Below are 57,671 nucleotides of genomic sequence, written 5' to 3' on the forward strand. Positions count from 1 at the left end.
CCCTGATCGTCATGCTCAGCACGTCCTGGCTCGTGACGGTTCTCGCCGTGATCATGCTCCCCATCTTCCTGGTACCCGCGCGCCGCATGGGCAGCCGCCTCGCCGCGCTGCGCCGCGAGGCCGCCGATCACAATTCCGCCATGAGCACGCAGATGACCGAGCGCTTCTCCGCGCCCGGCGCCACCCTCGTCAAGCTGTTCGGCCGGCCCGACGAGGAGGCCGAAGAGTTCCGCGTCCGCGCGGCCCGCGTCCGCGATATCGGGGTCCGGACCGCGATGCTGCAATTCGTCTTCTTCACCGCCCTGATGCTCGTCTCCGCTCTCGCCCTCGCGCTCGTGTATGGGCTCGGCGGCTTCCTCGCACTCGCCGGCCAGCTGAATACCGGTGACGTGGTCACCCTGGCGCTCCTCCTCACCCGCCTCTACGCGCCGCTGACCAGCCTCGCAAACGCACGGGTAGAGATCATGAGCGCGGTGGTCAGCTTCGAGCGCGTCTTCGAGGTGCTGGACCTCGACCCGCTCATCAAGGAGAAGCCCGACGCCGTCGCCGTCCCCGAAGGCCCAGTGGCCGTCGAGTTCGACAACGTCCGCTTCGCCTACCCGTCCGCGGACAAAGTGTCCCTCGCCTCTCTCGAGGAGGTTGCCACGCTGGACACCCGCGGCGGCGAGGAGGTGCTGCACGGCGTGTCCTTCAGGATCGAGCCGGGGCAGACCGTTGCCCTCGTTGGTACGTCCGGTGCCGGCAAGTCCACAATTGCGCAGCTCCTCTCGCGCCTATATGACGTCGACAGCGGCGCCGTGCGCCTCGCGGGAACGGATGTCCGCGATGTCACTTTCGTCTCCATGCGAAACACCCTGGGCATGGTGACGCAGGACGGCCACCTGTTCCACGAGACCATCCTCTCCAATCTGCGCCTCGCGAGGCCGGAGGCGTCCGACGACGAGGTGTGGGACGCCGTCCGCCGTGCGCGGCTCGAGCCGCTCATCCGGTCCCTGCCGGACCAGCTGGACACCATGGTGGGAGAGCGTGGCTACCGGCTGTCCGGGGGTGAGCGCCAGCGTATGACCATCGCGAGGCTCCTGCTCGCCCAGCCGCGCGTCGTCATCCTCGACGAGGCGACGGCGGCGCTGGACTCGACGTCTGAGGCCGCCGTGCAGGCGGCGCTCAGCGAGGCGCTCGAGGGACGGACGGCGATGGTGATCGCACACCGCCTCTCCACTATCCGCAGCGCGGACCTGATCCTCGTGGTTGAGGACGGCTCGATCGTGGAGCGGGGTACGCATGAGGAACTGCTGGCTGTGGGTGGGCGGTACGAGGAATTGCACCGGACCCAATTCGCCGTGCAGAAGAATGTTGCGGCCGATGAGGAAGCGCTGAGCCTGACCTAGTCTCTGAGCTCGGCGCCCCTGCCCCGAGCGTCTCGGAAAGTCATCTCATCACGTTTCGTTTAGCGGGGACTGATGACGACTGGCCTGACAGTACGCTTGGGTCACCAGGCCCCAGAGGCGCTGAGGCGCTGAGGAGGCACCATGTTCAAGCCATCTCGATCAATCACCACGGCCATGCCGTCGGATCTCGCTATCTCGCGCGCTGCGGCCCGTCGCCCGCTTGAAGAGGTCGCAGCCGACATGGGCATCGGTCCACACCTGCTGGAACCGTACGGAAGTGCGGCGTCGAAGATCTCCCTCGATGCGATCGACGAGCTCCGTGACCGTCCACGGGCCAAGTATGTCGTCGTCACCGCAATCACGCCGACTCCATTCGGGTCGGGCAAGACGACCACCGCGGTCGGGCTCGGTCAGGGCTTCCGGCACATCGACAAGCTCGGGATCGTCGCGATACGGCAGCCGTCGATGGGGCCGACGTTCGGCATCAAGGGCGGAGCCGCTGGTGGCGGCTACGCTCAGGTGGTCCCGATGGAGGCACTGAACCTGCACCTGACCGGCGACACGCACGCCGTTACCGCGGCCCACAATCTATTGTCGGCGATGATCGGCAACCACATCCACAAGGGAAACCGTCTCGGGTTCGACCCCCATGAGATCACCTGGCGACGTGTCCTCGACGTCAACGATCGCGAGCTGCGCACCATCATCACCGGGCTCGGCGGTCCTGACGACGGCAATCCGTTCCAATCCGGTTTCGACATCTCCGCAGCCAGCGAGGTGATGGCGTTGTTGTCGCTGTGCACGTCGTTGCAGGATCTCCGTGAACGGATGGGAAGAATCGTCGTCGGCTACAACCGCGGCGGCGAACCGGTGACCGCCGAGATGCTCAAGGCGGCCGGCGCCATGACCGCGATACTCAAGGACGCCATCAAGCCGAACCTGATGCAGACCGTGGAGCAGACGCCAGTGCTCGTCCACAGCGGTCCGTTCGGGAACATCGCCACCGGTAACTCCTCGGTCGTCGCCGATCTGATCGGCATCCATGCCGGCGACTACCTCATCACCGAGGCGGGGTTCGGTGCAGACATCGGCGCGGAAAAGTTCTTCAATATCAAGTGCCGTGCCTCCGGGCTGGCGCCGGATGCCGCCGTCATCGTCGCGACCGTGCGTGACCTGAAAACTCACTCAAACAAGTACCGGGTCGTCGCCGGCCGACCGCTGCCACCGGAGATGCTCGCCGAGAATCCCGACGATGTCATCGCCGGGGCAGCGAACCTGCGCCGGCAGATCGCCAACATCCGACGGCACGGAGTGACGCCGGTCATTGCGGTGAACGCATTTCCCACCGACTTCGACAGTGAGCATCAAGCGATCATGGACGTCGCGGCAGAGGAAGGTGTGCGCGCGGCGATCAGCTACCACTTCACCGAAGGCGGCAGGGGTGCGGTCGAGCTGGCCGAGGCGGTTGCGGAGGCCTGCGCTGAACCGTCGGGCTTCCACCGGCTCTATCCCGACGAACTTCCCTTGGTCGACAAGATCGATGTGATCGCGCGCGAGATGTACGGCGCCGACGGCTTGGACCTCTCGCCTCTGGCAGCTCGGCAACTCGACAAGTACGAGCGGGCAGGCTTCGGCAGCCTGCCGGTGTGCATCGCCAAGACACACCTGTCCCTGTCGGCCGACCCCAAAATCAAGGGAGCACCCACCGGGTGGCGACTGCCGGTGCGTGAGGTGCGTGCGTCGATCGGGGCCGGGTTCATCTATCCCCTCTGCGGCGACATGCGCACCATGCCTGGTCTCTCGTCCGCACCGGCAGCCGAACGCATCGACATCGACGACAACGGCGAGATCGTCGGGTTGTCCTGATCGGCGGACCCGGCCGGGCACGTCGGGCTTCTCGATGAAGCCTTCCCCGCCCACGAACCGGCAGTGAACGATGGTCTAAAAAGCCCGGAAGTCGAGCATCGATTCCTCGACGGCGAGAACCGACCAGGTGCCGCCTTCGGCATCCGTGAACGCGTAGGCGGGGACCACCAGGACGCTCCCGTCCGGCTGCCACTGGCTGGTGAGACCGAGCTGTGCGCTAACGATCTCGACCTTGTTCACCGGCCATGAGACCGAGGTGCCGGCGACTGGTGTTGCGGGCGGTTCCGTCGGTGCCACCCGCTCCTCGGTCGTCGACGCCTGATCGCGGAGGGCGATCGGCAGAGTCATCGGTGCTCCGCTGAACCGCGGGTCTGAGAGTCGTTCGAAGCCCTCTTGCTCGCTTACCACCGGGTACATCCCCAGAGCGACGACGTCGGCGAGGGCCCCGGTGGAGTTGACGACACCATCTTCTGCCATCTCCAATGCCCACCCCTGGTCGAGTTGCTGCCCGTCGATGACCGGTTTTGCCTCGGCGGCTCGCGTGGGAGAGCCTTCCCACACCTGAGAGGTAAATTCGAACGCGGCAGGGTCCCGGCCGGCGGCGACGAGGAGCGAGCGAAGTGCTCCGATCGCAGCGTCTTCGCTGGGCGGCTCGCCGGTCGGCTCGCAGACCTGATCACCCTCGCACTGCCACGGGTTCACCTCCGGGTTCTGGAAGTAGAAGGACAGCATTCCGTCGAGACTCACTGACAGGCTCGGGGCGCTGCCGTCCCGCGGGCCGGCGACCCAGCTGCCATCGCGCAGTTCGACTGGTAACCCGATGCCGAGCGCCGCGGCGAGCGCGGTGACCTTGTCTGAGCTGGATGCCGAACGGGGGTCGTAGGCGTAGGCCTGAGCTGTGCCCGCCTGTGTGCCAAGATTGGACGCGCTGAAGGCGTTCCGGCCGGATCCGTAGGGGTAGGTCAAGGGAGACATCTTCTGGTCGATAGCGGCGCCAGAGCCCACGGACGGTTCTATTGCGCCTTGCGTGACGCTTTCGGGGCCCCCGTTGGACTGCAGAGTGATGGGCGGAGCAGCGCCGTCGGCGAGGCTCATCGGCCCGCCTGTGGTCGCTCCGATCCCGTATCCCGCGGCGCCCACGATGGCGATCGACGCCGCGACTGCGACGAACGGGAGCCAGCGGGGCCTGCGGCTTGCTCGAGCCGTGGCCAGGTCGGCCACGGGTGCCGAGTCGCCCATCGGTTCAGCCTCAAGGCCGGTGATCCGCGCGACGACCTCGTCGTCGAACCCGGCACGCGCTTCGATCTCCCCCGCTGGGTCGGCGGCACGCAGCCGGGCAACCGGGTCTGGTTGTTTGTCGTCGTCGTTCATGTCGATCAGCCTCCGGAATTTCGGTTCACCTGTTATATGTGCGGGGCGTGCCGAATCTTGCAGAGGCCCTAGAACGACATCCGCTCGCCCCAGGCTTCTCGCAATCGCTTGCGCGCGCGCGACAGCGCGGCATCCGCCCCGGATCGGGAGATGCCGAGCACGCCGGCGAGCTCGGCCCCGTCGAGCCCCTCCCACGCGTGCAGGAGAAGGATCTGCCGGTCTCGCTCCCCCACGCTTGCAAGCGCACCGCGGAGTTCCGCATCGAATAGGAGGTTCAATTCCGGATCGCCGTCGACTCGCACCACGCCCGACTCGGGCACCGCGTCGACGGGAAGATCGATGTGCTTCCTGCGCGAATTCGCGAGCGTGAATCCCGCCGTGCGATACAGCCACGGCAGCACCGCCTCCCGTGGCAGGTCCTTGCGGCGTCGCCAAGCTGTCGCGAAGACCTCAGCGGCCAGGTCCTCGGCATCCTGACGCGGTCCGCGGCGGGCGAAGTAGCGCACGAGCGCAGTCGAGTGCGCCCGGACGATCACGGTGAACCAGTCGACGTCGGCCGCCGTCTTGGGCGGGTCCGCGCTCTCAGGCATCGCCGCTCCCTCGCTCATGTCGGCGGTGGCTGGGGTGTTGGCGATACTCACTTAATGAATATGTCGCTTCCGCCGTAAGTCTTGCACGCAGCGCCCCGAATTTTCGGAGGTCGCGTCACCATCCTGCTGACGAACTTCAACCCCCGCAAAATCGCTGCCTTCATCAGCGACAAAATCAAGGACGACGCCAAGAAGCTCATCCACGGGGAACCCGTTGTCCGTACGATTCGCCGACGCGACCGCGAATGGCACAACCCCTACACCGACACCCACAGTCGGCGTCGTGCGGCCAGACAAGGCCAAAGACCCTGTATCGGAGGAGACCGGCGGATCACCACTCCGGACGTATACGGCCCGCTGCGGACCACATACTGCCCAGAGGGCGTAACACCCAACATTCAAGACAATCCGGCGCGCTTGAAAACGCCGAAAAACACACTAACAACCGAGATCACGCTCACGATTCAAAAATCGCGACCGGAAACGGACGCGAGAACCACTTAAGCCAGAAATCGCTCCAGAAAAGCCTCAGGAGCGATTTCCTTTTTTTGTTTCAACCGGACCGTTTCGTGAAGAGTTTCGCGAACATCCTCAGGTACACGGCGGTCAGAATGCGCAGGAAATGGCCGTGCGCGATCAGAGCGACAGCTACCAACCTGCCCGCGCCGCGGGCAAGTTGCTCTCCCCGGGCAGTGAGCGGAATATCCGTGAGCCCAGCGTGTTTGCCATCCTTCGACCACTCCGTCTCCCCGTGACGCAAGAGAATCAGCTTCCCTGACGGGTTATCCGGAGCGGGATGGTGGGGCAGTGGATCGTTTGCAGACATGCGGCAACAGTAGTATCGCGCCCCGGATTTGATGGAGGTTCTTGATTGCTGGAAAGGCCAGCGTTCACCCCTGCGGGCGTTCGAAGAAGGTGTGAGTTACGGCACTGCCCGCCGCGGCCGACCTAGAGGTCCACGAGACCTTCGACACGACCGCCCGGATAACCTCAGGAGCCTAGACGTGTCGTAGGGTCTTTACGGTTTTCGCCGGGTGCCTCGATTCGAACGCTCGCGTAGCGCGGGGATATCGTCGGCGACCCGACGCTCCAGGCCCTCCAGCAGCAGCTCCAACCCATAGTCGAACTCGTCCGCGAACGCGTAACCGCCAGCGCCAGCGCCGAACAGCTCGGCGCGCGAGCGCGCAATGTGCGGATACAGCTCCGCCGGCGCCGCGACTTTGACGGCAAACGCCTCCTCGGAGCCGTCCCCCGGTTCGAACGGCAGGCTCGTCTCGGTCAGCGCGAACCCGTACACGTAGGCGTCGATGGCGGAGAACGCGTGTGTCGCGAGGACGACGCTGAAGCCGTCAGTCATCAGCACGCCCAGTAGCCGGTCGTGGTGCTGCAACAGCGCCGGGCCAGGGGTTGGGCGCGATTCCATCATCCCCAGCGCCCACGGATGAGCCGTGAGCACCGACCGTGCCGATCGTGCCCGGTCGGTCAGCGCCTCCCGCCAGGTAGCGCCGACCTCGGGCAGCTCGATCCTCTCGAACACCCAGTCGGCGAGGTCGTCGAGCAGCGCCTCCTTGCCTGGCACGTGATGGTAGAGCGACATCGCCTCAACGCCGAGCACCTTCGCGACACTGCGCATACTCACGGCGGCAACACCCGCGCGGTCGGCTACCGCGGCGGCCGCGCCAATGACCCTCGCCCTGCTCAGCGGTGTGCGTGACGTCATGCTCCCATCCTTGCGCACTTACGCACGTAAGGCTACGCTGGGGACCGGTTCTTACACCCGTAAGTCCCGGTCTCACAAATCAAGCCAAGGAGCATTGTGATGAGTACGCCTCAATCCCACACCGCACTAGAGAATCCGCGGTCCCAGAGCACGCTGGAAAATCTGCGCATGCCCGTGCAGGCCAAGCTTGCGTCAGCCTGGACCAGCCTCATGTTCCTCGTCATCTACATCGACTACTTCCACCTCTACCAGCCCGGCGAAATCGACAAAATCCGGGGTGGCGTCATCTTTGAGTTCGACATCAGCGGGACGTTGATGTCCATTTTCTTCGTGATCATCGCGATCCCGGCCCTGATGGCACTGCTCTCCATGACGCTGCCCGCTCGGATGAACCGCGTGACGAACCTCGCCGTGGCATCGCTGTACATCCCCATCATGGTGTTCAACGCGGCAGGGGCGACCTGGGACTATGCCTTCTACTACGCCCTCACCATCGGAGTCGAGGTGCTGATCCTGACCTTCATCCTGCGCTCCGCCTGGACCTGGCCACGCCGCACCGCATCACCGGCGACCCTGGCAGCCAGCCTCGACAGCGAGCCACTCCGCACGCCGCAGCAGCCGTGACTGCCCGCCCAATGCTGAGCCAGGTGACCGTGCCTGCGGGTGGCGCGAGCGAAGGATGGTCGGGCGCGCTGCGCTCCATGGCCGACGCCATCCCAGGCGACCCCAGGCCGCTCATCCTCGACGAGCCGGTCAACGGACTTAACCCCGAGGGGCGCTGAGAACGGTGAAGGCGATAACCCAACACCGCTACGGCGGACTTGACACTCTCGAATACGAGACTGTTCCCCGGCCCGTAGCGGCGAAGGACGAAGTCCTCATCCGGGTCCTGGGAGCATCCATCAACGCGGCCGATTGGCTGCTCCTGCAGGGTGAACCCTTCGTTGCGAGGTTGGCGTTCGGCCTGCGGCGGCCCAAGGTCTCGACGCGGGGCAGGGATGTAGCCGGCGTGATCGAGGCTGTGGGCGACAATGTGCGCGGTTTCAGCGTGGGCGAGGAGGTGTATGCGGAGGTGGATGCCGGCAGCTTCGCCGAGTACACCGTCGCCCACGCGAAGCGCCTCGCTCACAAACCCTCACGAATCAGCTTCGACCAAGCGGCTGCCGTGCCGATCGCCGCAACGACGGCGCTGCAGGGCGTGCGGGATGTCGCGAAGATCAAGCCAGGCGACAAGGTGCTCATCAACGGGGCGTCCGGCGGAGTCGGCTCCTTCGCCGTGCAGCTGGCTAGGGCGTTCGGGGCCGAAGTGACTGGCGTCTGCAGCACCGCAAATCTCGAGTTCGTGCGGACGTTGGGCGCAGACCACGTCATCGACTACACGGCTGAGAACTTCGCGACGGGCGGGGCTCGCTACGACGTCATCTTCGACCTCGTCGGCAACCGATCGATAGCCGAGTGCAGGCGGGCCCTCACTCGTCGCGGAACTCTTGTGCTGGCGTCGGGCAACGGGGGACGCGTGCTCGGTCCGATCCGACGGATGCTTGCAGCGATGCTGCTGGGCATGTTCGTGACCCAGAGCCTTCGACCCCTCTCCGCAGCCGCGAGCGGGGCCGACCTCGAAGTTCTTCGGGTACTCATCGACGCCGGCACCATCACGCCGCCAGTCGACCGCAGCTACCCGCTCGCTGAGACGCCTGAGGCGATCCGCTACTTCGTTGAGGAGCACGCCAGGGGAAAGGTCACCGTCACCGTCACCGTCACCAGCCTGAACAACACCAAGGAGTAGGCCGCCAGCTCTTCATCCGCGACGGGCGCGCCGTGCGCTCCCTCGAAACCCAAGGAGTCACAGCATGAACCCGCTCGACAAGAGCTTCTCGATCGACCAAAAGTTGACGGCCACCCGCCCAATTGCTCAGCAGAAGGGCGAGCGGCAGCGACCGAGGAGCGGATGGCTTGCCACAACCGGCCTCTTGATCCTCAGTGCCCTTCCCGTGCTCGGCGGTGTGCTTCGCTTGAGGGACGGGATCGCTGGGCCCGAGAGCGAAATGCTGTTGGCCACATCGGTGGCGGTCGTTGCGCACATCGTGGCCATGAGCGTGTTCTGCATTCTCGGCGCATTCCAGTTCTCTCCAGCACTGCGAATCCTGCGCGGTTGGCACCGTACCGCCGGCCGGGCACTGATCCCCGCGGGATTCATCGCGACACTGTCCAGCATCTGGCTCGCAGTCTTCTTCGGTGGACCCCCTGATGATTTCGCACTCGCGATGATTCGACTCGTGTTCGCCGTACCAATGACGGTGTTTCTTGTGCTCGCCGTGATCACGATCACGCGTCGCGACTTCGCCGCGCACGGAGCATGGATGACGCGCGCCTACGCGATCGCTGTCTCCGGCGGAACCCAAGCACTCGTCGTCACACTGTGGACGCTCAATGTCGGTGAGGTCAACGCATTCGGCGAGGCATGGCTGGTCGCCGCGGGCTTCGTGATCAACAGTGCCGTGGCGGAGTTACTCATCCGGCGACGGACCAGCCGGCGGAGGCGCGGTCGTGCGAGGCGTGGCGCGCTCACATCATGAACCCCCTCGACAACCCGCCGGTCCTTCGACCGCAACTAAGGAGGAAGAAATGAAATCACCGAAGAACATCGCCATCACGCCAGCCCGCAGTGGGTTCGCTCGAGGCCGGTTCGTCGGTGCCGCGGCGATCGCTTTCGCGGTGTTGGTGGTGATAGAGAACGTGTTGTTTGCGGTAACGGGCGCTCCGGGCTATGGCGATCCGATCGAGGAAGTGCTGGCCTACTACGCGACCAACCGCGACGCGGTCGCGATCATTTCTGGTCTGGTGGCCTTGTACCTACCGCTGCTGCTGGTGTTCGTGACGGGCCTGCACGGCCTCGTGGAGCGGCGCGGCGGAGCGGGCGCCGGCTGGTCGCGCCTCACCTTGGCCGCTGGCGCGACGCTGGCGACCATCTTCGTGCTGTTCAACGTCACGCAGATCGGGCTCGCGCTCTCCGCCGGCGGGCTCGCCGAGCCGACGCCCGCTTTCGAGCTCGTCTGGCAGATTCACGCGGCGGCGTTCGCGCTGGCGCTGCCGATGATCGGCACCACCTGCTTCGGCGTAGCTCTCGCCGCGCACGCGAGCGGGCTGACTCCGGCTTGGCAGCGTCTGCTGGGCCTGGTGGGCGGGAGCCTGCTGCTCGCCGCGGGGCTCGGCAGCCTCGCGATCGCCGACGGCTCGGCACTGATCTTCGCCGGGCTCCTAGGGTTCGCCGCCTGGCTCATCTGGCTGCTCGCGACCGGCGTGCGCCTGGTCCGGTCGTGACCGAAATAAGGGCAGCGCCGAGGTCGCGCACGCGGGCGAAGACTCCGTGGAGGGCCGCCTGCTGGTACCGGGGTCGCGTCCTGTCGGCGCGGCGACGATGCGGGCCGCCGTCCAGCACCAACTGCGTGGAAATCCGCGTTAGCGCGCCACGCGGTAGCGAAAGTAGACGACTCCCGATTTGAAGGTGCGACTGTCGACGAATTCGAGATCTACCCGGCGCTCACTTCGGGGGAAGAACGGTAGACCGCCGCCCACCAGCACCGGGTAGACCATCATCTGGAACTCGTCGATCAACCCCAGAGCGGATGCCTCGGCGGCGAGAGTCGCGCCGCCAATGGCGATGTCGCCCTCCCCCGGCTCGGCTCGGAGCCGCTCGATCTCCTCCGCGACGCCCCTGGAGGCCAGGCGGGCATTTCCCTGTACCTCGGACAACGTGGTGGAGAACACCACCTTGGGAAGCGGATTCCAGAGCGCAGCCCACTCGAGCTCGGCGTCGTCGAAAGATCGATTCTGATCAGCGGTCTCCCAATACAGCATCGTCTCGTACAGCCGCCGTCCCAACAGGTGCACACCCACCTCTCGAATGTCGTCGATCCAGAAGCGAAAGACCTCGTCGTCGGGCGCCGACCAGTCAAAGTTGCCGTCAGGCCCGACAATGTAGCCGTCCAGCGAAACGTTCATCGAATAGGTCACCTTGCGCATCAGACATCCTCCTCGGTAACGCGCGTTCGAGAATACGCCGGAGCCCGTGGAACGCAACGCAGGCGCTGTCCCCGGAGGGCTGGCGTCCGTGCTGGGAACCACCATGAGGAAGACGAATGCGCCGACGTTCGGGCGCAGGGGTGCACCTTGTATTTAGATCGAGGAGGCCTTGTAATGGCCGAGAGTTTGAGCGAAGAGCGAGAAGCCAGGATGACCCTCGCGGCCCTGTCCGAGCCAGGCGACATCATCACGGGAACATTGGTCGCGAGGCTCGGAGCCGCGGAGGCCGTGCGACTCATCACGTCTGGCGTTCGGCTTCCAAACGGCGTCGACCCCGCTGAGGGTGAGCTGTGGCGACGACGTTTGGCCCCGCGAATCAACCCCGGTCAGATCGAACGGATCCAGGCCGATATGGAACGCCACAACCTAAGGCTGCTGACGCCAGAGGACATCGACTGGCCCGGCGAACTGCAGCAGCTCAGTACGAGTGCCCCGATCGCGCTCTGGCTCAAGGGCGACCCAAGTCGCCTCTCGGTTCCTCTCCCCGGTCGAGTCACCATCGTCGGCGCCCGAGTCGCGACGGCCTATGGCAGCCAAGTGGCGACCGAACTCGCCTCCGACCTCGCTTCGCAGGGCCGTGTGATCCTGTCCGGAGGCGCCTACGGCATCGACGGATCAGCACATCGAGCGGCCACCGCAACCCATCCCGGTTCTACGGTCGCCGTGCTCGCCGGAGGGCTCGACCGGGTCTACCCGGTCGGCCACGAGCAACTCTTCGAGCGCATTGAACAAAGCGGCGGACTGCTCGTGAGCGAACTTCCACCCGGCTCCACTCCTACTCGATGGCGCTTCCTCCAACGGAACCGGATTCTGGCAACCCTCTCTGCCGCAACGGTCATCGTCGAAGCGGGGCATCGATCCGGCTCGCTGAACGTCGCCGGGCAGGCTCACTCCCTGGGTCGACCGGTCGGCGCCGTTCCTGGACCGGTGACGAGCCCGGCGAGCGCCGGCTGCCATCGGCTGGTCCAGGAGGGAATCGCGAGCCTCGTCATCGACGCGCAGGATGTCACGGACCTGCTGGACTCCACCGCCGGCTTCTCAGGTGACCGGACGTTCGCATATTTTCCCACACGGCGATTCAGCCGGACTGGTCCGGATCTTCGGTTCTAACCGATCTCCTCGGAACGGAAAGAATTGATGAGCACGCCACGATCGCAGGCCTCGCTTGGCGACGAGCTGGCCAACCTCGGTATCGGCCTCCTGATCGGTGTGTCCGCGTTTGCCCTCCTGCTCCGCGCTGCGGGTGCTGTCGCGGCCTGGGCGACGAGTCGGGAACAACCAGCCGGCGGGCCCGAAGCCGGACTCGCCGTGCTCCTCAACCCAGGCAACCCGTCGGCGGCCCTGCAGGCACCGGGCCTCAACCCAATCGCGTATTGGCTCACGACGATCGTGCTGCTCGGTCTCGCCGTGGCTGCGGCCATCTGGCTGTGGCGGATGTTCAGGGGCACGGGCCGCGCAGCCAAAGTCGACCCGCACCGGATCCCCGGCATCGCAACCCGCGCCGAAGTAACCCGAGCCGCATCGCACCAGGCACTCCTGAAGCGCGCGGCGCACCTTCGGCCCTCGCTCACGAGCGCCACCCCCAGCGAGGTCGGTTATCGAATCGGCCGATCCCACAACACCACGGTCTGGGCGAGCGTCGAGGACTCGATCCTGGTCATCGGCCCGCCGCGCTCGGGAAAGGGGGCGCACATCGTGATCAACGCCATCCTCGACGCCCCCGGCCCCGTCGTGACCACTTCCACACGCCCCGATAACCTCACCACCACGCTGCGCGCACGGCAACGACTGGGACCCGTGGCGGTATTCGATCCCCAGCAGCTTGCGCCGGGTATTCCGGTGGGACTGCGCTGGTCTCCGATCCGCGGCTGCGAGGACCCGCTCACGGCGATGATCCGCGCGGCGGGGCTGGCAGCCGGAACTGGACTGGCCGCTGGCGGCGTCGATGGCGGCGGGTTCTGGGAGGCCAAGACCCGCACGGCCCTTCAGTCCCTCCTCCATGCGGCGGCGCTCGACGGCTGCCCACCCGCCGAGCTCTTTCGTTGGACCCTTGACCCGGCGGCCGCCCACGACGCGGTCTCCATCCTGCTGAGCACCCCAGCCGCGGCCACCGGCTGGGGTGACTCTCTGCAAGCCATGCTCGAGGCGGACCCCCGTACCCGCGACTCCATCTGGCAGGGCGTCTCCCTCTCGCTGGGTGCACTGGCTGACCCTCGAGTACTAGATGCCGTCTCACCGAGCGAGGGCGATGAGTTCGACCCGGAAGGATTCCTACGCGACAACGGCACCTTGTACCTCCTGGCAACCGGCGCCGGCTCAAACAACTCCGCCGCACTCGTATCGGCGCTCGTCGAGGACCTCGTCGAGACCGCCCGCCGGATCGCCGCACGAAGCGCGGGTGCGCGGCTCGATCCGCCCCTGCTGCTCGCGCTCGACGAGATCGGCAACCTCGCGCCACTCCCCTCCCTCCCTACCCTGATGGCGGAGGGCGGCGGCACCGGCATCACGACAATGCCAGTGCTGCAGTCACTCGCGCAGGCACGCACGAAGTGGAGCGACAACGCAGCCGGCACAATATGGGACTCGTCGATCGTGAAGATCGTGCTCGGCGGGGCGTCCAATTCCCGAGACCTGCAGGACCTCTCGACGCTCATCGGCGAGCGCGACGAGTCCACCGACTCAACGACGATCGGCGATCGCGGATTACGGTCAGCGCAGCGCTCGATCCGCCGCGTCGCAATCATGCCTCCCGACACGATCCGCACCCTGCCCTTTGGCACGGGCCTGATCATGCTCCGCGCTGCACCGCCCGTCGTCGCGAGTCTGCGTATGTGGACTGCACGCCCCGACGCCAAGACGCTGCGGGAAGACCGGGCGGACATCGAAGCGTTGATGCGCGCACCGACGCATGCCAAGCCTGAGGAGCACCCGGTCAGCTCCACGGAATGAGGCCTGGGTCCCACACTGTCGCGGGCGCATGGGGTGCGCGGCGCACCTCCTAGTGAACGCGGATCACGACGGTCCGCCCAGATCACAGGAGGTATGAGTCCCATGACACTTCACACCCAGCAATCCCTGTCCGGCTTCATTGCGTCGGATCCGCAGCAATCGGTGACCGAGAACGGTGAAACCCGCTTCTACGTGCGCGTCGGCCAACCGCACTTCCGTCGCGAAGACAGCGGCAGCTTCACCGTTCTCGAGCCAAGTTTCCACGACCTCGTCGCCTACCGCGCCACCGCCGACCGGGCACTGACACGGTTTGCCAAAGGTGACAGCTTCGTCGCCGAGGGCTACGTGCGCAACTTTCAGTTTGAGCGCGACGGCGAGGTCGTCAATCGCGAAGAGTCCGTCGCAAAGAAGATCGGCCACGACCTCGCACGCACCAACTACGACGTCGACCGAACCCGCCGCTCGGCTGCAGGCACCGAACGGGATGCTCTAGCCGCCCAGACGGCAGTTCCGCTCGAGGCGGAGCACGCTCGCGCTGGCTCAGCCGTGCTCGGAATGTGAGGACAACGATGGCAGCGTCCCTGGTCGACTGGGCATCCGGCGACCAGGGTCCCTCATTCGGCGAAGACGAACTCGACGGGCCACTCTCAACAGAGCCTCCGCATCCCATCAACTGGAATCTCCTCAGCGCAGACGACGCCGAAACAGAGTGGATCGAACTCAACCGGTGGGTGAACTGGCTACGACGGACCTACGGGCTCCCGGCATCCGTCGTGCCACCCCTCTGNACCCCTCTGGCACCGCCACTCCGAACTCGTCTGGGAACTCTCCGCCCTGCATCTGCACTGGCTCTGCGCTTATGATCCCGACCAGCACGGCTCGGCCCCCTTCGGATGGCACCGCGACTTTGCCGATGCCCGCCAGCGCCTCCACGACTGGGTCGCGACATCGGGGACGCGCCTCGATCGCGACCGTCCGACGCGCCAAACTTCGTGGCCAGGAGAGCCGCCGGCGGACGCTGTCGATGACATCGTGATCAGCGATCGCGACGCAGACTTCGTGCAGTTCGTCGTGGATGACGTCGCCAGGCGGCGCGCGGCCGAGGCGGCTTTCTATGCGCGCGCCGAATCTCCTTGATTCGAGGACTCCTTTGAGATCGCCAAGGAGCCTCCGGATCACTCGTGTGAAGTGACCTGGCTAGCCTACGTTAACCGTTCTCTTCGTGGGCGGGTATCCCGGGCAGGCCCCACCCTTCATGTGGAACGCACTCTGTTCCCCAGGGCGGTGGGGCCTGCCCATGGCCGTCTCCCTACTGGGCAAGCGAAACGAAGGGGCGACGGAGGATTTGCGAGGGCTGCGCCGCGAGCACAAGGGCGTTAACGCCGATAACCAGCAGGTGTTCAGCCGAAGTTAAGCGAGGACCCAAGACCGGGGCCGGACCGATCGTAGGTGAGGCTTGAGCCTTAGAAAAGGGTGATTGCCCCAGTGACGATGCTTTCTGGTGTTACGCCGATCACCCCGTCGCGCCAGCTGAGCGCCACGAGAAACGGACCGAGGGTCGTCACGGCGAACACGATCATGCCAGCTGTCGGTCCAACGGTCCAGCACGGGTGGGTGGAACCGGCCGGAGAGGCGAAAGGCCTAGGACTCTCTATACGGCGCGTCGGACACGCCGCTGGCGAGCAGGAACCGAACGATGACGTCAAGAGGGCGCCGGAGGACCGCCCGAAGTGGTCGGCCGCCGTGGCGAACCGCTATAGGGCTAACCGCATAGTAGACAGCGGTGAACGCCCGTCCAAGACGCGAGGTCGAGAGCGTCTCGTCGCGGAAGCGGCGAAGAACCCAGAGCTCACGGCAGTCGTATGTCCCGTAAACCGCCGTGGCGACATAGCAGCCGGACCGCTTCTCTTTGAGATCCTTATCGATCATGGTCGTGAACTCACGCTGTTGCTTGGGTGTCCAGTCTTCCCAAATCGTGTCCACCGTACTCCAGCCTCGCTGACGCCCAATCTGCAGCATATGTTCGCGCACCAAGGACCACGCCCTACTACCGGTGGCTCGGTCCACGTCGACGAATCGATTGACCTTCGAAAGCACCTCCACGTAGTCATGGTGGTCGCTCGCTACAGTAAAGAACTCGTTAAGCATCGCATTGAAAAAGATCGCGCCCCGATCCTCGACAGAGAACTCGGGCCCCAAGGCTCGAAGTTCAGCCAGGTCTGCCCCGCGCTCGGCCAAGAAGCGTAAGCGATCGTGCCTCTCGACGGATGCAAGGACGTTAGATCGGAGCACTGCAAATTTGTCGTTCGATGACATCTCTCCCCCAGAGACTCGCTGAAGCCAAACTCTACAGGGACTCCACGACAAGGAAACAAATTCTGCCGTGGCCGCTCCTCATCGGGGAAAAAAAAGAGGGGTTCGGCGGGCGCGATGGCACTCTATTCCTCGTCTCTTGCGAATGCCCGGTCGAGGAGAGCTGCGGTCGCCGGGTTCACCAGCTCGCTTCGTTGGATGTAGTGCTGCACCGTGATCTTCGTGTCCGTGTGGCCGAGCAGCTCCGCAGCGAGTTCGATGTTGGCGTTAGCGTTGACCGCAGTCGCAACCGTGCGACGGAACATGTGCGGGGTCACACCCTCGATTCCCGCTCCCCCGAGCACGTGACGCAACTGACGACGCACGTTCGCGGTGGTCAGCGGTGTGCCGTCCCGGGATTGGAACAGCAGATCATCCAGGTCCATGCTCCCGGCATTGGCGAGACGCCGGCGAACCGCGTCGGCGGTGAACGTGGGCAGTGCCACAACGCGACGCGATTTGGCGGTTTTGGGGTGGTCCTGCCGGAAGGTCTGCTCGCCGTTGCGGCTGACAATGGTGCCGGCCAGGCGGATGGACGGTATGGCGCTGATGATGTCGACGTCCCGGCGGCGAATGGCCAGGACCTCACCGATCCGAGCTGAGGTGCCGAGCATCACCTCGATGATCGCACTGAGCTGGCCGTCGGGCTTGGGCCCGGAGATGTGGTCGGCGGCGCTTTCCCACCGGGCGATCGCCGCGCGGATCACGTTCACCTCCGGGGCCGTGAGCGCATCAGGGAGATGCGGCTCACGGTACAAGCGAGACACGTGATCCATCGGGTTGCTGGGGAGAATCTCATGCCGCACCGCCAACTCAAGCGCCAGCCGCAGAACGACACGACCTTGCTTGGCCCGGCTGTGGGAGAGCCTCGCCAACTGCTTGATGAAGTGATCGCAGCGAGCAACACCAATCTCTCGCAGCGTGAGACTGCGGAACACCGGGAGCACGAGCGTGCGCATGTTGCGCTCGTACAGGTTCCGGGTCGTTCTCGAGATTCGATTCTCCATGTCGATGTCCTCGAGCCAGTACGTCGCCAAGTCTCCGAACGAGCTGTCCGGCGTCAGCGACGTGTTCGTCGGCTGCTGCAGGTATCTCGTCGTGAGCTTGCTCTTAAGCGCTCGCTCAGCAGCCCGGGCGGTGTCTCCGGTGGCCTGAACCTGGCGCGTCTGTCCGTCCCAGTCCCGGTAGCGGGTCCGAGCCTCGAACCGGCCGGACGGCGCCACCCGGATGGTGATGTCGCCGAAGGTGCTGATCGTCAACCGTGGCCGCGACATCTCAGCTCACCGCCGATCGGTGCGCCGGGGTGGGCTGGAGGGTTCGCGCTGCTCGGCAATCCAGGCCCGCACGTCGGAGATGGCAAACTTCAGGTGTTTGCCGAACCGGTACGCCGTGGGGCCTTTGCCGCGTACACGCCAGTCGTAGACCGTGGAGATCGGTATGCCCAGGTAGGACGCCAACTCGTAGATGTCCATCAGAGGTTCCAGGCCCCACGCGTCGGTGGAGGCGGTAGAGGAGGAGGTTGGGTATTCGTCGTAGATGCTCATACCCAGAAGGTGCGCACGGCGATCCCGCACGACCGGGCTGGACCGAGAACGACGTCGGCGCCCCGGATAGGAAGGCCGTCTCAGCGGCTCCGAAGAGGAGTAAAAGATGGGTTTGTGTTGGGGTAGTCAAATCTTTAACCAAAAAAGTCCCGGAAACCCTTGAGTTTCCGGGACATTTGGTGGGCCGTTAGCGAAAGCCAGCAGGGAGAGGATCGTCGGTGAAGGTGGAGCTCCATTTCCTCCACAGCCCTCATTGTTTTCCTCCAGGAAGGCCAGCGCCTGACCACTGTCTCGGATCGGACCCAGCGCGAGGCGCGAATCTATTCGCCGCTCAGCGGCGTCGACGTCCAGTGCAGCTTGTTCGAAGTGGGATATGGCAATCGCTTGGTTCGAGGATCGAAGTCAGCATCCGACGCGCGAGCTACACAGTTTAAACTCAGCGGCGCAGCGGAGTCTGTCTTGGCGGCAGTGATTCGCTTGGATGAAATCCCGCAGTCGCAGCTCGACTACATCGATGAGTTTCATGTGATCGTCTCAGAGGCCTGGCGCGAGGCAGAAGAGCGCGGCGAAACAATCTCGAAGACATGACCTAGATTCTTCCCCGCAGCGTTCGGCGGGACGAATGAACGTCGATACAGCGGATGCGGCGTCCAGATTTCACTGATTGCATGATCGTCAGCAGAGAGACGCAGTAACTCGGGAAAGTACTCCTGTCCACTCGACCCTCTCAACCCGTGTCAGGCCGTATTCGTTCTCTACGGCACAGGGTTCGTTGTCGCACCATCGGCCATGTGTAAGCCGTTGATTCACTCAGCAGCCGGCGGCGCTTCCGCTCGATCCCAGATCTGCTTGAATTCCTCGGCAACAGTCGGCCAGATTTTGTCTATTCCTTCCTGAACGGAGTTGATTTGTGAAGCCAAGGCTCCGAAAAGAACAAACTCCTGCGGGATATCCCGGCCCGCTGAGTCTTGCAGTTTTCCTGGGGTGGCAAAGCGCAGTGCTACGACCTCCTGAGTCCGGCGCCAGACTTCGCGCTCCTGCTCGATACCCGAGAACGCCTTCGCATATTCCGCAAAAGGGTCGGGACTCCCGCCGCTTCGGAGAAATCGAAAACCCCACGTTCGACCACGTGTAGACCAGATGAATGTCACCTGTCGCTCCGGATGAAAATTTCATTTTCTTCGCCGCTGGCCAGGTCCATTCGAAACCCGGTCAGTGTTGCCCGGAGGTTTTCTTCTTTAGCTACAGCGTCACTATTCGCGTCCATCAGATTGTCTCCGACGAGTTTCGCTGCTTCCTCGATGGCCCCACCAAAGTGAGTGAGAACAAGACCCAAAGACTTGATCACCATATTGTTTCCTTTACTGAACTTGGCAGCAAGAGCGCCGATGCCGCCCAATGCGCCGGCCATGGCTCCAGCGCCATCAATCAAGTGCTTGTAGACCTTGCCTCCGCCGTTCATTGCCTTCGCCCAACGAACGTGTCGCTCGAAGGGGAGCATTGCGGCTATCGGCAGAATCAGGTCCACACCTACGCGCTGAGTCACCTCGATCTTGCCTGATGCAAATTTTGCCGATGAAAGGAGCACGAAGTCCTCACCTACGGAGAGTGCCTCAGGCGCCTGCACGAACCCGGCGAGAACTTCCTCGAGCTGATCAATTTCGCTGCTGGCCTTCTCTACAAGAAGGTCTCTGAATGCGATGACGTTCATGTCGGGCAACAGATCAGATTTCGAGAGTGCGAATATCCAGATACGCGGAAATTGAACGAATGGCTTATCGTCTTCGAGCAGATCATCCTTTATGAGAAGAAGCCCGTTAGCGAAGTTCGTGAGTAGCGCCTTCAGATAGCGTTCCTCCTCCCCTGCGTTGTCGATCAGTCTCTGGCCGTCGACGAGTATGAAAGCAACGTCGGATTTCAACAGACTCCGAAAGGTCTGGACACGCCTTTCTGCTTCGGTCCCGCTCGCATCCTGCTCGAACCACTCCCCCGGGTAGTCGTGCCACACGAGCCGAAGGGCATCGAAAGGTCGATCTTTCTCGCTCTTTTGGTGTGCTGCATCTTTCATATTGATCGAGAACGAGTAAGACTCCGAAGCGAAGCGAGTGGCAAGTGGAAGCTGCGCGGAGCCTCTCATACCGAGGTAGTTCTGGTGCAAGAATCGACCTTGAGAAGTCTTATCTGCGACGACGCTAAACAAGCTCTCTATGCCGTACTGTTGCTCCCGAGCCGCTCCGTAGAAAGAAGAAACGAGAACGGTCTTGCCGCTGCCGCTCTCACCAAACACCGCGATGTGCTGTTCTTTTTTCCTGGTCTTCGCCATATGAGCAATCTACGCGATGGCGCTCGGCGTGGTCGACGTGATCTGGCCGCCGACGTCGCCCTGACCGCAAGCCTCGATCAACTCCTCGTTAAGGAAACGCCTGTCCGCACTTGCCCGGGGGCACAAAATTCGCGCAGCGATATCAACGGAATAAGGGTGTGGGTCACACTATGCCCGAGGTTCGCGCCAATGTTCGTCCCACAGTTGATCGCCGACGACAGACGCAGAGTCGATAGAGTACATTCCCGGCGCGGGCCGCGAGCTCAGATGAGGGACAGGCTGGCGGGTGTCAGGGCGCATAGGCGGGCTGCAGCAGGAACCGTTTGGCGAGTCGGCCCGTCAGCGCCCGCGGCCTTGGCGAGGTCGCCGGTGGCCTGCACTTGGGGTGCCGATCATCGATCGGGGCCGGGGCACCTCAGCTCCCCGCCGATCGGTGCGCATGGGCGCCATGGAGGGCTGGCGCGGCTCGGCATTCCATGCTCCACGCCGATGTCGGCTTGCTGGTAGACAACGCTCAGGCGTCAGGGCGGGCATCACCCTCTCTGTGATTCGGTGTCCGTAGGCTCCGAGCCTTCTCGCTGTCGGCCTGGCGCGCCAGACTCGGTTGGTTCCTGCGTGCGTATATGGTTCGAGGGGACTTGACGCTGCAATCTACTGCAGCCATTCCAAACCGCGGAGTTCCTACGCGTCTCGACGTCGAACAAAACTGGAGACTGAATCGTCATGACCTTTTTCAAAGCGAGGATTCTACTCTGGCCTCTCCTTCTAGTGACCGCGCTGGTGGTCGCGGCAACGGGCGCAGCCTTCGCATCCGGTGGACTCAACGCTCTCGCTCTCAGTTCGCTGTTCACCAGCAGCTCGACCGAACGCGATTCACAGGTGGTTCAGTCCGTCACGCGTGTGAAAGAGGTCGCCTTGCTCAGCCTTCACATCGAGGGTGTCGCGAGGGACAAAAGCAATGGAGAGATTCTCGGCGTGGCCGTACCCGCGAGCGAGAAAACGACGCTGCTCCAGTACAAGTTCGACGCAAAATTAGGCATCGATGGGTCACAGGTGAAGATCGAACCCACCGGCCCTGAGTCGTTTCGGGTGACTATCCCTGAATTCATCGGCATCGGTTTCGACAAGCCCGACTTCGAAGACGCCCTCGAGAGCAACAACACGCTGAGCTGGCTGACGCCGCCAGCCGTTCAAACTCGGATGGTCAACAACATTCTCAGTGACAAGAACAAGCAGAAGTACATCGCCCAAAACGAAGCAGCGCTCAAGGAGCAGGCCCAAGCGTTCTACTCCGGAATCATCGCCGGGGTCGATCCCGAGCTAACCATCGACTTTTCGTTCGCGGGGTAGATGACCTTAGGGATGAGACGCCGCCGCGGCCAGGTCGACGATTGCCCTGTCAGCGGCATCGGTCGCGATCAGCCGCGGCTGCGATGTTGTCTCACCGACCTCGGGTAGCCGCGCGAAGCGAGGTGGATGACCTAAATTTCGTCGGAGAAATCGCCGGCGTCTGAGCCTTGACGCAGACACTGTGCTGGACGCGATAACGGATGCCGCCGATCCATCCGGCCCGATAAGAGCGGTTATGTCAGCAGGTCCGAAACCCGCCAGTCTCCGTCGCGCGTCTCCAGCACCATACATGCCGGCCGCGTCCTGGTCCCGTCCAGGTCGTCGGCAAGTCCCTTGATCGTCGGTCGTCTTTACCGGAATCGGATTACGACATTCGGGTTGGTTGCGATGGCTGCAGCACTGATGGGCCAACGTTCTGTGGGCTTCGACGGGCTCACTGCGAAGCAAGTTGGTTTCAGTCCAGACTATTCAGCTTTCTGCAAGTCGCTGAGAGTATTGCGGACCACGAGCCGACCGAACCGTTCGATCCACCCGTCTTGATCGTTTTCGAGCAGTTGCCGGGCATGTATCACCACTTCGGACCGTTCGAACAACTCCATGGTTGGCCCCAACTGCTCGCCGAGAGCAACTGCAATTCGTCGATGACGTAAACCTAGAGCCATCAGCAGCTTTGCACTGGCGCCAGTTGCGCCCCGTCGGAGCGAATCCGGAAACGCCAGTACAGCAGGTGCAAGTTGGCCCCCCGTTTCGGCGACCAGCTCCTGCAATAGGGCAATACCTTGTTCGATATTGACCAGAAGCGCGTAGCTGACCAGCTTTGCATGTGCCGCTAGCACTGTGTTCATTTCAAGGTCGGCAGCTTGCGCAGCCGCAAAGAAAGTTTCGCCCGCGATCCAGTTGGTCACAAGCGTGCTTACCGTCGTCATCTCGACGGGAGCGTTCTTAAACGCTTCGGCGACCCCAGCCTGTACGTCTGGGAGCGCCCATGCCCATGTCAAGAGACTTTCTTGTAGCTCGCCAATAGTCGCGGTCTCGTCCGTCCAGTCTTCTCTTAGGGCGAATAGTGAGCGCTCGGCGGAGTCGAGTAGGCGGAGTCGTGCACCTGAGTCGCGGATCAGACTGAGGCGTCCTTCTGCTTTGATCTGGGCGACACGTCTTGACCTGAGTTCAAATACGTCACCGATGAGCACGGCGGTCTCTGCCGTGCCGAGGTGGGTCGTGAACGTGCGAGACGCAACATTCCTAGCGAGCGTGAGAAGTTCATCATCGCCGATCTCCTCAGCTGCCAGCTCGATCAGAGTCGCATCCACACCATCAATCAATGCGTGCAGGTCGGGCGACTCTTCGAGTAGTTCGTTAGACAGCGCCAGATTCTCCCGGATTAGATAAATCTGGAGCTTCCTGATCAGCGACAGCAGCGAGCCGTCAACGCGTTCGCCAGCTTCTTGGTTCGCCACCGGTTTGACGAGCTCCCATTGTTTCGGGTTTGCACAAATCACTAGACCCTTAGTCGTGGATCCCGCACGGCCCGCCCTGCCCACGAGATTCTTGATGTCCCGAGAGAGCAAATTCACGGCAGCGCCCTCCGCCGTCCGACGGGTAACCGAATAGAGCACGAGCGTTCGAATAGGCAGGTTGACGCCTTCCGCGAGTGTGTTTGTGCAGATTGCGAGGGTCACCACTTGTCGACGGAGAAGGTCTTCGAGCACTTCCCGCGTTTCTTGCGGAACATCACCGTGATGCAGTATCGCGCCGAACGCGAGCGCGCGGGTTCCCACCCAGTCGTCTCCGAATTCCGTTGCCATGAAAACGAGTGCATCTTCGAGATCCGTTTTTCCTGACATCCGGGTGACCGGAACGGGCAAATCGAGCGGATATGCGAGCTGTTTGATGAGCTCTTCTGCCAAGCCGACGGCGCCTTGGGTCCCGCTCTTGTTCGCGGCGAAGACTGCAACCGGTCCCATGGCTAGAGCACGTCGGGCGGCGGCGATGGTCTGAGTCTTAATGCTGTCGAAGTTGTAAAGGTTCGCCCTGCGCGTGACCGGGTTTTGATAGGTGAAGTTCTGCCTGCTTAGGAACCCCTTCTCCGTGTAGCTTCTGTCGACGGATTCGTGAGGATGTAGTTCGAGCTGCACTTGCGCGGAGGCGCCGTTTCCGGTTGTTTTCAGCATTGCGAATTCAGCCAGTGTCGGTTTGTATTCGCTTCGGACTACAGTCTCATGCGCACCGCCCAGCCACGAGTTGATTTCTTCGATATTCGGGACGATCGCCGAGATGAAAATGAAGCGGCGAGTCAGTTGGCGCTGATCGAGGAATCGAGCGAGTAGGAGCTCCAGCCCGATTCCCCTTGCCCCTCCATCGAGCAGATGCCCTTCGTCGCAGATGACCAGCGAAATCTTTTCAGCGAACGAAGGGTCAGCCGCCAACAACCCCAGAAGCGCCTCCGGCGTCGCGATGACGGCGCGTGCCGTTTCAAGTCCGTCCAGCTCGTCCTTGGATGGAACGCTGCCTCCGTAAACACATCGCGTATTGATCGACATGCGGTTCAGACGACTCGCAACGCTGTGTTTGAGTTCTGCGGCCAACGAGCGGTAGGGCACAAGAACGACCGCTACGCGTTCGCTGCTCTGAGACAGATGCTGGAACAAGATTGTCTCGATCAGGGCAGTCTTGCCGGCACCTGTAGGCATCTGGAGTGAGTAGGTCTGCTCGCTATCCAGAAGTCCGGCCTCGATTGCGTCGACTTGAGAAGGGAAGAAGTCCCAAACGGCCGGCTTGCGATCCAGGAACGAATTGACGAGAGCATCCCAGAACGATGGATCGTTGCCCGGGAGGACAGCGCGAACGTTCTTCTTTCCAAATGACTCCAGAAGCCGGCGGAGGAAATGGCTGGCAACCCATTCGTTCGGGCCGACGTCGAGCGCTTCGGTTTCGTCCCGGCGAGCGTCCAAAATCACCTTCTTGATCGAGGCACCGTCGCCGCTCCGCAGCGCATTCTTGACGGTAGATATCCAAGAGGACTCGGGGCTGTCGGGTTTGGTGATGAGCTCCACGCAAGCACGCTCAACGTCGCTCAGTGCGGCACGGTCAAGACCACGCAATGTCACGTACGCGGAGGCAGTGTATCCGCCAACGTAGAAGGCAACCGCAGCCATGAGCGCCGAGTCACGAGACACTGCACCCATTTCACTCTTTTGATCGTCCGAGTTCAGAACGGCGGATACTTGGGCAATCGAGTTCGCCAGCTTGGCCCAGCTCCCGTACTCGAGACCGTCCGCATTTTGCGAAGCCTGAGTTGGCTCGCGAAGGAGATCGAATAGTTGACCGACCAGCGAGATGTAATAGTCCTCGGCTCTGTCGAATAAATACGAAAAGTCCAGCGGCAGCGTCGGTAGAGCGAATCGTTGTAATTGGTGCACCACATTCGCACCGTCGGCCCATATAGACAGCGAGTCCCTCATGGTGCAGTGTCCGCGGCGCGTTCGACTGACTCGAAAACGGATTCGTAGACTTCCTTCAAACGCGGAACGGATATGACGACCACTCCGCACTCGACCGGAATGTCTGATGGAAGCGTTATGAGCTCGGTCTGGACCATCTCCTCGCTAATCACGGCAACGGCCCGGAATCGACGTCCGGCGGGGGGATGCTCGGTGAGATTGATGAAGCGGTCGAGGTGCGCCACTGTTACTGTGCCCAGATCCTCCACGAGCGCACGTTCTCGCAACCACGGGAGCGTTTTGGAGAGTCGGCTCAGTCGGTCTTTAGTGCTGTCTTCTATGGCCGCGACGATGGGCTCGGTCTGGCCGGCCGTCGATTTAGTCTTCACCTCGGCGCAAAGAATCCAGTCTTCGTCCGAGGCCACGGGCCAAGTCGGTACGACGAATTGCACAATGTCCGAATGAGACGCAGGCTTTGTGCGGTCGTGTTTTAGTCGCCATTTTTTGGGTTCCAGGAGCGAACCGGGGCTGAACTCTGCGGCTTGAAACAGAGCAACAATAATCTCACCGAAGTCGCCAGCCATAGTCGAGCCTCTTGGCGGCGTTTTCGCATTGAGAACATCGGTCCGAGACGACCCGTGTATGGCGCCGCGCTGAGCGAGGACTGCGTCTGAAATGTAGCATCGGCGAATTGGCAGGCCGAGGGTGTCGGACCACAGTCGGGCCTGCTCGTCGGTTACTTCCACGAACGTGTAGCCCGTCTTCTCGATCGTTGGAAACCACGCCTTACTCTGTGCGACATCGATCCCCAGTTCGTCCACGCACTCCTCTTTCATACAACGATCTCGGCGTGTGCGCCGTATTCCTGGCGATTCCTGGCGCTTAGCTGTCGCCGAGATCAATCTATCGTCGGATAGCTTGCTACTACTCTCAACGGCGGCTGTGGTGTTTGGCAATTGCGCTGCGGCGCAGGCGCCCCGCCGCTAACACTTCATATGTCCGCGGGACCGAAACGCGCCATCATCGGCGACGGTGCCCAGGCATTGGCTACCGCCCGGCGGCGACCATGTAACTTCGGAACTATGCGGTCGCCATGTATTTGGAGCCCTCCCCTCGTCCTACTGGCCTCGCTATCACTGGTGCGCGATCGCCTCCAGAGTCTTCATCAGCCGCTCGAGTTCGTGCGGCACGCGGTCCACGCACCGGGCCGCCTCCCGCAGCAGGTCCGGGGTGATGGCGACCTTGTAGGTCACTTCGAGCCACTTCTTGAAGTCTTTCGGCGCCCCTTTTCGGGCTGCGAGAGCGGCCGCATGCTCCGCCCGCAGGACGTCCCAGGACGCGTGCGTGTCCAGGAGGGAGCCGACCGGCACGTACTCGATGACGTCCTTGGCCTTCAGGCTGTACGGTGTGACGCGATTCTCGACCCCGGTCCGAAGCGCTGAGGTGAGCCATTCGCGGAGGAATCGAGCTTCGTCCGCGTCACCGAGTACGGCGTCGGCCAGACCGGCGGTCGCCGTTTCTAGGGTGCCGGATGCTCGATTTTCGAGCGCCTGCGCCCAGGCCACACTAAGTTGTTGGGGGTCCTGATTGTCGACTAGGGCAACGAGGTGCGCGCCGGTGAAGTCGAACAGCACCCTGCTGTCGATCGTCCCCGGGAGCTTCGTGGCCCCGCGCAGCGGCAGTATTAGAACCCGGGCCGCGCGCAGTCGATCTCCGAAGAAGGCGTCGAGCAGCGCTTCATCGTGTGCACCTTCCACGAGCAGGAAGATTCGCGGCCATCGTAAGAGGTCACTCGGCGTCAACCCGAGCTCACCGAGTGCTGCCTTGTCGGCCAGGTTGAGCTCGCGGACCACGGAGGCACCATTCGTTCCACCACCTCGTTTGACTTCGATGATGCGTGCCTCCCGCGCATCGAGCAATTCCGGGGAGTGAGTGGCGGCAACAATAATTCTGCGTGGATCCCGTGCTCGGTCGACCAGGGCGCGAGCGGTGTGCGCCTCCGCGGAGCGGTGGAGCGCGGATTCCGGTTCATCCAAGATCATGACGACGGGTCGAAGTTCGTCGCCGGGCCGTGAGGTGTGCTCCCGTCGATGCCAGTAGAGCGCGTCGTCAACGGCTGCACCGGCCCAGATTCGTTCGGCCCGAGAAAGATTCTCGAAGCTGACCAGCCGGCCGCCTCCCCCGCGCCTAAATAGCCATTGCGCCGCTGGATTGGAAAAACGCGTAACAGCGGGAGTCAGCTGAAGCACGGGCGTCGGTGCGTCGATCATCATCTGCTCGATCGCTGCTGTCGCCCAGACTTCCAGTTCAAGCGACACCTCCCCTGCCAACCGATCGACGAGCCCCGTCAGCACTGCAATCTCGTCGAAGTCCTCTGAACTGTCTTCGCCCCCGGAACGCGAGCGCGACTTGTGTTCGATGTGACTGCGTGCGGTCTCTAAACCCCATCCGCTCGAAAGAGCATCGCGAATGCTGTCTCCCCTGGCCGACGTGTCGGTGTCCTCCCAAGTCCTTGCAATAGAGGCAGCACGGATCACGATCTCACCGAGATAGTCGATCGTGTCCGCGTTCGGATCATCAGTCACCGGGAGAACATCGATGCCGAGGTCGATCGCTCCTTGGACCGTGAAAGCATGGAGGGGCTCGAAGGGTGATGCTTCCCCTGAGTAAGGAATGAACGTCGGTGTATAGAATCGGCGGCGCGCTCTGGTGAGCAAGTGGTTCGCCTTATTCCCTCGGAGCGGTGTACTCCAGACTGCTTCGTGAAATACTTCCATGCCTTCATCGGAGTATTCCAGCGCTTCGATTTCGTCGCCTGCGCGGTTCAGCCGTTCTGAAGATATACGGACCTCTGGGCCGGTTGGGTCCGCCACGGGCCAGACGTCCCAACTGGGATCGGCCGAGGTGCCGGCGGGATGCATCAGGAACAGGCGGTCTGCGGCGACCTCGTCACGGAGCTCTGCTCGGTCGGAGCGCGCGTCAAACTGCGCCCGAATAAACCGGTCAACGATTTCATTTGCTGTGCTGACGGTAATGAATTGGCGATTCTCCATTGAAAACTCGAAGTCAGCAGGCACTGCGAATCTTTCGGCAATGGCCACCAGCAGCCCTGCGCCGGGAGTTGGTTGCTCGTCCTGGGACCTATCGTGTTTCAGATCCAGTTCAGTGGGCACCTGCAATCGCACGATCATGCTGACGTCAATGTGCGACTTCACTCCAGTGAGGGCGGCACGCATGCCTTCGGCTAGGCGAGTCTTCCCGGCTCCGTTTAGGCCGTACAGGACAGTCAGACCCTCGCAAAACGGAAGGAACGCGCCTTCGAGTAAAGGGTCACCCGTGAATTCAAAACCAACGACGCAATGCTGCATATCTGCAGGCTAGCAATGCGAATGGGTGGCGGTGGCCACGCCGAGCGGCTAGGTCGGGCAGAACCCGTGAACTCCTCTGGCGATTGTATGAAGTCTGCAACCTGGGCAACTTCACTGCCAGCGACGAAGTCGGCAGGTCCAACTTTGCTGTCGACGTCGGCCGGAAATAGACCCCGGCTTCCGCCCGAAGCCGCATGCCTCCTGAAAAGCATCCATTCCATCGGATGTGCGTGGCCGGCGGGGCCATGGCGCTGATCGCGCTTTCGACACCGCCAACAACCGGAGCAACGCTCAGGCCATCGAATACGGCGTTGTCACTCACCGAAGAACAGAAGGCTGCTCGAGCAGAAAGGCGCCGCGTGACCAGCGCCCCGCAGAGAAGAGGCTCGCGCTCATGCTCCGCGACGAAAGCATGGTCACTCATTCCCTGGGTCATGGCTAAGCGCTATCCACCTCGACGTCCGACCCTAGGCCTAGGCTCGGGGTCGTGACCATTGCTGCAGACCTCGTCAACGACGCCTCATTCCGTCCCGCCGAGTCCATCGATGCCGACGTGCCATCCTCCCCCGGCATCTACGCCATCCGTCTCCGCATCGGGTCGACGTTGCCAGAGCCGTTCGAATCGCTACTCGGCGAGCGCTTATCGCGCCTGATTTACATTGGGAAGGCAACGTCACTCGAAAGCCGGATGCTCAGAAACGAGCTCCGCGGTCGTGGGCACGGCACGTTCTTCCGCAGCATCGGAGCCGTTCTGGAGTTCCGCCCGAGGGCCGGTTCACTCTCGAACAAGGTAAACAAGTACAACTTCAGCTTCGAGAAGCCCGACCGAGACACCATCGCGCAGTGGATCAACGCCAACCTCGAGGTGAGCTGGCGGACGCTGCCGATGAGCGACGTGCCGACCACCGAGACTGCACTGATCCTTGAGCACACGCCGTTGCTCAACCTGGACGGCAACCCGTTGGCTCTGACCGAACTCGACGATCTGCGAGTACGTTGCCGCCAGGTTGCCTCGGCGGCGGCTGGCCTGTCGTAAGCCGCGAGCGGGACTACGCGCCGTGCCCGCGAGACACCGCCGAACCGTGCGATCGCTCCCACCGCTGCGCACGGTGCCGCTCGCCGATTGCGTCCTACACCCACTTTCTCAAGCACGATGTGCGCGGAACTGCTCATACACTCTTCCGCTCGTCGTCAGAACCGAACAGGGTGCGCCAGCTACGCACGAGATGGTGTGTCAGTTGTTACTGACAAGATGATCACAACCTCCCGGCACAGGGAGCGATGTGATCCGGGGGGGGGCCAATGACTCAGCTATGCACCGACGAACCTTTTCGCATCGTCGACAGGTCAGCCTGCACAATCATTCGTCGTGCCGCATAAGTGGGTGAGGCCACCATCAAACGCTCGCCGCCGGCTTCCAAGCACTCCAACACTCTCGCTGCAGCACCTAACTACCAGCTCAGGAAGGGCCATCACGATGAGCGTTGAAACCGGCGTACCCGGTGAAAAACCTATTGGAGTAGTCATGTATCTCACACCGGCTGAACGTGCCGGAATCCTTAGGCAACTGCGTAGCAGGGACGCCGACGACTACGAGGTCGTCGAGAGCGCTGAGTGGTCTTCGGATGCGCTGATGCTCAATCTGTGTCACGGGCTGAGCTACTGGGAAGAAGAATTTCACTACTATTTCTGGGGTTTCAATGAACTCCAGAGAGCGAATATTTCGCACATCATGATTGCCTGCTCGCCGACCGGCACGCTGAACTACGAAGCGGTGATCCCCCCGAAGGGGCCGACCGGGTTCTTCGCGAAGAAGGCAGATGGCACATCTGCGCTCGTCAGCGCCGACATCTGCTGGTTCACACCCGGTGATATGCGGGCCTACGACTGGGTTGCTGTGGTGCCGAAAGGGTTCGATCTCGATGCCGCGGACCCGACTGACGGTGTGCGATATTTCGTGAGTTCATCGGACGCGCAAGTCCTGTTCCTCGGTCTCTTCGCCCTAATCGTCGACGACAGTTGCCCTGAGGTTTTCCAGTGGAAATTCCCCGGTTGGACCAAGTCGGACTGGTCGGTCGACGAGCTCGCGGATCGTCGCGACGCTGTAATCTCCGAGCACACGTACCAGGAAATCGATGAGTATTACCCGGGAGCTACGCGAGTCCGTCCCGGTGGAGATACACACCGATGAGCGTCGAATTTACGGTGCGAATCCTCAAGAACGCACGAGACCGTCGACGCACAGTGCCCGCAGCAGAGAGGCTAAGTACCGAATAGTGAAACAACAATTCTCGGTTAATCGACAGGGGTTCGGTGGGCAGCCGTTGCTTTCCCACTTGGACGTCGTCCACTCTCAGGAGCTTGAAGCGCAATACGGAGGCCAGTATGAATGGTTCTGGGGTGTTCCCGGCGTATTCCAAGCCCTTGCAGCTCCGCTCACCGGTCAGATGGTGCCCGCGGCACCGGAGACCAACGACCCGCATGAGCAGCGGTTGGGCTATTGGGGTGCACTGCATTACCTGCTGCTTCACAGGCTGGGATGGGCGCGCCCCGATCGCGGTTTGCGATGGTGGTACGACCAAGGGAAACCCGCCCAGGATCCAACGATGGCGTTGATTTTGGCGGTCTGGGATGCAGACGGCCACGTCGACGCGTATCTGGCATGGCTTCTGAAAGGCCAGCCGGTTTTTCTCGCCCCGGAATCTCAACCTTGGGCCGAATGGCCTACCGAACGCGAACCTCTTCCCGACCGCTGGGTTCGATGGGCAGCTGACATTGAGCGTGCGGGTGAGCTCTCAGAATCGAAGTATTTTCTAGGAGGCTGGGATCCACTGCACCTCTCCGGTCACACCGGGGAGGGCGGGGAGCCAGACCCAGCATCGACGCTCACGGTGACCTCCCGAACTGAACGGCGTGCTGTCTTCGTGACCGACACCATGAACGCTTGGCACTACGACCTTGCGAAGAAAGCGTCGAAGCTGCCGGAAGGCAACAAACCTCCGTGGCGAGTCGACGTCTTTGTCCGACCAGTGGGCTTTCTTGGTACCTATCGAAAGTCCTATCAGACGGGGTTGTGGTTCACGGGCCGGCACAGCTACCACGCGGCCGGTAACTGATTAGCTCGGTTGCACGGTGAGTCGTCACGTTTGCTCGGCTCCACGATCTCAGCAGTCAATACTGGTTAGGTCCGCGGGGACGAAACCCCGCCACAGGCCCCTGATCCCCCGGGGCCGTGCCGTGCGTCAGGGTGTCTTGCTGCCGGAAGGAGCAGGACGGCCGCCCTGCTGGGCCGAAGGAGCGTACCGACCGTCCCAGTGGCCCCAGCGAACTCGCGAACCGACTTCGTCGCGACACGGGTCGACGTCGCCCATCCAGCGAATGCCTCATACCCTTCGCGACAGCCCGAGCGTGCTCCACCGTCCCGTAATTCCTCGTGGCGCACACGAGTCAGAGCTTGTGCTGCCAGGATGAGCGTGATGGATGTGTGCGGAATAATAGGACCATGCCGCACCCGCTAGATGGACACCTCGCCGTCATTCTTGCAACGCCGCCGCTGACGACTTCGGGAGAGCGAACCCTCGCTCGCGTTCGAATGGCCTCGGAGCTGATGGGTGTCTCGCGAGTGTCAATCTGCAATCTCTTGGACGTGGCAACAAACGACGTAAGAGAGGTAGCCACAGTTGGCAACAGCGCAGCTCCGTGGCTCGCGTCCCGCCCAGCAATCCTTGAGGCCCTAGGCGATGCGGACGACGTGCTTCTTGCTTGGGGATCAGAGCCGACAGGACCGGCCAGAAATCATCAACGCGAGCAGGTTGCATGGGTCATGAACTTGATCGCCAGTCAACGAACAGAGGCTTGGGCTGTCGGAGCACAACCGCGCCATCCCTCGCGGTGGCAACGCTACACTTCACGAGCTCATGCCGGAATGGATTTCAGTTCGGCCCTTCAACTGTCTCTAGGCAGGCTCCCGCCAGGGATCAAGCTCGACAAGCCCCGAGCGTAGTTTTTCGAGAGCTTTTCTTTCGATCTGCCTAATTCGCTCACGGGTCACCCCAAACACCTCGCCAATCGCGTCAAGTGTCATCGGCGCGTCATCGGCTTGACCGGCACTGTATTCAAAGTCACTCAGGCCAAATCGGAGACGAAGTACCTCGGCTTCTTTCTCGCTCAGCGCGTCCAACATGCTCAAGACGAGACGCCGCCGATCGACGCGGTCGCCGAGGTCTTGTATGCCCCCGTCCGACTCGAGAATGACCGACTCCGGGTCAATTTCGTCAAGGCAGAAGATGTTCTGGGCGCGGGACGCTGCAGCCCTCAACTCCGGCGTGAGACCGTCGACCGAGTCGAGCCCCTCCCAAACGTGCACGGGTATGCGAATCAGCAGGACATCATTTGCGCGCCAGCGCTGGATTGCTTGGCGGATATTCCAGGAAACGAGGGTGCTGAGCGCAAATCCTTTCGCGTGGTCCCAACCCTGGAGCCCTCGCATGAGCCCTAAACAGCCGGCCTGAAACGCATCCTGCGCCCAATCCTCATCGATCGAAGACGCAACTCCCTTCGACCAATGGAAAACGAGCCGCAGGTTAGCGACAATCAGTAGGCGATACTCCTCGCGGCCTTTCGCTACCAGCTCGTTAAGTTCGGAAACTTCACGACGCGTAGTTGTTGCAATTTCTAGGCCGGCCAACCGCTCTTCCGCAAGAAGGCCGATTTCAACGGCAGCCGCTGCCTGGCGGGTTCGCTCAGGGTCGAGCAGCGGAATCGCGCCGACCATGCGCGCATACCAATCAAACGAATTTGATTGGGCACGTCGTGTCGGCCTCTCGCGGAGTTTTCGCGTGGCTGGCTCGGACCCAGGTTTAGCCCGTCCCAAAAGGTCATCTACCTCGAGCGCAAGCCGCTCAGCTCCGAAGCTCGGGTCCATGAGGTCGATGCGTTGGAGGAGCCGCTCCAGGTCTTCGACGTCCTCACCTCCCCCGTCATGATTGGGAACCACGGAGGGCAACTCGATTCCACCAACAACGGTCACGATCAGTCGAAGTCCATCCGGGAGAGCTCGAAGATCTCTGTGACGCTGTAGCCTCCAGTCTTCACTTTCTCCGCGATGTACGCCGTGCCCAGATTTCCGAGCTGTTCAAGCGCGCGCGCGGGTACTCGCGTCGGAAGATACCAAGTGAGGAACTCCAACACTTGAGAGCTGACAGATCCACGGTTCCACATCGTTCCGGCCGACGGCGGAGCCGTACTGACATCCATCCCCTTGCGGAGCGCGAGCATCGCAGCAGCCTGAAACGCACCCAGCGCCGTCTTGTAGTGCCCCTGTTGAACGAGTAACTCGAGAACGTCTTTGTTTGAAGCGGATGGGCCGATTGTGCGCTTGTCATCGTCAGCGTCGCCGATCGAGGACTCAGAGTTCATCGTCATGCTGCGCGCACCTCCGATCGCGTCGGCGAAAGCCTCTCGATGGTGTACTCGCGGCCGATCTTTCCGCCTAACAAGTGGGCGTCACGCTGGGGGTCATACTCTCCCGATTGAACGAAAAGAATCACTTGCGTGTCGAAAGTACTGACCCAATCCAGGATCGCTCCTCGGTGCCCGGTGTCGAGGCGTCCGAACGGCGTATCCATGACCATCGGCGCTTCATCGACCGAGCATTCCGCAAGAGCCCCGATGAACGCTGTTGTGAGTATCTGATTAGCTCCCGCGGAGATCATGCTTAGCGGGCGCATCTGGTGGTCGAGGACTGTAAGCAAGTAGTCGTCGCTGATGCTCACGCCGGTGTATTCCTTTTCTGTTGTGAGCCGGTGAAATAGTTCTGAGGTCGTCGCGGCCACACGGTCGCGCATCGACGATCGAAACCTATCAAACGAACCATTCACGGTTGCCAGCGCTTCCTGGACGGTTCGCTGAAGCTTTCGGTCAGTGGGGTCGACCTCAGGCTGGTCTGCAATCTGGCCGCCCAAGTTGCCAATTTCCTGCTTTAGGGCGCCCCGCTTCAGCTCCAAGCCCGCGATCGCTGATGTCGTGCGGCTGCGCCTCGTCTTTCGATCGACAAGATTCCGCTCAAGGCTCTCTATGTCGACCGTGTTTCCACTGATCTGTTCCGAAATCTGGCGGATTCGTTGGATCCGTTTGTCATTGCGCAGACGCTCACGACCGAGGTCCTGCTCCTGGTCAAAGACTCGCTGCAGGGCGCTCCGACCGTTGTTGAACTTACGAAGTCGGTCGCGGCGGCGACGAGCTTCATCGACGGTGCTCGCCGGTGCATCGAGGAGTGTTTGCTTCAACGAAGAGATCTCGACTTCGAGCTCTGCCTCGTTGTGCCCAAGGATCGCTTGCCCGCACGCGGGGCAGACTCCTGTCCCTAGCTGCTTCTCCAATTGCTCAAGCTTGTACCTAACCTTGAATTGTTCGCGATCTGCGGTCTCGGCAGTCTCGATCTCCGCCTCAGCGGTCTCAAAGTCAAGCGCAAGTGTTTCCATCGCGGGGAGCCACCAAGAAGTTTCGGTGAGATCGGCCAATCCATCGCGGACATCTCTTATCGAGTCCTCCGCTTTGGCGACTTCACTCTCCAGACTCTTGCGCTCAAAGTAAAGATCCTTGATTTCGTCGACCTTAGAGAGCTGGGAGTCTAGTTCGTCGATCTCGCGTTCCAAGACTTCGTCGTGCTCTCGCAGTTTCTCGAGGTCCTTTTCGGCGGAGTTCAGATCGTCAGATTTTGCATTGAATTTCTCGGTGAGTTCGTTATATTTCTTTTCCTTTTTGAGGACCAAGTTCATGCTCGAAGCAATGGACGTTTGGATCGTTTCGAGGTCCGACTCGAGTGCCTTCATGAACGGCAATCCAAGCGCACGTTCAACCTGTGCGCGGACAAAACCTTGCGCAGTCGCGCGATCGTTGCGCAGTCGCTCTTCGAACCGATTGAGCATTTCACCGTCAAAGAAGAAGAAGTCCGAGATGTCATGGCTCAGGATCCCGTCCACAACATCTCCAATACTTGCGGAGGGATACGGGAGTCCGCCGGCCGGAATCAAGTCGACCGCAGGGCGCCAGATAACAACTTTTCCTCTCTCCGCGGTAGCAGTACCGGAACGATGCAAGAGGTATTCAGCATTGTTGTGCGAGAAGCGCACTGACACGCCGAACTTCGTCTCGCCTGTCTCAACCGCATCCAGGTTCACCATGCGTTCAACGCCGAGGGGGGTGCGGCCATCTTGCTCACGCATTTGTCCGTATAGGGCCCACACGATTGCCCGAAGCAGGCTCGTCTTCCCCCGCATGTTCTCGCCACGGAAAAGAATTACTGGGGCAGACTCTGTGACCTCAAGTTGAATGGAGTGCTCCCCGAAGAAAGGGCCCCAATTCAGTAGCGTTATTTCAAGAAGTTGCATGTGAAACAACGACCTCTCTGGTCGACTCGAGTAGGACTTGCCGGAGTTCGCGTTGGACGTCTCGGCGGTCGCCAACCCAAGTGCGATGTTCCCAGGCAATACCGACGATCTTCTCCCAGGTCTGAGGCTCGATGGTCGCAGCTTCAGTCTTGGCGCGCACCTCGATTATGGAGTTAATTGCCTCGCTTCGTGGCGAGATTTGATTGGAGTGACTCATCGATCTCGAGTCCTTTCTTGGCTAGTCTTCTTCAACATCCGGGACATTCGTGGCGAGATGGGTTCCTGAAGTGGGCAGGAGCTGCTCGAGGTACAACCCGGGTCCTACATTCCGAGAATCTTCGGCGAATTCCAGCGCTCTCACGACCTCGCTTGGGGTAATGGCGAGGCCATCTGCCCCAGTCACGAGCACGTCGAATATCTGAGCGCTGTACTTGCCAGGGGAACGTCGAAGCACCCTGCCTCGCCTCTGTACGTATTCGCGCGGGTTCGTCGAGGACGCCAGAATCAGAGCGCGGTTGATCAGCGGTATGTCGATACCCTCATCCAGACACTTGATGGCCAATAGGACGCCACCGCGATTTGTGAAGTAGTCCAGCGTTGCCTTGTGATCGCCAGAATCTTGCGAATGGTATTCCAGTAGGTCCATCCCGAGACCTTCTAATTCCTGGCGAACTTCGCGGAGGTGCTCCACGTCGTTGCAATAGACGAGCCACCGATCACCGTCGCGATAGTTCTTTTCCAAGATTGCCGCCGCGATCGCGGCCTTCCCTACGGCCCGCTTCGAGATCCGTGCTCGCTGACGGAGAAGGTGCAACGCGCGCTCGGTCATCTCACCTTTGTTTCGCCCTATCTCTTGCGCAACTTGTTTGCTGAGAACGTCCCACTTGTCGAGCTCATCGACGGTGAGAGGACAGGTCACGAAGTCGTAGTCGTACGGCACGAGTACTTGAGCCTCGAGGGCATCTCGAAGCGTGAATTCTGGGGTGAGGACTTGTCCGAAGTAGTTGAAGATTGCCTCTGTCCCCGCAGGGTCCCCAAAACGTTGCGGAGTCGCGCTCAGGCCAAGTCGACCGCCCGCCCCCACCTCACGCAGCACTCTCCTGGTGTCAGGCGCACCAACACGGTGCACTTCGTCTCCGACCACCAAAAGGTGTTCCCCGTGGTGCAACAGATCGAGAAATCTATCGGTCGCGGCCGTCTGGTAGGTCGCAAGCACGATTCGCTGCCCAAGGGTTATGTCATCCCTCGTATAGTCCGCAAGTCGACGACTCCAGCCGTCGCGAGAATGGCCAGCGCCGACCCGAAGCACTACCGCGCTCGGAATCAGCGACTGTATTTCGGCTGCCCACTGGCGATGGAGGAGTTCAGATGGAACAAGAATCAATGCGGGACGTCCGCTTGTTGTCCATCGACGGATGGCTTCGAGAGCAGTCCGAGTCTTGCCTCCGCCTGTCGCGAAGGCGACAACTCCGTGGTGCGAATTCACCTCCCACGACTGAAGAACATCGGCTTGGTAGTCGCGCAGCTGGATGGCATATGGCTGAAGTTCTGCGCGCTCGACAGACGCCCTGAGCGCATCTACGATGTCCTCAAGTGGCTCCGAAGGAATCACGGACCTAATGACAGCCGCGGCCTCACTGGCCTTGGTGACTATTAGGCCACGTCGCAGTCCCCTCCACGTCTCGTCAAAGAGATCCTCATGGCGGGCGCATCGACGTTCGTTCGCTTCACCAGACCAATTAGTGAATACCTCAATTTGCTCGTGATTCGCGAACCCCGACCAAGCTGCGGCCGTTTCATTGGCGCTGCCAATGAAGGAGACTTTGTGGTCCTTGGAGTCCGCGAAAATGCCGATCTTGTCATGAAAGAGACCAGACTTCCCTGACGTGACAAACTTTATCTCTAGCAAGCCGGCGTCGATCAAAGCACGAAGGCACAAGACGGCACGTTTCTCTAAATCGGTCCCGTGGGCCAATGCAGCAAGCGACGTGGCGGCGATCCTGAGCGGAGCAGGCTGATGCGTTTCTGCGAGATCACGAATTGCCTCGGCATCAGCGCCGCTCAGGTGAGGGGAACAAAGAAGTCGAATCTTTCCGCCCCGGGCCACATACTCGCTGAATACTATTGGCGCCAGCGCGAGAATGGCTGAAGAGAAATAGCCGGTTGCTCTGTCGTATGAGACAGCATTCGAGAGCGCTGGAATGTAAAAGTCATTCAGCAGAGAGTCGCCACTGCTCGAATAATTCTCTTGAAATTCGACTCCGCGAAGGTTTTGCTCTTGCGCGCACATCCCACTTCACCCCCCAACCCATTTCCGCCCCTGATCAGGTTACCGGGTCAGTGAGATGTCCTTCGACACCTCGGAGCGGAACTTCTCTCCGACGCGCGCTTAACAAAAGCGACCTGCTCAAGTGACACGAGTTCCAAGGACTCCCCGCTATCAGCAGGGTTGCTCGCGTGCCTCGTCGAAGGCAGGACTCGAGCATCCGCCGTTCTAGGTCGTGAGGCGAACTCGGCGCAAACGGTCATGCGCTGCGTCTGGACCGCCATCCTTATAGGGTTCATCCCAATCGATCTCAGCCCTCTCGAAACTGGCGCTCGCATTCTTGTGCGTTAACACCAACGCGCAATCGCGATTTGTCGCCTGCCCTTTGGTCTCCCCCCAGATTCGACTCACTTTGTTTTGAACGGGCAGTTCGTCTTCAACCATGTCCATGAGGCGAAGATCAGTCCGATCAGCGATCTCATTCCAGAGCTGGGCAGCCAACGGACGCGCATCTTTGCCCGGGGCCGCGACGTCGCCGATAATGAAAACGCCAACGCCTCCCGGTTTCAGGACGCGCTGAGCGCCTAGAACAGTGCGCAGCATGAACTCCTGGTAAGAGCCGAACGTGTGTCGGTGGTCCAGCGCGGCGTCGAGCTTCTTTCGCCCAACGCCTTGATCGCGACCGACGCCGTCCAGCCCAAGAAGCCAGAGCCGAATCCAGTTCGCAGTGCCGTAATTCACAACCTGGAGATAGGGCGGTGACGTGACGATCAAGTCGACCGAACCCGGCTTCAGCGCCTCCCCAGCCAAGAATGAGGCCGCGTCCACATGGTACGCGTCCCCTTCCGGCCCGGGGTTCGCGTCAAGATACAAGCGAGCCATCTTGTCGCGCAAACAAGCAAACACGTCCTGGTCAAGCTTCTTCAAGCTGTTTTCTTCGATGAACTTCTTTACGTATGTCGGCGACATGCTGAATGTATTTGGCATGCTGATGCTCAGATATTGGGAAGTATCGTCGCGGCGCCATGCTCCATGCATGATTCCCGCCAAGGCGCCCGCGAGCATGAACTCGTCCTGGCTCCAAGTGGTAATTTCTTTGCTCAACAGACCCTCGCGGATGAAGCAAATCTGGCGCAATGTGTTGTCGTGGTAGAGCATCCGAATATCGTCGGTGACATCCATGTCGGTGAAGCTAGATTTTCTGTAGCGCTTCTCGAGGTCGTCGATGAAGCGTCCGATAGCATGCCAAGTTGGCGGCGCCACCTTGGCGCGTGACAACACGTATGCGAGCGGACTGAGGTCGTTAGAGACCGCCCGTCGTCCCTCAACCCTTGCCTGCAATCCAGTCGTCCCTCGCCCACTAAACGGATCGAGCACTAGCTCTCCCGGCTTCGAGTAACGCTGGATGAAGTAATGCGCAACCTTTGCAGGGAACATGCCTTGATACGAGCACATGGTGTGCATCGAGTGGCCCCAACGCGGACTGATGCTGTGCCATAGGGCGCCGGATGACGTGGTGCCACCGTCTATGGAGTCCCGCTCAGGAGTTTCGAAGAATGACTCTTCGGACCAGGTGGATGAATTGGTCATTGCAAGTACTCCTGGAGCGAACCGGCGGCGGACCGCAGCACGACGCTAGTTGATAAATTGCGGACGGAATTCAAATTATCGAGCGTTCGTTGGGGAGTGGTGGACGAGGACCTTTCGATCTTCTTCGATCCCCTGCGGAGACCAAGGTCCCGTTTCACTGCTCGAACCTCCTGGCCGACTCGGTAGTACTCCGGCGGTAGGCCGTCGGTCATCGCCTCGACATACTTGATCGGGAAACGAATGCTGTTCCCTTGGCGAGCGGATGCTATGGCATCTCGAACCCATGCGTCCGCTCCCTCACCTTCCGCAAAGCTCTCCCTAAGCACTTTCTCAACGCCCGCGGGCGTCAAGCGGAGCCATGCGTAAGGGTTTGATGCCGGAATGACGTCGACGTCCATCAAAGTGACAATGCTCGCGAATAGTCCCCCGCGCTGCAGCAACCTCCACAAACCAGTGTAATTTCGCAGCGTCGCGGGTGACACTCCGATGTAGCGTGCAATATCTGACTTCATTACGCTCTCGGTTACATGGAGATGCTCCACAAGAGCGGCGAGCTGACTCGGTAGCAAGTCTTGATAGATATCGGACTGGAATCGAATTTCGTAACGACGGTCGTAGTCGACAACATACGCGGGAACTGTGGGAAACCGTTCGGGAGACTTCTTGCGAATCGCCCGAATTGCGCGAAGTCTCAGAGTGCCATCGATTACCAAATACCCACCTGAAGGCATCGAGGCAACTTTTATCGGCTCCGCGAGACCGATTTCGTCGATCGAAGACCGAAGTCGTTCTTCAAAGGCCTTTGCGCTTCCCGAACGACTCAATTCCGGGCTCAAGGAAAGCAGATCAGGCGAAACTTGTTTGAGTTTCATGCCAGAGCAACCGTCATGTCAGCATCCTGTTCGGTGAGCTCGAGTGGCAACTCGGCGGCTAGTTGTCGGAGACGTTCAATCGAAGAGGAATTGGGCAGTCGGTCAAGAGTCGCACAGGCCCACTTGAGTAATGCAATCTTCTGACTCTGGAACTCTCCTCCTAAGTCACCCAGACGACTCCATCCCAAACCCTCAAAGAGTGCTTCCAACTCCTTCGTTCGAATCGTGGAGCCAGCGACGAGAGCTACTACTGTAGGCCGCTCGGCAGGCGCAACGTGATGTGCGATCGCAGCATGCCTTGAAAGGTTGACTTTGCCATCGCGCAACGCTGCGACTTCACTCTGGCTGGCGCCATCGAGTTGTGAAAACAGTCGCCGAACCGTCGCGGGCGTGAGCCCAAAACGCGACGCGATGGACGATGTTTCTTCGCCCGCTTCGCGCGCGCGATGGATAAGCAACGCCCTATCGATGGGCCGCATCTTGAGGCGAGCGACGTTCTCAACGAGGAACTGCTGAACCTTCTCGCTCTCAGCATAAGCATCATCCACGACGATCGCTGGAACCGTCATGAGTCCTAGAAGCCTGCAAGCTAGAGTGCGACCTTGGCCCTTGATCAAGAGAAAATCACCGCTCCCATCTGGGGCCATACGCACCGTAATCGGCGTTAGCACTCCAAACTGTTCGATAGACCGCTGCAGTTCGCGATGACCTTCGCGGTCACGCTTTCGCGCCAGCCCCTCTTCGGGACGAATCTTTTCCACAACTACGTCCTGAACCGGGAACTCGATGACGTCCTTAACGGCGTTCGCGGCACCGCCCGATACCATCGTGCTCGAAGTTTGCACCACGGTCGCCTCCTCATATTGCCCAGGTGTGATTCTGACAGAAGGGACTTATCGCACAGACCATTTGACACCACTCCGTGCGATGCGCTGAAAACAAACACGCACTTTGCCCCCATATAACGATATGACGACCAACCGACAACAACTGTTCCTCGAACGTTGTAGCCATATCGAACGTTGTGTACCAACTGTCGCAGCCACCCCGGCCGATCTGTTTTTGCCGGTTCAGCCGGATATCGTGGCAGCCCCAGGAAAACACGGCTGTCGGGGAACGGGCCAACAGCGCATCCGGGAAGAAATTCACCCTGGAAGAAGCCGGCTACGCGATCCAGCGTCTGAATGACTAGCCAGTGTCTAAATGATTGCCGCCCTGGGACGGGGTTCTCATCGTTCCCCGGGCACAAACATCGGCGCCCGTCCCCGGAGAGAGGTCGCGCAGACAGGGCGGCGCTGGCAAGGAGAGGTACACGCAGGGTGACAACTTCATCGCGCCCAGTGAGCGCTCTTCAACTCGAGGCCTGAGGCTTGAGAGTCGGCGGCGCAATCGCCCTCGGGTCAATACTCGAGACGCAGCTACCATTCGACAGTTGCCTGATTCCGCGCTTTCTGGACGAGCTCGTCCTGATGGTGCAGGTACTCGACGGGTCGGTCTCCGCCGAAGTAGCCGGATGGGGAGCACAGCCAAACGACCAGATCGTCTTGGGCCCAACTGAGTTCGGCCGCAAGCGCAGCCAGAGTAGCAACGACAGGTTCAACGTGCCCAGACACGAACTGGAAGCCAGGAAAGACGTAGTCGCCTCCCCGTTTGACCGCGAGAAGTTGGCCGCTTTCCCGAAGCTGGGCCACCAAATCAATCTCGCCTTCCGGCATGTTGAGGGCCTTCAACACCTCATCGGCAGTGAGTAGTCCCCACTTCGTGTCTATCTCATTCCAGAACGATTCAATCCTCATCAGCCCCTCCTGTTTCCTCAACGACCCGGGACCACTTAGGGCGTCAGAAGTAGATGTCTACTCCCATGACGCCCAGCGGGTCATACACTTTGAGTTCGGCAAGCTCGGAGGATTCGGCCATGCAGCACTCCCGCTCGCAGGTGCGGCCGTTGTGAAAGAAGTCCAGGGCTTGCTCCAACATTGACGATGTCTGTCCGAGCGCCATGTTGTAGGTAGATGCTCTGTTCATCACGTTTCGGGTGGCGGAGTTGAGCGAACTTCGAGTACCGCCGTTCTCAAAGTCGCTGAAAAAGTTGATGAGGCTCTCGAACCAGGCCTCCCGCAGTTCGCTAAGTTCAGAATCAGCCTCGAGGATTGAATTGATTGTGGGGTCATGGTGTGTCATACGGTCATCTATGCGCGGGCCGGTATCGAGGTGTCCAGATCGATGCGCCACGGGCTCGGCGCACGTGGTGCTAGGGCGCATCGCCGCTGCCCTCCCGGTGTTGGACGTACGCCCGAACACGAAGTACGTCAGCGACTGTCAATCCCCGTTCAGGCTTGGTGCCGACCAGAAGTGATGCCGTGCTCCCGAAGGTCTGATACATGCTCCGGCGTTGCGGTGTCCATGGTCTACGATCCTCGTCGCCGAGAAGGTCGTCGACCATGACGAAATCCTGATTCGTCACGACACGGCTGACTGCTTGCGTCTTGATCCAGATGTCGCGAAACATCAGGTCTCCCTGTCGCGTGCCCACCGGCGCGACCCGCCACGGGCCTCCGTGTAGCCCGAGCGCGGGAATGAGGTAGTTGGCGGCGGCATCCCATGTCGAGCACCAGATCGGCTCGACGAGTCTCTCGTCGATCAATCCGTTCAAGGCGGCGACCGCGCCGGTGCTGACCCAGGCATGCTGTGGGTACGGGTCAGGAGCGAACGTTGGAAATCTTTCGAGGTCCCACGATACCGCCGCGTTCTTGAGGGGCGTGGCGCAGAGTCCGCCGTCAACATCCAGGAAGAGTGGCGTGCGGGTCACCTCGCGATTCGCTCCCATATCGTCCTCTCAGATCTGTCTCGAGGTAGGGCGCACGAACGGTGCGATGCCGTTCCTCGAGCCCTATTCGAACGAAGCTACAGCCGCGTCTTCTATCTGCCACCGAGAATCAATGTCGTTGTCACAAGCTCGGTGTTTCACCGATTTCGGTCGCGAGGTTGAGTAGGTGGGTTAGGAGAATGGCGCGGTCCTTGCGGAGGGTGCCCGTTTGAAGTTGGCGAAGTTGGCGTCCGAGCCAGCGGGCGAGAGTGAACTCGGCCCGCTCTGAACCGTTCAGGTATGGGAGCCGGCCGTGGTCTCGAAGATGCCGCAGGCATGCTGCAAGTTGCGCTTGCCACACGCGTTCGAGAGGGTCCCAATCGAAGGCGGGCGAGACGTCGAGCCGTATCCTCTGGTAGCTGGTGAGAGTTTCTGGGAAGCGGCGCTGGTACCGGGCCCATTCTCCCAGGCGGCGCTCGTCGCCGGGCAGGCTGGCGCGGTCTCTGGTGTTCTCACGAGGGTTACGGCCGCGGGTTCGCGCGAATTCTTCGTAGCGGTGGAGTGCTGCGACCCAATTTGCTGCTCGCTTAGGGCTTCCGCCGTCTTCTGGCTCTCGCCCTGAGGACACGTGTCTGTCGGCCTCAGCGTAGGACGGTGACTGTGCGTCAGGTTCTCCGGTCTGTCTCCACAGCTTGACGGCCCTCGCGTGGAGGTCTGCCGGATCCGTTCTGTGCCGCATGGTGCGCCCTTCCGGGTCGCAGGAGTTGCGGCCTCACCCGGACCTATGCGCGGTGCTGCAGAAGGTCACCGAACGCGGGTTTGTCGCTGAGTCGGTGGTTTGATTTCCGGCATTTGCCTACCGTTGTGCTTCAGCGGTCCGAGTCATTCGGCAGGCGGGTGTCTTCGCCGCGAGAACGGGGATATGGAGCATGGACGCGCTGACGGATGAGGCAACAGGCCGCTACCTCGTGACGACAGAATCCGGTAGCCGATACACCCTCGACTTCAACCGGCGCCTGTTTCGGCGAACGACGAATCCGGCTCTCGTGGCACGTCGTGGTCTCCGCCGCGACGGTGAATACATCGACCTTGTCGAGGTCATTCAGTGCCGTCTGGGCAAGCCCCTACTGCTGCTGATCAACTTGTGGGTTCCCGGCGTCTGGTTCACAACACGCGAATCCACCCCCGTCGTCCGTATCGAACCGGTGCCTGAGGATTCGGGCACGCCATGACCGCGAAGGTTGTGTCGCCGCTCGACTACCGGCCAATCAATGCTTTGCCCTACTGGAACACGGTCGGCGAATTTGTCACCGACGCCGTCGATGACACCGCGAGCATCTCGGGTCGTGACAAGCGGTCGCTGTATCCGGCCACCGTGGCGTTCGTGCTGTGGTGTTGGCAGAGCCGAGGCACCCCGTTGGAACGGCCGCGCATCTTCCGCCGAGCGATTGTCGAAGAGTTCGTCCATCTCGGTATGACGACCTATGCCCGCGGCAGTAGAGCCACACATCGGGCGACTCTGTCTCTCATGGTGCAGGCCCTGAACCCCTCCGAGGCGGTTCGCCTACAGCGCGCAATCCCACGCTCGGCTCCGACGAGGCCCTACACACGCGACGAGGTCGCAGCACTGCACAGTTGGGCAACAGCACAGGGCACACCACGACGTCACCGTGACGCCATTGCCCTCCTCGCCCTTGGGCTGGGCGCCGGCCTCGCCACTCGGGAAATACTCGGCGCTCGGGTCACGGACCTGGATACCCGGGATGACCAGATGCACGTGATCGTGTGGGAGAGCCGTCCGCGCGTCGTTCCGATCCGCCCCGACTGGCAACGGCCTCTTCGCCGAATCCTCGGAGATCTCGACCCGGCCTCGCTGATCTTCCGTCCGGGTCGAACCGGCGCTAGCCAAGGACAGATCACCGACTTTCTACTGAGATCGCGCACCGAGCTGGATATACGACCCAGCCGGATGCGCACGACGTGGCTGCTCGAACATCTCCAAGCCGGCACACCTCCTCGAGAATTGCTTCGGATTTCCGGACTGAAGAACCTCGCAGCCCTTGACAAGATCGCCGCATTTGCCCCCAAAACAGGGCACAGCTTCACGCCGCACACAGGCCGTAAATCGATCTGATCTGGTATTTCAGTAACGGCGGTGATGGGCGGTGTTCGGGAAGGGCCTCTGTCGCCGACAGCTTTGGGTACGCCCCACGCACATAACGTTCGTGAACAGAAAAGACCAACTCAACGACATTTTCATTGCCGACTCGGCGACCTACGCGCACCTTCGCGCTCTGGATCCGGAGATTCCCGACCACGTGTGGGGAATCATCGTGCGGTACCGGCCGTACGTCTCCCCTGTGCAATGGGAGGCCGTACGGGAGTTCACCATCGAGAACGCCGTGCGGATGCAGCCGCGCACTTTCGACGCGACCCGTCGGCTCATGTCAATGTCGGCACGGTTTGCCGCCTGGGTATGGACGACAACTGGCACGCAGCTCACCGTCGAGCGCGTGTACACGCAGAACAACGTGTCCCGGTATCTGCACGCGTGTCTACCGAAGCACTCTGAATCCCACCGCTGGGGATTCGTCAGGCAGATCGGCACCGTTGCCGACACCCTCGCGGGCACAGACATCAACCGTCTCCCGGCACCTAACCTTCCGGGTCGTCGCCCCTTCACTGTCTCCGACGCCGCCACCATGCACAGCTGGGCCGCAAGCCTCACGACCGACCTGAAACGACGAAACGCCTGGGCCCTCCTCGGCCTCGCCGGAGGTGCGGGCCTCCGCGCAGACGAAATCATCGACACGCGAATCAGTGACATCGAAGTCGTCGACGGCCGCGTGTTCGTCAACGTCCCAGGAAAGCGCGCACGTCGGGTTCCGGTCATGCATCTCTGGAACCGCACCCTGATGCGCAGCGTTCAGGGCCGCACCAACCCCGATGACTATGTCTTCCACGGCTATCGCTGGGACGAATATCGGCCGCGCGTCATCCAGACCTTTCTCACTGAACATCCAGCCAAGGTGCGAGCCACCGTGTCGAGACTGCGCTCCAGTTGGATTGTCACCCAAATCGATAACGGGCTCCCGCTCCCCGTCTTGCTGGCCATCGCAGGGTTCGCCTCAGCCGACAGCCTGAACAAGCACCTCGTGCATGCGAAACCAGCGAACATGAACGCCTACGTCGGTCTCATCATCGGCGAAGAGGTCGCCCGATGAGCGCCGGCGACATCGACTACGCGTTCAACGGATACGAACCCGACCTTGGCGGAATGACGCAAGCGGAGGTCATGGGCCGAGGCCACATCCACCAGCTCATCGACGACGCCACCGTGGCCCTCATGGAAGGCCGCGTTCGGAAGACCGGTGTCCTCGAGCGGCTTCAGGACTGGAGAGACGAAGATGCCGTCGCGGTCAGTATCGGCGGTCGCCCGTCCCTCATCTCGGAACGCGCCATTCTCACAGGCATGCTGCTGCTGGCCAAAGAGGGCACGGCGATGCACCTGACGTGCGTGCGTGACCTGTTCATGTTCCGCCTCAGCGACGCCTCCCGAGAACTGCTCGGGCTGGAGGCCCCGTCGGCAGCTTTTGTCGGTCATGTCGCTGAGAAGAACCGTTGGTACGCCAACACCAGCCGGGCCTTTCACCGCATCAACGACCTGATGGACCCTTTCCCGCAGGAACGCCGACACTCAAAGACGCATACCCAGATTCAGGAAATCCTCCGCGCGCACGACGCGGTGTTGGCCGACAAACGCAAAGCCCGCCTCGACGAATTCACCAAGCTATTCCTCGTCATGACCTTTAACGAGCAATCACGCGACATCCGCCGCGCCTCCAAGAAGATTGATATCTCCTTCGACCAGACCTATGTCGGCACCCCGACCGTCAAGGGATACTCGCGAAATAATCTCGCCGTCCGAGTCGCGGCAGAGGCCAAGGTCGAAGACAAGAGAACCCTCAAGCCTGGTCCGGTCGATGCCTTCGCCGGCTGGCACGTCACGACCGGTGAACGCGTCGACGTGCCCAAAGGGCAAGTCGACAACACCACTCCAAACAAGAAGGCCGGATTCGCAAACTTCAGGTGGGGCTGGGAAATCAATATCGCCGTCCGCGTCGACTCCGAAGCTCCCGGGCAGCACCGGTTTCCCGGACTGGCCGTCGCCGCAACGATGAGCCTGCCCAACGTCCGCGTCGCCGAAGAGGCCGTCTCCCTCATGAGAGCGACCAAAGCCCTCGGACTGGAGGCTGGCGTCGGGGACGCTGACAAACAATACTGGGCCAACTCGACGCCGGAACGACTCCATGACGATGCGCTCAAAGAAGGCTTCACCCCATCAACTGACTACCGCATCACCAACTTGGGCGCCAAAGGCGGCTACCGCGGCGCCCGCTTCATCGAAGGCGGCACCTACTGCCCTGGAACCCCCGAGCCGCTCCAAAACGCGACGAAGGAACTCCTGGGCAACATCATCGATACAGCGACCTACCGGGAGCGCATCAAGAGCCGCACCGCATTCCAGCTCCACGTCAAGGAGAAACCCGATGCAAGGGGCCGCGTCGTGCTGCGCTGCCCAGCCCTCGGTCCCAGCCCGACCGTGACCTGCCCCCTCCGGGAACTACTCAAGACCGTGACGGACAAAGCCCGACCCGCGGTCGACGGGGCAGACCTGCCCGACTTCGCTGACAAAATCTGCACCCAGCATTCCGTGTCCTTCGACACCGCGCTGTTCGCGCGCACGGCGCAGGCATTTGCATACGGCACCCCGGAATGGGACAAGTTCCACACCCATGCCCGCAACTCCATCGAGTCGCTGAACCACCAGATCAAGAGCGGCGGAACCGAAGACATCGAATCCGCCAGCCGCCGCCGCGTCCGCGGATTCGGCGCCGCCCAAATCATCGTCACCATCCTGCTGACGAACTTCAACCTCCGCAAAATCGCAGCCTTCATCAGCGACAAAATCAAAGACGACGCCAAGAAGCGCGTCCACGGAGAACCTGTCGTCCGTACGATTCGCCGACGCGACCGCGAATGGCACAACCCGTACACCGACACCTACCCGGCCGGCGTGATGCGGCCAGACAAGGCCAAACACCCTGCGTCCGACGAGACCGGCGGACCACCGCTCAGGACCTAACCGTCCGACTCAGGACCAGATACTGCCCAGAGGGCAAGACACCCAGCATTCGAGACAATCCGGCGCGCGAGAAAACGCCGGAAGACACACTGAACAACCGAAATCCCGCTCACAATTCAAGAATCGCGACCAGAAACGGACGCGAGAACCCCTTAAACCAGAAATCGCTCCTGAGAAGCCTCAGGAGCGATTTCTTTTTGTTTCGACCGGACCGTTTCGTGAAGAGTTTCGCGAACGGCCCTTTGGTCGGGCTGACAGGATTTGAACCTGCGACCCCTTGACCCCCAGTCAAGTGCGCTACCAAGCTGCGCCACAGCCCGCCGCTCCCGCAACGATTCCAGCGAACAGAACCAGCAAGAGACAACTTGAATATCTTACCGCGTCCCGGGAGCGCTTGCGGACACCATCCGTCGCTTGAGCGCGGAATCTGCGGGCCGGTGTCCTCATGGTGCGCGCCAGCGTTACGCGGGGGCCGCCCCGCTTCGCGGGTGGCGTGCCACGCGCGAAGCGGCGCACGTACAGCGCGGCGGTGCGACTCTGCGTGCGTAGCGTGAGTGCATGCCAGCAGAGCGCGAAGTCAGGGTCGAAGCCGTCGCATCCGTGCCGTGGGAAGACGTAAGCCTGGTGTTCGGCACCCGCGGCGACCCCGCGCGGTGCTGGTGCCAGTACTTCAAGCTGGCGAACCGGGAGTTCCAGAACGCCACCTCGGACGCGTGTGCCGGGATGCTGCGGGAGCAGGTGCAGGCCAGCGCCCCCGGACCGGGCGTGATCGCGTATCTCGACGGGGAGCCGGTCGGGTGGTGCGCGGTCGAGCCCAAAATGGCGTATTCGAGACTGCAACGGGCGAAGGTGGTCACGGAGGGCAGTCGGCAGGAGCCCGACGACGCATCCGTGTGGGCGGTGACGTGCTTCGTGGTGCGGGTCGGGTATCGGCGGCGCGGGGTGGCGGCGGCGCTGCTGCGCGGGGCGGTCGCGCAGGCCCGCGGCGGCGGTGCCCGGGTGGTGGAGGGGCAACCGGTGGATGTGGCGCTGCGCCCGAAGGCGCCGTCGGCGGAGTTGTACCACGGCACCATGTCGTTATTCGCTGCGGCCGGGTTCGTGGAGGTGGCGCGGGTGCGGAAAGACCGGGTCGTGATGGAACTCGGGGTGTAGACGACAGGAAAGGCCCCAGCCCGGAGATGAGACATCTCCCGGTCGGGGCCTTTGGTCGTGGGGAACGCTGGGCGTGCAGCGCTGAGCGGCTAGCGCTAGCGCTTTCGCTTCTCGCGCACGCGCATGCTGATGTTGATCGGGCTTCCCTCGAAGCCGTAGACCTCGCGCAGGCGACGCTGGATGTAGCGTCGGTAGCCCGGGTCGAGGAACCCGGTGGTGAAGATGACGAAGGTCGGCGGGCGGCTGGACGCCTGGGTGCCGAACAGGATGCGAGGCTGCTTGCCGCTGCGCACAGGGTGCGGGTGCGACGCGGCCAGCTCGGCGAGGAACGCGTTGAACTTGCCCGTGGCGATGCGGGTGTCCCAGGCCTCGAGAGCGGTCTCGAGGGCCGGAACGAGCTTCTCCATGTGGCGGCCGGTCTTGGCCGAGATGTTCACGCGCGGAGCCCAGGAGACGTGTGCCAGGTCCTGCTCGATCTCACGTTCCAGGTAGCGGCGACGGTCGTCGTCGATCTGGTCCCACTTGTTGAACGCCAGCACGAGGGCGCGCCCGGATTCGAGCACCAGGTCGATCACGCGCACGTCCTGCTCGCTGATCACCTCGGTCACGTCGATCAGGACCACGGCCACTTCGGCCTTTTCGAGGGCGGCGCTGGTGCGCAGCGAGGCGTAGAAGTCGGCACCCTGAGAGAGGTGAACGCGACGACGGATGCCGGCCGTGTCGACGAAGCGCCACACCCTGCCGCCAAGCTCAACCTGCTCGTCGACCGGGTCGCGCGTGGTGCCGGCGAGCTCGTTGACGACAACGCGCTCCTCGCCGACGACCTTGTTCAGAAGGCTCGACTTGCCCACGTTCGGTCGGCCGAGGATCGCGACGCGGCGGGGTCCGCCGACTTCCTGCTTGGCGACGGCGGAGATCTCGGGGAGTTCCTCGAGGATCGCGTCGAGCAGGTCGGCGACGCCGCGGCCGTGCAGCGCCGAGACGGGCCAGGGCTGGCCGAGGCCGAGCGCCCAGAGGCTCGCGGCTTCCGGCTCCTGGCGAATGTCGTCGACCTTGTTGGCGACGAGGAAGACGGGCTTGCCGGCCTTGCGCAGCAGGCGCACGACGGCCTCGTCGGTGGAGGTGGGGCCCACGTTGGCGTCGACGACGAACATGACGACGTCGCAGAGTTCGATGGCCAGCTCGGCCTGGGCGGCGACGGATGCGTCGATGCCCTTGGCGTCGGGTTCCCAGCCGCCGGTGTCGACGAGGCTGAAGCGGCGTTCGTGCCATTCGCCCTTGTAGGTGACGCGGTCGCGGGTCACGCCGGGAGTGTCCTCCACGACGGCCTCGCGGCGGCCGAGGATGCGGTTCACGAGCGCCGACTTGCCCACGTTCGGGCGGCCGACGATGGCGATGACCGGCAGGGCCGGCAGGTACTGGATGGCGTCGGGGTCTTCCGTCACCGTGTCGAGAACGTCGAAGTCCTCGTCATCGAGGTCGTACTCGTTGAGTCCCGTGCGGAGCGCGGCGGCGCGTTGCGTCACCAGGTCGTCGTCGAGGTCGTCCAAGCGCGTTACCAGCTCGGTGTCGAGGTCGGGGATCGTGTCGTCGAAGTCGTTGTTGTTGGTCATGCGATGGCCTCGCGGTATGTATTGATGACGTCGAGGACCGCGTCAATGGTCTGTTCGAAGTCGAGATGGGTGGAGTCGACGGTGGTCACACCGTCTGCGGCGCTCATGAATTCGACTACCTGTGAGTCAGCGTGATCCCTGGATCGCAGCTGTTCCGCCACGGTGTCAGCCGATTGGGTCGGTATTTCCGCAGAGCGCCTAGCCATTCTAGCCTCCTCGGAGGCCGTGAGCAGTATGCGGATCTCCGCGGTGGGGGCCACGACGGTGGTGATGTCCCGACCCTCGATCACGATTCCGGTGCGCTTCGAGCTCGCCGCGATGGTGCGGAACAGCTCCGTCAGGTGAGTGCGCACCTCCGGGATGCGGGCCACGGAGCTCACGATCGCGGAGACGGCGGGATCGCGGATCGCGTCGGTGACATCCGCCCGGCCGACCCGCACGAAGTACTCGTCGGGGGCGATACCGATGGTGTAGTCGAAGTCGCCCAGGGCGGCCACGACGGCTTCGGTGTTTTCCGCGTCGATCCCCCGGTCGCTGACGAACCAGGCGAAGGCCCGGTACGCGGCGCCCGTGTCGAGGTAGTCGAAGCCGATTCGCCGGGCGGCGGCGCGGCTGACGCTGGACTTGCCGCTGCCGGCCGGCCCGTCGATGGCGACGATGTGGGGGCTTGAGTGACGACCCATGATTAACCAGCAATCCGCCAGCCGCGGGCGGCCAGCTCTTCGGTGAGGCGACCAACGGCCTCAGGGAGGACAGAAATTTCGGCCAGGCCCAGCTGGGCGCCCGGCGAGTGCTCGAGGCGGAGGTCCTCGAGGTTGACCCCGACCTCGCCGATCTCGTTGAGGAGTCGGGCCAGCTGCCCTGGGGTGTCGTCGACCATGACGCTGAGCGACACGAAACGGCGGTCCTGGCCGTGCTTGCCGGGCAGGCGCGCGACGCCGGCGTTGCCTCCGGCGAGTTCCTCGGCCACCTTGCGGCGGGCGCCGGGTGCGGCGGGGGCCTCGAGGGCGTCGATGAAACGGTCGAGGTCGACGCGGTAGGCCAGCAGGATGTCCCGCACGGGTTCGGCGTTCGCGCCGAGGATCTGCACCCACAGCTCGGGGTCGCTGGCCGCGACGCGGGTCACGTCACGCAGACCCTGGCCGGCGAGGTTCAAGGCCGAGCCGGCGGAATCCGTCAACCGGCGCGCCATGATCGTGGAGACCACCTGCGGTACGTGGGAGATCAGCGCCACGGCCCGGTCGTGCTCCTCGGGGCTCATCTCGACCAGGATCGCGCCGAGGTCGAGGATCAGATCGTCGATCGCGGTGGCCTGCTGGTAGCTGATCGCGTCGTGCGCGGCCACCACCCAGGGGCGGCCGACGAAGAGGTCGGCGCGGCCGGCGAGGGGTCCCCCGCGTTCGCGGCCGGCCATCGGGTGACCGCCGATGTAGCGGGACACGTCCGCCCCCAGTGCGCGGAGCTCCTGCAGCGGGGCCAGCTTGACGCTGGCGACATCCGTCACGATCGCCCGCGGGTAGGCGGCCAGTTCGCGCGCGACGGTCTCGGCCGTCACGTCGGGCGGCACGCAGACCACGATCAGTTGCGGCAGGTCGCCGGCCGTGGCGGCCCGGCCGGCACCGTAGTCGACCGCGATGCTGAGGTTGGTCGGGGACGCGTCGGCGAGGATGACGTCGATTCCGCGCGCGCGCAGGCCCAGGCCGATGCTGGTGCCGAGCAGGCCGGCGCCCACGACGCGCACGGGCCCGATCAGGCGAGATTCAACCACTGGAACTCCTGACCAGGGCCTAGATCTTGGTTTCGGCCCGCGACACGGTGAGCAGCTGCCCGAGTTCGACCTTGGTCAGGTCGCGCACGGCGCCCACCCGGAGCGTGCCGAGGTGCAGCGGGCCGAACTGGCGGCGCACGAGGTCGACGACGGCGTGGCCGACGGACTCCATCATGCGGCGCACGATACGGTTGCGGCCGGAGTGCAGGGTGAGCTCGACCAGGCTGAAGCCGTCACCGGGAGGGCTGGTCAGGATGCGCGCCTTGTCGGCGGAGATGGGCCCGTCGTCGAGTTCGATGCCGCTCTGCAGCAGCTGGATGGTCTGCGCCGACACGCGGCCCTCGACCTTGGCGATGTAGGTCTTCAAGACCCCGAACGACGGATGCGCGAGCACGTGCGCAAGATCGCCGTCGTTGGTCAGGATCAGCAGGCCGCTCGTCATCGCGTCGAGGCGGCCCACGTTGAACAGGCGCTCGTCGAACTGGTCGGTGAACTCGCGCAGGTCGGGGCGTCCACTCTCGTCCTGCATCGACGAGACCACCCCGACGGGCTTGTTCAGCATCACGTAGCGGCGGCTGGTGTCCAGCTGCACGGCGACGTTGTCGACCATGATCAGGTCGGAGTCGGGGTGGATCCGGCGGCCCAGCTCGGTGACGACCTTGCCGTTCACGCGCACGCGGCCGGCGGCGATCATCTCCTCGGAGACACGGCGGGAGGCGACGCCGGCGGAGGCCATGACCTTCTGCAGGCGCACGCCGTCGGCGGCGGCCTCGAGATTGGTGGGTGTCCCCTGAATCCCCTGATTGTCGTTAGTCATGGCAGTTCCTCAAATCCGTTCGCGCCGTCATTGAGCAACGGCGATAGGTAGGGCAACTCGTCGAGCGAGTTGATTCCAAGCTGGGCTAGCAGAAGGTCTGTGGTGCCGTAATTGATCGCACCGGTCTCACTGTCGGTGAACGCTTCGGTGATCAGACCGCGGCCGAGCAGCGTGCGCACGACCGAATCCACATTAACGGCACGAATCGAGGCTACAGCCCCGCGGCTGATCGGTTGCTTGTAGGCGATCACGGCGAGGGTCTCCAGGGCCGCCTGCGACAGCCGGCTCGGGTTCTGGGTGACCACGAAGTCGGCCACAGTCACATCGTGCTCGGGCCGCACGTAGATGCGCCAGCCGCCGGCCACCTCGCGCAGCTCGAAGCCGCGGCGCACGGTGCCGGCGAGGCCGTCGAAGTCGGCCACGAGCCGGGCGACGGATGCCCGCACCTCCGCCAGCGTGCCATCGACCGCCGCGGCGAGCTGCAGCAGCCCCTGCGGTTCGTCGGCGACCATCAGGATGGCCTCGAGGGTGCGCTCGAGCGGGGGTTCTGTGTTCATAGTCGTGTCACTGCTCATAATCGTGTCACTGCTCATAGTCGTGTCACTGCTCATAGTCGTGTCACTGCTCATAGTCGGCTCCGAGGTTGGCGAGGGTGTCGTCGGTCCAGGTCTCGGCACTCCAGTGCAGGCTGAGGTCGCCGAGCGGCACGAGCTGGTCGAAAGAGATGGCGTCGAGGCGGTACAACTCGAGCACGGCCAGGAAACGGGCGATCACGACGCCCTTCACCTCGGCGCCCACGATCAGCTCGCGGAACGTGAGCGTGTCGGCGGCGCGCAGCATCCGTACCACGTAGGCCGCCTGTTCACGGATGCTGACCAGCGGCGCATGTAGGTGGTCGAGCCCCACGCCGGGCAGAACCCGAGGGGTGAGTGCGAGGGCGGCCAGGGCGGCGAAGTCACCGAGGGAGAGAGTCCAGACCAGCTCGGGCGTCTGGCGACGGAATTTCTCCTCCAGCCGCACCGCCCGCACGTGCCGGGTGGACTCGGCGTCGAGCCGGCCCTGGAACCAGGCGCTCGCGCTCTTGAAGGCCCGGTACTGCAGCAGCCGGGCGAACAGGAGGTCGCGGGCCTCGAGCAGGGCCACGTCTTCGGCGTCGACAAGCTCACCCTGCGGCAGCAGCCCGACGACCTTGAGGTCGAGCAGGGTGGCCGCAACCACCAGGAACTCGGTGGCCTGGTCGAGCTCTTCGTCCTGGTCGAGGCCGCGCAGGTAGGCGATGAACTCGTCCGTGACCCGGCTCAGGGAGATCTCGGTGATGTCGAGTTCGTGCTTGCCGATCAGGGACAGGAGCAGGTCGAACGGACCCTCGAAGTTGCCGAGGGCGACCGAAAACGACTTCGGTGCGGCCGCGTCAGGCGACGGCGCCACGCTGGATCAGTTCCCGCGCCGCCTGCTTGTAGGCCTTGGCGGCCGCGTGCTCGGGTGCGAATTCGGTGATCGGGACGCCCGCGACGCTCGCGTCGGGGAACTTGACCGTGCGGCCGATGACCGTCTCGAGCACACTGTCGCCGAACGCGTCGACGACCCTCTCGAGAACCTCGCGGGAGTGCAGGGTGCGGGAGTCGAACATGGTCGCCAGGATGCCGTCGAGTTCGATGGCCGGGTTGAGCCGGTCCCGCACCTTGTCGATGGTCTCGATCAGGAGCGCCACACCGCGGAGGGCGAAAAACTCGCACTCGAGCGGGATGAGTACGCCGTGGCTGGCCGTGAGCGCGTTGACGGTGAGAATGCCCAGCGATGGCTGGCAGTCGATCAGGATGACGTCGTAGTCGCCGGAGATCTTGCGCAGCACTCGGGCCAGGATCTGCTCGCGGGCGACCTCGTTGACGAGGTGCACCTCCGCGGCGGACAGGTCGATGTTGGCCGGGATGATGTCGAGGTTGTGCACCGACGTCTTCTGGATGGCGTCGTGCGGGCTGACCGAGCCGCTCAGCAGAAGGTCGTAGATGGTGGTGACGTCGTGGGTGGGCACACCGAGACCGGCGGAGAGCGCTCCTTGCGGGTCGAAGTCGATGGCGAGCACGCGGCGGCCGTAGCCGGCGAGGGCGGCCCCCAGGTTGATGGTGGTCGTCGTCTTGCCGACGCCGCCCTTCTGGTTGCACAGCGAAATGATGCGCGCCGGGCCATGACTGGACAGAACCGCGGGTTCGTCGAAGTCGCGCTTGGGTCGGCCCGTCGCACCGACCGGTACCTCGTCTAAACCGGAAAGTCGTGTCCGGTCATCCTGCTTGCGCGCCACTGAGATGTCCTCGATCCGTCTTACACCTGTCACTGTCTCCACTGTAGCGATCGGATCGGGCATGTTGCGGCACGGATCGCCGAAAACCGCAGGTCTGCCGCGCGAATCCGGCGTTTCCGGGTGCCTGGGCGGTCTCAAATCTTGGGAGCAGGGTCGGTCACAGCCTCGTGCGTTAAGATTTCCGAGTGCCTCAGCTACTCACTCCCCTCCGTATCGCGCTCGTTTGCCTGCACACCTCCCCGGGCGCCGAGCCCGGCTCGGGCGACGCGGGCGGAATGAACGTGGTCGTGCGGCACCAGGCGGAGGCTCTGGCATCCGCCGGCCACCACGTCGAGATCCTCACCCGCCGCTCCTCCCCCGGGTCGGAGACCGCGCAACTGAGCCCGGGCGTGACGCTCCGCTTCCTCGACGCCGGACCGGCCCGTCCCGTGCCGAAGGGCGACCACGAGGGGTTCATCGACGCGTTCCGCGTGCAGATGGATGCGCTCGGTCCGTACGACGTCATCCACTCGCACCATTGGTTCTCGGGCATGGCGGCGCTGCCGCTCGCGCGCCGCCGGGGCACCCCGCACGTGCAGAGCTTCCACAGCATCGCCGCCGACGCGTCGACGCCGTTGTCGGCGGGCGAACGCCCCGAGTCCCCCGGGCGTATGGCCGGCGAGGCCTGGCTGGCGCACGAGTCGGATGCCCTGGTCGCCATCAGCGAGGCCGAGGCCGACACCATCGTGCAGCGGCTCGGCGGTGCGCCCGAGCGCATCTCGATCGTGCTGCCGGGGGTGGACGGCATTCTGTTCCGGCCCACGGACATCCGGAATGTCGGTGCCGCCGGGGCTGGGGCTGCCGAGCTTTCTGGACCGATCGACATCCGCGGGTACGCGGTCGTCGCAGGGCGCCTGCAGCCGCTGAAGGGCCTCGACCTCGCGATCGAGGCGATCGCCGCCGTGCCGGAGCCGATCCGGCCCGAACTCGTGATCGCCGGCGACGCGTCGGCCGACTACGACGGCTATATCGACGAGCTTCGGTCCCTCGCGGCCCGGCACGGAATCGAGCGCAATGTGCGTTTCGTGGGTCCACAGTCCCGCGTGGACCTGGCTCTGCTGCTGAGCGGCGCTCGGGTCGTGCTCGTACCCTCGCACAGCGAAACGTATGGGCTCGTGGCGCTGGAAGCGGCCGCGAGCGGTGTTCCCGTCGTCGCCGCGGCGGCCGGCGGACTGCGCGAGGCGGTGCTCGACGGCGACACCGGCGTGGTGCTGGACTCGCGCGACCCGAAGGTCTGGGCCGGCGCGCTCACGCAGATTCTCTCGAACCCCGCGTTCGCCCGGCGTCTGTCGCTCGCCGCGCGCGAGCGGGCCGAGCACCTGGACTGGCCGCGGTCGGCAGACGGCCTCGTGACCGTGTACCGGGCGCTCATGCGCCCCGGTGCCGGCGACCGCCGCCCCTCGCTGCTCAGCGCGTGAGTCTGCTGGACGGAGTTCCCAGTGTTCTGTTCGTGCACGCTCATCCCGATGACGAAACCATTGCGACGGGTGCGCTGATTGCGGAACTGGTGGCCCGGGGCATCCGGGTGTCGCTGCTGACCGCCACACGCGGCGAGCAGGGCGAGGTCG

Annotated in this window: 50 protein-coding genes, 1 tRNA gene and 2 pseudogenes (1 of these 53 running past the window's edge); 22 read left to right on the plus strand and 31 right to left on the minus strand. The window is 62.6% G+C overall.

Annotated elements, in window-relative coordinates:
- On the plus strand, nt 1-1,388 hold a 1,388-nt coding region (locus E3O18_RS12490; RefSeq protein ID WP_134418187.1), incomplete at its 5' end, for an ABC transporter ATP-binding protein.
- Nucleotides 1,389-1,562: 174 nt separating this feature from the next.
- On the plus strand, nt 1,563-3,254 hold the full coding sequence (locus tag E3O18_RS12495) for a formate--tetrahydrofolate ligase (RefSeq protein ID WP_134418236.1): 1,692 nt from the start codon (nt 1,563-1,565) through the stop codon (nt 3,252-3,254).
- 75 nt (nt 3,255-3,329) lie between these two features.
- Here E3O18_RS12495 and E3O18_RS12500 read toward each other — a convergent pair whose 3' ends face one another.
- From E3O18_RS12500 to E3O18_RS12515, 4 genes and pseudogenes are all read right to left on the minus strand, one after another.
- Complete coding sequence (locus E3O18_RS12500; RefSeq protein WP_134418188.1) at nt 3,330-4,625, minus strand: hypothetical protein; 1,296 nt, start codon at nt 4,623-4,625, stop codon at nt 3,330-3,332.
- Nucleotides 4,626-4,693: 68 nt separating this feature from the next.
- Complete coding sequence (locus E3O18_RS12505) at nt 4,694-5,266, minus strand: sigma-70 family RNA polymerase sigma factor (RefSeq protein WP_241978182.1); 573 nt, start codon at nt 5,264-5,266, stop codon at nt 4,694-4,696.
- A 607-nt stretch (nt 5,267-5,873) separates the two neighbouring features.
- A pseudogene (locus E3O18_RS12510) lies at nt 5,874-6,041 on the minus strand (phosphoglycerate mutase family protein); the annotation flags it as partial.
- 192 nt (nt 6,042-6,233) lie between these two features.
- Entirely contained in the window at nt 6,234-6,935 is a 702-nt protein-coding gene (locus tag E3O18_RS12515; RefSeq protein ID WP_134395838.1) for a TetR/AcrR family transcriptional regulator C-terminal domain-containing protein, read from the minus strand.
- 99 nt (nt 6,936-7,034) lie between these two features.
- Between E3O18_RS12515 and E3O18_RS12520 the strand changes: the two genes are divergently transcribed.
- The 4 genes from E3O18_RS12520 (at nt 7,035) to E3O18_RS12535 (ending at nt 10,256) form a co-directional block, all read left to right on the plus strand.
- On the plus strand, nt 7,035-7,559 hold the full coding sequence (locus E3O18_RS12520; protein ID WP_134395836.1) for a DUF6326 family protein: 525 nt from the start codon (nt 7,035-7,037) through the stop codon (nt 7,557-7,559).
- 163 nt (nt 7,560-7,722) lie between these two features.
- Nucleotides 7,723-8,721: an NAD(P)-dependent alcohol dehydrogenase gene (locus tag E3O18_RS12525; protein ID WP_134418190.1), complete on the plus strand. Its 999-nt coding sequence runs from the start codon at nt 7,723-7,725 to the stop codon at nt 8,719-8,721.
- A gap of 64 nt (nt 8,722-8,785) precedes the next feature.
- Nucleotides 8,786-9,511: a DUF2306 domain-containing protein gene (locus E3O18_RS12530; RefSeq protein ID WP_134418191.1), complete on the plus strand. Its 726-nt coding sequence runs from the start codon at nt 8,786-8,788 to the stop codon at nt 9,509-9,511.
- A gap of 49 nt (nt 9,512-9,560) precedes the next feature.
- Entirely contained in the window at nt 9,561-10,256 is a 696-nt protein-coding gene (locus tag E3O18_RS12535) for a hypothetical protein (protein WP_134418192.1), read from the plus strand.
- A gap of 138 nt (nt 10,257-10,394) precedes the next feature.
- On the opposite strand, the gene E3O18_RS12540 is transcribed toward E3O18_RS12535, so the two are convergent.
- Nucleotides 10,395-10,958 (minus strand): dihydrofolate reductase family protein, encoded by a 564-nt coding sequence (locus tag E3O18_RS12540; RefSeq protein WP_134418193.1) that lies wholly within the window; start codon nt 10,956-10,958, stop codon nt 10,395-10,397.
- A gap of 174 nt (nt 10,959-11,132) precedes the next feature.
- On the opposite strand from E3O18_RS12540, the gene dprA reads away from it, so the two are divergent.
- The 4 genes and pseudogenes from dprA to E3O18_RS12560 all read left to right on the plus strand — a co-directional run bounded on the left by dprA (nt 11,133) and on the right by E3O18_RS12560 (nt 15,104).
- Nucleotides 11,133-12,128 (plus strand): DNA-processing protein DprA, encoded by a 996-nt coding sequence (gene dprA / locus E3O18_RS12545; protein WP_134418194.1) that lies wholly within the window; start codon nt 11,133-11,135, stop codon nt 12,126-12,128.
- Between the two features lie 27 nt (nt 12,129-12,155).
- Nucleotides 12,156-13,967 (plus strand): TraM recognition domain-containing protein, encoded by a 1,812-nt coding sequence (locus E3O18_RS12550; protein ID WP_134418195.1) that lies wholly within the window; start codon nt 12,156-12,158, stop codon nt 13,965-13,967.
- Between the two features lie 102 nt (nt 13,968-14,069).
- Nucleotides 14,070-14,528: a single-stranded DNA-binding protein gene (locus E3O18_RS12555; protein WP_134418197.1), complete on the plus strand. Its 459-nt coding sequence runs from the start codon at nt 14,070-14,072 to the stop codon at nt 14,526-14,528.
- A gap of 8 nt (nt 14,529-14,536) precedes the next feature.
- A pseudogene (locus E3O18_RS12560) lies at nt 14,537-15,104 on the plus strand (hypothetical protein).
- A 504-nt stretch (nt 15,105-15,608) separates the two neighbouring features.
- On the opposite strand, the gene E3O18_RS12565 reads toward E3O18_RS12560, so the two are convergent.
- The 3 genes from E3O18_RS12565 to E3O18_RS12575 all read right to left on the minus strand — a co-directional run bounded on the left by E3O18_RS12565 (nt 15,609) and on the right by E3O18_RS12575 (nt 17,863).
- Complete coding sequence (locus E3O18_RS12565; protein WP_134418198.1) at nt 15,609-16,283, minus strand: CFI-box-CTERM domain-containing protein; 675 nt, start codon at nt 16,281-16,283, stop codon at nt 15,609-15,611.
- A 122-nt stretch (nt 16,284-16,405) separates the two neighbouring features.
- The gene (locus E3O18_RS12570) at nt 16,406-17,578 is read right to left on the minus strand and encodes a tyrosine-type recombinase/integrase (RefSeq protein ID WP_241978183.1); all 1,173 of its coding nucleotides are present in this window, start codon (nt 17,576-17,578) and stop codon (nt 16,406-16,408) included.
- 21 nt (nt 17,579-17,599) lie between these two features.
- Nucleotides 17,600-17,863 (minus strand): helix-turn-helix domain-containing protein, encoded by a 264-nt coding sequence (locus E3O18_RS12575; RefSeq protein ID WP_241978184.1) that lies wholly within the window; start codon nt 17,861-17,863, stop codon nt 17,600-17,602.
- Nucleotides 17,864-18,322: 459 nt separating this feature from the next.
- Here E3O18_RS12575 and E3O18_RS16810 point away from each other — a divergent pair, with 459 nt between their 5' ends.
- A complete protein-coding gene (locus E3O18_RS16810; RefSeq protein WP_277870892.1) occupies nt 18,323-18,451 on the plus strand; it encodes a hypothetical protein in 129 nt (42 codons plus the stop codon).
- A 218-nt stretch (nt 18,452-18,669) separates the two neighbouring features.
- On the opposite strand, the gene E3O18_RS12580 is transcribed toward E3O18_RS16810, so the two are convergent.
- Entirely contained in the window at nt 18,670-19,014 is a 345-nt protein-coding gene (locus E3O18_RS12580; RefSeq protein ID WP_134418200.1) for a hypothetical protein, read from the minus strand.
- The gene (locus tag E3O18_RS12585; protein WP_134418201.1) at nt 19,011-20,186 is read right to left on the minus strand and encodes an ATP/GTP-binding protein; all 1,176 of its coding nucleotides are present in this window, start codon (nt 20,184-20,186) and stop codon (nt 19,011-19,013) included. Before E3O18_RS12585 ends, E3O18_RS12580 begins: the two co-directional genes overlap by 4 nt.
- Before the next feature lie 768 nt (nt 20,187-20,954).
- Between E3O18_RS12585 and E3O18_RS12590 the strand changes: the two genes are divergently transcribed.
- Entirely contained in the window at nt 20,955-21,536 is a 582-nt protein-coding gene (locus E3O18_RS12590; RefSeq protein ID WP_134418202.1) for a hypothetical protein, read from the plus strand.
- A 464-nt stretch (nt 21,537-22,000) separates the two neighbouring features.
- On the opposite strand, the gene E3O18_RS12595 is transcribed toward E3O18_RS12590, so the two are convergent.
- The 3 genes from E3O18_RS12595 to E3O18_RS12605 form a co-directional block, all read right to left on the minus strand.
- Nucleotides 22,001-24,958: a DEAD/DEAH box helicase gene (locus tag E3O18_RS12595; protein WP_166784924.1), complete on the minus strand. Its 2,958-nt coding sequence runs from the start codon at nt 24,956-24,958 to the stop codon at nt 22,001-22,003.
- 35 nt (nt 24,959-24,993) lie between these two features.
- On the minus strand, nt 24,994-25,797 hold the full coding sequence (locus E3O18_RS12600; protein ID WP_198410923.1) for a hypothetical protein: 804 nt from the start codon (nt 25,795-25,797) through the stop codon (nt 24,994-24,996).
- A 312-nt stretch (nt 25,798-26,109) separates the two neighbouring features.
- Nucleotides 26,110-28,191, minus strand: coding sequence for a hypothetical protein (locus tag E3O18_RS12605; RefSeq protein WP_241978185.1), 2,082 nt, complete (start codon nt 28,189-28,191; stop codon nt 26,110-26,112).
- Between the two features lie 640 nt (nt 28,192-28,831).
- On the opposite strand from E3O18_RS12605, the gene E3O18_RS12610 reads away from it, so the two are divergent.
- From E3O18_RS12610 to E3O18_RS12620, 3 genes are all read left to right on the plus strand, one after another.
- Entirely contained in the window at nt 28,832-29,380 is a 549-nt protein-coding gene (locus tag E3O18_RS12610) for a GIY-YIG nuclease family protein (protein WP_134418207.1), read from the plus strand.
- Between the two features lie 441 nt (nt 29,381-29,821).
- On the plus strand, nt 29,822-30,535 hold the full coding sequence (locus tag E3O18_RS12615) for a hypothetical protein (protein WP_134418208.1): 714 nt from the start codon (nt 29,822-29,824) through the stop codon (nt 30,533-30,535).
- Nucleotides 30,536-30,620: 85 nt separating this feature from the next.
- A complete protein-coding gene (locus tag E3O18_RS12620) occupies nt 30,621-31,460 on the plus strand; it encodes a hypothetical protein (protein WP_134418209.1) in 840 nt (279 codons plus the stop codon).
- A gap of 839 nt (nt 31,461-32,299) precedes the next feature.
- Here E3O18_RS12620 and E3O18_RS12630 read toward each other — a convergent pair.
- The 10 genes from E3O18_RS12630 to E3O18_RS12675 form a co-directional block, all read right to left on the minus strand.
- Complete coding sequence (locus E3O18_RS12630) at nt 32,300-33,373, minus strand: sigma-70 family RNA polymerase sigma factor (RefSeq protein ID WP_134418212.1); 1,074 nt, start codon at nt 33,371-33,373, stop codon at nt 32,300-32,302.
- A 2-nt stretch (nt 33,374-33,375) separates the two neighbouring features.
- Nucleotides 33,376-33,768, minus strand: coding sequence for a hypothetical protein (locus tag E3O18_RS12635; RefSeq protein WP_134418213.1), 393 nt, complete (start codon nt 33,766-33,768; stop codon nt 33,376-33,378).
- On the minus strand, nt 33,765-35,735 hold the full coding sequence (locus E3O18_RS12640; RefSeq protein ID WP_134418214.1) for an AAA family ATPase: 1,971 nt from the start codon (nt 35,733-35,735) through the stop codon (nt 33,765-33,767). Before E3O18_RS12640 ends, E3O18_RS12635 begins: the two co-directional genes overlap by 4 nt.
- Before the next feature lie 238 nt (nt 35,736-35,973).
- A complete protein-coding gene (locus E3O18_RS12645) occupies nt 35,974-38,025 on the minus strand; it encodes a DEAD/DEAH box helicase family protein (RefSeq protein WP_134418215.1) in 2,052 nt (683 codons plus the stop codon).
- 204 nt (nt 38,026-38,229) lie between these two features.
- Complete coding sequence (locus tag E3O18_RS12650; protein WP_134418216.1) at nt 38,230-39,591, minus strand: DNA methyltransferase; 1,362 nt, start codon at nt 39,589-39,591, stop codon at nt 38,230-38,232.
- Complete coding sequence (locus E3O18_RS12655) at nt 39,588-40,463, minus strand: ParB/RepB/Spo0J family partition protein (protein ID WP_134418217.1); 876 nt, start codon at nt 40,461-40,463, stop codon at nt 39,588-39,590. Before E3O18_RS12655 ends, E3O18_RS12650 begins: the two co-directional genes overlap by 4 nt.
- On the minus strand, nt 40,460-41,311 hold the full coding sequence (locus tag E3O18_RS12660) for a ParB/RepB/Spo0J family partition protein (protein ID WP_134418219.1): 852 nt from the start codon (nt 41,309-41,311) through the stop codon (nt 40,460-40,462). The genes E3O18_RS12655 and E3O18_RS12660 overlap by 4 nt, the downstream gene beginning before the upstream one ends.
- 570 nt (nt 41,312-41,881) lie before the next feature.
- Nucleotides 41,882-42,259 carry a hypothetical protein gene (locus E3O18_RS12665; RefSeq protein WP_134418220.1) on the minus strand — a complete coding sequence of 126 codons (378 nt, stop codon included), beginning with the start codon at nt 42,257-42,259 and terminating at the stop codon, nt 41,882-41,884.
- A 43-nt stretch (nt 42,260-42,302) separates the two neighbouring features.
- Complete coding sequence (locus tag E3O18_RS12670) at nt 42,303-42,644, minus strand: hypothetical protein (RefSeq protein ID WP_134418221.1); 342 nt, start codon at nt 42,642-42,644, stop codon at nt 42,303-42,305.
- A gap of 70 nt (nt 42,645-42,714) precedes the next feature.
- On the minus strand, nt 42,715-43,272 hold the full coding sequence (locus E3O18_RS12675; RefSeq protein ID WP_134418222.1) for an HAD domain-containing protein: 558 nt from the start codon (nt 43,270-43,272) through the stop codon (nt 42,715-42,717).
- Nucleotides 43,273-44,198: 926 nt separating this feature from the next.
- Here E3O18_RS12675 and E3O18_RS12680 point away from each other — a divergent pair.
- From E3O18_RS12680 to E3O18_RS12695, 4 genes are all read left to right on the plus strand, one after another.
- Complete coding sequence (locus E3O18_RS12680; protein ID WP_134418223.1) at nt 44,199-44,501, plus strand: hypothetical protein; 303 nt, start codon at nt 44,199-44,201, stop codon at nt 44,499-44,501.
- Nucleotides 44,498-45,403 (plus strand): hypothetical protein, encoded by a 906-nt coding sequence (locus E3O18_RS12685; RefSeq protein WP_134418224.1) that lies wholly within the window; start codon nt 44,498-44,500, stop codon nt 45,401-45,403. The genes E3O18_RS12680 and E3O18_RS12685 overlap by 4 nt, the downstream gene beginning before the upstream one ends.
- Before the next feature lie 91 nt (nt 45,404-45,494).
- A complete protein-coding gene (locus tag E3O18_RS12690; protein WP_134418226.1) occupies nt 45,495-46,493 on the plus strand; it encodes a tyrosine-type recombinase/integrase in 999 nt (332 codons plus the stop codon).
- Nucleotides 46,490-48,415, plus strand: a complete 1,926-nt coding sequence (locus E3O18_RS12695) for a hypothetical protein (protein ID WP_134418227.1) — start codon at nt 46,490-46,492, stop codon at nt 48,413-48,415. Before E3O18_RS12690 ends, E3O18_RS12695 begins: the two co-directional genes overlap by 4 nt.
- Nucleotides 48,416-48,658: 243 nt before the next feature.
- Here the strand turns inward: E3O18_RS12695 and E3O18_RS12700 are convergent.
- Nucleotides 48,659-48,735, minus strand: a tRNA-Pro gene (locus tag E3O18_RS12700).
- 238 nt (nt 48,736-48,973) lie between these two features.
- Here E3O18_RS12700 and E3O18_RS12705 point away from each other — a divergent pair.
- Complete coding sequence (locus tag E3O18_RS12705; protein ID WP_134418228.1) at nt 48,974-49,567, plus strand: GNAT family N-acetyltransferase; 594 nt, start codon at nt 48,974-48,976, stop codon at nt 49,565-49,567.
- Between the two features lie 95 nt (nt 49,568-49,662).
- Here the strand turns inward: E3O18_RS12705 and der are convergent, their stop codons facing one another.
- The 7 genes from der to E3O18_RS12740 all read right to left on the minus strand — a co-directional run bounded on the left by der (nt 49,663) and on the right by E3O18_RS12740 (nt 56,064).
- Nucleotides 49,663-51,180: a ribosome biogenesis GTPase Der gene (gene der / locus E3O18_RS12710; protein WP_134395788.1), complete on the minus strand. Its 1,518-nt coding sequence runs from the start codon at nt 51,178-51,180 to the stop codon at nt 49,663-49,665.
- Complete coding sequence (gene cmk / locus E3O18_RS12715; RefSeq protein WP_134395786.1) at nt 51,177-51,863, minus strand: (d)CMP kinase; 687 nt, start codon at nt 51,861-51,863, stop codon at nt 51,177-51,179. The genes der and cmk overlap by 4 nt, the downstream gene beginning before the upstream one ends.
- Nucleotides 51,864-51,865: 2 nt before the next feature.
- Nucleotides 51,866-52,948: a prephenate dehydrogenase gene (locus tag E3O18_RS12720; protein ID WP_134395784.1), complete on the minus strand. Its 1,083-nt coding sequence runs from the start codon at nt 52,946-52,948 to the stop codon at nt 51,866-51,868.
- A gap of 19 nt (nt 52,949-52,967) precedes the next feature.
- Nucleotides 52,968-53,765 (minus strand): pseudouridine synthase, encoded by a 798-nt coding sequence (locus tag E3O18_RS12725; protein WP_134418229.1) that lies wholly within the window; start codon nt 53,763-53,765, stop codon nt 52,968-52,970.
- Nucleotides 53,762-54,322, minus strand: a complete 561-nt coding sequence (locus E3O18_RS12730; protein ID WP_241976580.1) for an SMC-Scp complex subunit ScpB — start codon at nt 54,320-54,322, stop codon at nt 53,762-53,764. Before E3O18_RS12730 ends, E3O18_RS12725 begins: the two co-directional genes overlap by 4 nt.
- A 61-nt stretch (nt 54,323-54,383) precedes the next feature.
- A complete protein-coding gene (locus E3O18_RS12735; protein WP_134398669.1) occupies nt 54,384-55,193 on the minus strand; it encodes a ScpA family protein in 810 nt (269 codons plus the stop codon).
- Complete coding sequence (locus E3O18_RS12740; RefSeq protein ID WP_241978187.1) at nt 55,177-56,064, minus strand: ParA family protein; 888 nt, start codon at nt 56,062-56,064, stop codon at nt 55,177-55,179. The genes E3O18_RS12735 and E3O18_RS12740 overlap by 17 nt, the downstream gene beginning before the upstream one ends.
- Nucleotides 56,065-56,249: 185 nt before the next feature.
- On the opposite strand from E3O18_RS12740, the gene E3O18_RS12745 reads away from it, so the two are divergent.
- Both E3O18_RS12745 and E3O18_RS16155 read left to right on the plus strand, forming a co-directional pair.
- Nucleotides 56,250-57,521 (plus strand): glycosyltransferase, encoded by a 1,272-nt coding sequence (locus E3O18_RS12745; protein ID WP_241978186.1) that lies wholly within the window; start codon nt 56,250-56,252, stop codon nt 57,519-57,521.
- A gap of 32 nt (nt 57,522-57,553) precedes the next feature.
- On the plus strand, nt 57,554-57,671 hold the 5' portion of the coding sequence (locus tag E3O18_RS16155; protein WP_166784925.1) for a PIG-L family deacetylase. Its footprint extends 662 nt past the window's final position; the window shows 118 of its 780 coding nt (coding positions 1-118); it begins with the start codon at nt 57,554-57,556; its stop codon lies beyond the right edge, outside the window.

The sequence above is a fragment of the Cryobacterium sp. TMT2-42-4 genome (assembly GCF_004402645.1).
In the GTDB taxonomy this organism is placed as follows: Bacteria; Actinomycetota; Actinomycetes; order Actinomycetales; family Microbacteriaceae; genus Cryobacterium; species Cryobacterium sandaracinum.

Coding starts and splice junctions, on each gene's coding strand:
- E3O18_RS12730 (WP_241976580.1), bottom strand. CDS start 54,322: ATGAACACAGAACCCCCGCTCGAGCGCACCCTCGAGGCCATCCTGATG.
- dprA (WP_134418194.1), top strand. CDS start 11,133: ATGGCCGAGAGTTTGAGCGAAGAGCGAGAAGCCAGGATGACCCTCGCG.
- E3O18_RS12500 (WP_134418188.1), bottom strand. CDS start 4,625: ATGAACGACGACGACAAACAACCAGACCCGGTTGCCCGGCTGCGTGCC.
- E3O18_RS12645 (WP_134418215.1), bottom strand. CDS start 38,025: ATGTGCGCGCAAGAGCAAAACCTTCGCGGAGTCGAATTTCAAGAGAAT.
- E3O18_RS12540 (WP_134418193.1), bottom strand. CDS start 10,958: ATGCGCAAGGTGACCTATTCGATGAACGTTTCGCTGGACGGCTACATT.
- E3O18_RS12495 (WP_134418236.1), top strand. CDS start 1,563: ATGCCGTCGGATCTCGCTATCTCGCGCGCTGCGGCCCGTCGCCCGCTT.
- E3O18_RS12555 (WP_134418197.1), top strand. CDS start 14,070: ATGACACTTCACACCCAGCAATCCCTGTCCGGCTTCATTGCGTCGGAT.
- E3O18_RS12615 (WP_134418208.1), top strand. CDS start 29,822: ATGAGCGTTGAAACCGGCGTACCCGGTGAAAAACCTATTGGAGTAGTC.
- E3O18_RS12665 (WP_134418220.1), bottom strand. CDS start 42,259: ATGAGGATTGAATCGTTCTGGAATGAGATAGACACGAAGTGGGGACTA.
- E3O18_RS12650 (WP_134418216.1), bottom strand. CDS start 39,591: ATGACCAATTCATCCACCTGGTCCGAAGAGTCATTCTTCGAAACTCCT.
- E3O18_RS12550 (WP_134418195.1), top strand. CDS start 12,156: ATGAGCACGCCACGATCGCAGGCCTCGCTTGGCGACGAGCTGGCCAAC.
- E3O18_RS12685 (WP_134418224.1), top strand. CDS start 44,498: ATGACCGCGAAGGTTGTGTCGCCGCTCGACTACCGGCCAATCAATGCT.
- E3O18_RS12695 (WP_134418227.1), top strand. CDS start 46,490: ATGAGCGCCGGCGACATCGACTACGCGTTCAACGGATACGAACCCGAC.
- cmk (WP_134395786.1), bottom strand. CDS start 51,863: ATGGGTCGTCACTCAAGCCCCCACATCGTCGCCATCGACGGGCCGGCC.
- E3O18_RS12725 (WP_134418229.1), bottom strand. CDS start 53,765: ATGACTAACGACAATCAGGGGATTCAGGGGACACCCACCAATCTCGAG.
- E3O18_RS12535 (WP_134418192.1), top strand. CDS start 9,561: ATGAAATCACCGAAGAACATCGCCATCACGCCAGCCCGCAGTGGGTTC.
- E3O18_RS12680 (WP_134418223.1), top strand. CDS start 44,199: ATGGACGCGCTGACGGATGAGGCAACAGGCCGCTACCTCGTGACGACA.
- E3O18_RS12670 (WP_134418221.1), bottom strand. CDS start 42,644: ATGACACACCATGACCCCACAATCAATTCAATCCTCGAGGCTGATTCT.
- E3O18_RS12565 (WP_134418198.1), bottom strand. CDS start 16,283: ATGTCATCGAACGACAAATTTGCAGTGCTCCGATCTAACGTCCTTGCA.
- E3O18_RS12705 (WP_134418228.1), top strand. CDS start 48,974: ATGCCAGCAGAGCGCGAAGTCAGGGTCGAAGCCGTCGCATCCGTGCCG.
- E3O18_RS12515 (WP_134395838.1), bottom strand. CDS start 6,935: ATGACGTCACGCACACCGCTGAGCAGGGCGAGGGTCATTGGCGCGGCC.
- der (WP_134395788.1), bottom strand. CDS start 51,180: ATGACCAACAACAACGACTTCGACGACACGATCCCCGACCTCGACACC.
- E3O18_RS12530 (WP_134418191.1), top strand. CDS start 8,786: ATGAACCCGCTCGACAAGAGCTTCTCGATCGACCAAAAGTTGACGGCC.
- E3O18_RS12635 (WP_134418213.1), bottom strand. CDS start 33,768: ATGACGATGAACTCTGAGTCCTCGATCGGCGACGCTGACGATGACAAG.
- E3O18_RS12585 (WP_134418201.1), bottom strand. CDS start 20,186: ATGGCGAAGACCAGGAAAAAAGAACAGCACATCGCGGTGTTTGGTGAG.
- E3O18_RS12575 (WP_241978184.1), bottom strand. CDS start 17,863: ATGAGCATCTACGACGAATACCCAACCTCCTCCTCTACCGCCTCCACC.
- E3O18_RS12655 (WP_134418217.1), bottom strand. CDS start 40,463: ATGAAACTCAAACAAGTTTCGCCTGATCTGCTTTCCTTGAGCCCGGAA.
- E3O18_RS12640 (WP_134418214.1), bottom strand. CDS start 35,735: ATGCAACTTCTTGAAATAACGCTACTGAATTGGGGCCCTTTCTTCGGG.
- E3O18_RS12520 (WP_134395836.1), top strand. CDS start 7,035: ATGAGTACGCCTCAATCCCACACCGCACTAGAGAATCCGCGGTCCCAG.